Source organism: Paraburkholderia sp. EG287B, assembly GCF_040965595.1.
Classification (GTDB): domain Bacteria; phylum Pseudomonadota; class Gammaproteobacteria; order Burkholderiales; family Burkholderiaceae; genus Paraburkholderia.
The window spans coordinates 54,758-110,984 of the sequence record NZ_JBFRCG010000018.1 but is presented as its reverse complement, the minus strand read 5'-3'; the positions used below and the strand labels follow the sequence as shown (position 1 = coordinate 110,984).

Here is a 56,227-nt window from a genome sequence, read left to right as displayed (position 1 = left end):
GCCATCGCCGTGCAGGGCCATTTCGACGCCATTTCGGCGCAGGGCGGCGACACGGGGGTGGTGCGCGCGATGATCGATGCGAAACATCCGTTCGTGCCGTTCGGCGGCGAGACGGAGAATGGCTTTCGCAAGTTCTGCGCGCAGTACGGCGCCCAGGGTCTGAAGTGCACATCGGCGGGCACCGGTCCCGCGCAGGTGGCCGTGGCGATCAAGACGGCGCTCGCGGCGCTCGATGGACAGACCATTCCCGTGGCGATCAAGCTGCCGCTGGACGTCACCGACGATTCGATGCTGAAGGCGGGCGTCAACTATTTCCCGAACGAGTCGGACAACTTCTTCGTGGGCAACTCGTTTCCCACTTGCGGCATCAACTTCTCCGCTCAGGCAATCATGAAGCAGAGCCAGGGCAACCAGTGACCGCGTGATTGCCGCGTGACGTGACGGGAGGCGAAGCATGCAGCAGGGTGCAGAGCAGCCGTTTTTTCAGATGTCTGGCGTGTCGAAGAGCTACGGCGGCGCCGTGGCGCTGGATCACGCGGAACTCGCGGTGCGAAAGGGCCGCATTCACGCGATCCTCGGCGAGAACGGCGCGGGCAAGTCGACGCTGCTCAAGGTGATGTCCGGCGTGGTGCAGCCGGACGAGGGCGTGATGCACCTCGATGGCCGTAAAGTCGCGTTCGCCTCGCCCGCAGAGGCGAACGCGGCGGGCATCGTCTGCGTGTATCAGGAGTTGTCGCTGATCCCCGACCTGAGCGTGGCCGACAACATCTTCGCGTCGAACCCGCCGCGCCGCTTCGGCATGATCGACCGCCGGGCCCAGCGTCGCCAGGCCGAGGAAGCGCTGGCCCGCGCGGGGGCGGCCGACATCAATCCGCTCGCGAAAGTGCGCGACCTGCCGCTGTCGCGCCAGCAGATGGTCGAGCTGGCCAAGGGGCTCGCGCACGAACCGCGCATCCTGATCCTCGACGAGGCCACCTCGGCGCTGACCGCCGCCGACGTGGCGCGCGTGATCGACGTGCTCAAGCGGCTGCGCGAAGAGGGGCTCGCGCTGCTCTTCATTTCGCACCGCATGCACGAGGTGAAGGCGCTCGCGGACGAATGCACGGTGTATCGCAATGGCCGCCATGTGATGAGCTTCGAGGCGGGCACGCGCTCGGATAATGAGGTCATCGAAATGATGATCGGGCGGACGTACCAGCATGTGTTCCCCGACAAACCCGCGGCAAAGGCCGAGCGCCCACCGGTGCTCGCCTGTCACGATCTCGCGTGGAGCGAGACGCTGCAGGGCATTAGTTTTTCACTGCAGCCCGGCGAAATTCTCGGGCTGGGCGGTCTCGACGGGCAAGGGCAGCGCGAACTGCTGCTCGCGCTGTTCGGCGTGCTGCGCGGCTGCGCGGGCAAGATCGAGATCGACGGCAAGACGGTGTCGATCGGCAGCCCGGTTGCCGCGCGCGCCAAGGGAATCGGCATGGCGCTGATCCCGGAGGACCGCAAGACCGAAGGCCTGATGCTGCCGATGTCGGTGCGCGAGAACCTCTCGTTCGCTGCGCTCGATCGCATGTCGACGGCAGGCGTGATCGATCGCACTCGCCAGCAGTCCTATGTTGACCGGATGATGGAGCTTCTCGCGATCAAGTCGCACGGCGTCGATGCGCCCGTGGGCTCGCTGTCGGGCGGCAACCAGCAGAAGGTGGTGATCGCGAAGTGGCTGATGCGCAAGCCGAGAATCCTGCTGCTCAGCGACCCGACGCGCGGCATCGACGTGGGCACCAAGCAGGAGCTTTATCAGCTGCTCAGGCGCCTCGCCGACGAAGGCGCCGCGATCCTGTTCTATTCGACCGACTACGACGAACTGATCGGCTGCTGCGACCGCGTGCTCGTGCTGTACGAAGGCAGGATCAAGAAGGAGCTCGTCGGGCCGGCGATCACCGAACAGAACCTGATCGCGAGCGCACTGGACCTGCCGGTCGGACAAGTCGGACAGGTTGCGCAGGGTTCGTCTTCCACGGGAGTCGCGCCATGAGCGGGCTGCGTTACTGGTATGCGGAAAATCGCGGGACCGTGTTCGCGTTCGGCCTGTTCGTGCTGATGTTCGCGATTTACCTCGTCAACTATCCGTCGAGTCTGTCGGCGAACGTGTTTCAGACCGCGGCGAACAAGGCCGTGCTGCTCGCGCTCGTCTCGATGGGGCAGGCGCTCGTCGTGCTCACGGCCGGCATCGACCTCTCGATCGGCATGATGCTCGTGCTGACGAATTGCATCGGCTCGTGGATCGTCACGGGCGACGCGCTGCATAGCGCGCTCGGCATCGTCGGCGTGCTCGCGGCGGGCGCGTTGTGCGGCGCGCTCAACGGCGTGATCATCATTTTCGGCCGTCTGCAGCCGATCGTGACGACGATCGCGACGGGCGCCGTGTTTTACGGGCTGGCGCTGCTGCTGCGCCCCGTGCCCGGCGGCACGATCAACGAAGATCTCGCCGACGCCCTGACCGGCAAGGTCGCGGGCGTCGTGCCGGCGAGTCTGCTGATCCTGATCGCAGCCGTGATGATCGTCTGGATTCCTTTCAAACGCTCGGCGGTGGGCCGGGCGGCGTATGCGACCGGCTCGTCCGAACCCGCAGCCTTCCTCTCGGGCATGCCGATCCGCCGCGCCAAGTTCGCGAGCTATACGCTGGCGGGCCTGCTCGCCGCCATTGGCGGCCTGTTTCTGACCTTCTTCACCGACACCGGCGAAGCGAGCCTCGGCAGCGCCAACTCGTACACGCTCTTTTCGATTGCCGCCGTGGTGATCGGCGGCGTGTCGCTGCTCGGCGGCAAGGGCAGCGCGATCGGCGCGATCTTCGGCGCGTTCGCGTTCCGCTCCATCGGCGACCTGCTGTTCGTGTTCAACGTCGACGCGCTCTGGCAGCCGCTATTCCAGGGCGTGATTCTCCTGCTGGCCGTCGCGATTGGCGCATGCGGGCTGTTCAGGGTGCGCAACCGTCTGGAGTGGTTCCAATGAGCGGCGTTTCGGCAAGCACGCGGACCACCTTCGTGTCGCGGCTCACGCGCAGGATCGACAAGCCGATCCTGATTTCGTTCGGGTGCATCGTTGCGCTGCTGCTCGTCGGCGGGATGTTTTCGCGCAACTTCACGTCGCCGGAATACATCCTGCTGCAGCTGAAAGTCGGCGCGTTTCTCGGCATCATCGCCACCGGCTTGATGATGGTGATTCTGCTCGGCCACATCGACCTCTCGTTGCCGTGGACGATCACGGTGGGCGCGATGATGGCCTGTGCCGTCGCCGGGCATGGCGAACTCGGGCAGATTCTCGCGATTCCGGTCGGCATTGGCTGCGGCGTGCTGATCGGCATCGTCAACGGCATTCTCGTCGCACTCCTGCGTATTCCCTCGATGATCGCGACGCTCGCGACCAATGCGGTCGCGCAGGGCATCATGATCGTCTATACGGGCGGCTCGTCGCCGCAGGATTCGGCGCCGCACGTCATGCGCTGGCTTGCCGCGGGCTGGCTCTTGCCGGGCGTGCCGAATGCCGTCGCGCTGTGGGTGGTGATCGGGGCCGCGACGATATTCCTGCTCTCGCGCACGACCTTCGGGCGCACACTGTACGCGATCGGCAACACCGAGCGCGCCGCGTATCTTTCCGGCATCGATACGCGGCTCGTGACCGTGGCCGCGTTCGCCGTGTGCAGCGCCTTCGCCGCGTTCGGCGGCGTGCTGCTCGCGGGCTATGCGTCGAAGGCGGCACAGTCGATGGGCGACGCCTACCTGCTGCCCGCGATCGCGGCGGTGGTGCTGGGCGGCACCTCCATTCTTGGCGGCCGCGGCTCGTACCTCGGCACCGTCGCCGGCGCGATCCTCATCACGCTGCTGCAGTCCATTCTCTCGGTCGCGCAGATGCCGGAGGCGGGGCGCCAGATCATCTACGGCGTGGTGATTGCCGCGATGCTGCTGCTGTACGGGCGCAGCAAGCGGGAAGTGTAGGCTGCGGGGGGCGAGCCCCCCGCTTCACGCTCAATCGACCCGATCGAACCCGACGGTCACTGCGCAATGCGATAGCGCGGCGCCGGCGTGCTGCTCGACAGTTGCGTCGACATCGCCCGGCGAGCCGTCTCGAACGCGTTCCATTGCTCCACGTCGTGCAGCGAAGGAATCGTCACGGTTTCGCCGCGCTCGAAGCCGGTGAGGGCGGCACTCACCATGTCCTGCGCGGACATCACGATCGCGCTGTCGAGGTGTTCGAGCGGCAGGCCGCCCGTTTCCCAGAACTCCGTGGCCGTGGCGCCGGGCAGCACCGCCTGCACACGAATGCCCTTGGCCGCCAGTTCGTGATGCAGCGACTGGCTGAACGCGAGCACGAAGGCCTTGGTGCCGCCATACACGCCGTTGAGGATCTCGGGCGCGATGCCGACGATGGAGGCGATGTTGATGATCGCGCCCTGGCCGCGCGCGACGAAGCCCGGCACGGCCGCATACGTGAGCCGCGTGAGCGCGGTGACGTTCAGCTCGATCATGCGCGTCATGTAATCGACGTCGCTCTCCACGAGCGGCGTGTGCGTGCCGATGCCCGCGTTGTTCACGAGCAGCGTGAGGCTGGCGTCGTCGCGCAGGCGCGCTTCCACGGCGGCGAGATCGTCACGGTCGTTGAGATCGGCGGCGAGCACTTCCACGTCGCGCCGGGTTTCGCTCGTGATGCGTCCGGCGAGCGCGGCTAGCCGCTCGCGATTGCGCGCGACGAGTACGAGGTCGTAGCCCTGGCGCGCGAGTTCGGCGGCGTAGACGGCGCCGATGCCGGACGACGCGCCGGTGACGAGCGCGGTGCCGCGATGGGTTGGCTGGTTCATGATCAGGCTCCTTGGCGTAGCGGCGCAGGTGGTTAGGTAACATGCAAGTGGCGCTGCTGTGAATGCATTCTGGCCGCGATTGACCGTGACGCAAATGACGTATAGGGTCGTGATTCAGGACATGCAGCGACAGGAGCAGGACATGCACCGCATCGGCTACCTTTTGAGCGACGAATTCCAGGTGATGGCGCTCGCGACCCAAAGCGTTTTCGAATACGCGAACATGGCGTCCGGCTCGCCCTTCTACGCGATCGAGAACTATTCGGTGGAGGGCGGCGCGGTGCGCTCGTCGCTCGGCATGAGCGTGGACACGCTGCGCGCACCCGCGCCCGCGCGCAGCCGCGTGGACACCTGGATGGTGGCGGGCGTGAACGACCCGCGTACCGCGGACGCGGCGCCCGCGGTGCTCGCGTTCCTGCGCCGCGCGAGCGGCCGCGCGCGGCGGGTGGCGGGCATCTGCACGGGCGGTTTCGTGCTGGCCGAGGCGGGCCTGCTCGACGGGCGCCGCGCCACCATGCACTGGTACTACGCGCGCGATCTGCAGCAGCGCTTTCCCGAGGTTCGCGTGGAAGACGACCGCATCTATATCGTCGACGGGCCGGTCTGGACGTCGGCGGGCATGACGGCGGGGCTCGATCTCGCGCTCGCCATGGTCGAACGCGACCTCGGCGCGGAGGTGGCGCGCTCGGTGGCGCACAAGCTCGTCATGCATCAGCGGCGCTCGGGCGGCCAGTCGCAGCATTCCGAAATGCTCGCGCTCGCGCCGAAATCGGACCGCATCCAGAACGCGCTCGACTACGCGCGCCGCCACCTGAGCAGCGCGCTCACGGTGGAGCAGCTTGCCGAGGCCGTGCACCTGAGCCCCCGCCAGTTCAGCCGCGTGTTCACGGCGGAAACGGGACAGTCGCCGGCGCGCGCCGTGGAGGGCCTGCGCCTGGAGGCGGCGCGGCTCATGATCGAGCAGAGCATGCATCCGCTCGACGTCATCGCTCGCGAAACCGGCTTTCGCGACCGGCGGCACATGCGCGAGGCGTTCGTGCGTGGCTTCGGCGTGCCGCCGCAGGCGGTGCGGCGCGAGGTGCGTGCGGGGGCGTAGGCGCGTAGTTTCGACCGCGCGGCTACGACCCGGCTTTTGCGGTGCGTTTGGCCCTGGCGGTCACGGCGCCGAAGTGCGCGCGATATTGCTGCGGCGTGGTGCCCAGCTTGCGCTTGAAGGCCACGCGCAAATGGTCGGCGTCGCGCATGCCGCAGCGAAAGGCCACCGTTTTCAACGGCGCCGTGCTGTTTTCCAGCATCACGCGCGCCGCGTCGATGCGTGCGCTCTCGACGAATTCGGCGGGCGTCATGCTGGTGTCGCGCACGAAGATTCTCGCGAAGTTGCGCTTGCTCATTTTCGCAACGCCGGCGAGCACTTCCACGCCCAGATCTTCGTTCAGATGCCCGAGCACATACTGCTGCACCTGGGCAATGGGCGACGTCGCCTCCGCGTAGGGCGTGAGATACGGGCTGAACTGCGACTGGCCGCCCGCGCGCTGCACGAATACCACGAGCCGTCGCGCCACCTTCAGCGCGATTTCCGGGCCGTGATCCTGAGCCAACAGATACAGCGAGAGATCGATGCCCGCCGTCACGCCCGCCGAGGTATAGAGATTGCCGTCCTGAATGAAGATGCGGTCGAATTCGACGTTCGCGGTCGGGCACATCGCGGCGAGCGCGGCCGCGTCGTTCCAGTGTGTCGTCACCGTGCGCCCGTCGAGCAAGCCCGCGCGCCCCAGCGTCAGCGCGCCGTTGCAGATGGACCCGAAGCGCCGGGCGCGTGCGCTGGCTTCGCGCAGCCACGCGTGCGCCGCATCGGCGAGCGGCTGTTCTACGAGCGAGGGTCCGCCCGCCACGAGCAGCAAATCGTAATGGCCGCGTGCTTCGTCGAAGTGGCGGTCCGCACCAATGCGCACGCCGCTCGAGCAGCGCACGGTGTCGCGTTCCGTTGCGATCAGCTCAAGCTGGTATTGCGCCTCGGGCGGCAGCAGGCGATTGGCCTCCGAGAAGACGTCGGTGGGGCCGAACACGTCGAGTGCCTGGACGCCAGGGAAGACGAGAAGCGCAACGGTCAGCATCGTTTTGGAAGAGGAACGGAGTCAGGGGTCCGAGGCTCGCTAGCGTCGCGCGAGAATATGCGCGCCCGCGCTGCGCGGCAGCAGCACGCTGTCGACCACGCCCAGCGCCGCGAGCACCGTGATGAACCAGAACGCGAGATGGAAGTCGGCGGCGCCCGCAGTGCCCGCATGGGTGCCGCGCAGCGCCTCGGCAACCGAAAGCGCCAGCGCGCCCACGGCGATCCCCATGCCGGCGTTCATCTGCTGCAGTACGGAGAAGAGCGTCGTCGCGTCGCGCATCTGTGCCTGGGGCACGTCGGCGAAACCGATGGTGTTCAGCGCGGTGAACTGCATCGAGCGCACGAGGCCGCTGAAAAACAGCAATGCGGCCACGACGACACGCGGCGTATCGGCCCCGAGCAGCGTGAAGCCCGCGAAGCCGAGCGCGACCAGCGTGCCGTTGCCGATCAGCACGGTGCGAAAGCCGAAGCGGTTCATGACCCACGTGGTGCCCGGCTTCATGCACAGGTTGCCGGCGAACAGCCACAGCAGCAGCGCGCCCGAAGCCACGGCGCTCCACCCGAACGCCACCTGGAACATGAGCGGCAGCAGAAACGGCGCGGTGCCGATGGCCGTGCGAAACAGCGAGCCGCCGAACACGGTCACGCGAAAGGTGTTGATCTTCACGGGCGCGAGATCGAACAGCGGATGCGGCACGCGCCGCAAATGCACGACGGCCGCCGCCAACAGCGCGATGCCCGCCACGCACGTGCCGATCGACACGGGCGCGGTGACGTCGGAGCGGCTCGCCATCTCGATGCCGCTCATGACGAACGCGAAGCCGAGGCCGCTCAGCACGAAGCCGAAGGTATCGAAGCGGCGCGGTTGCGTGTGCTCGTCGCGCAGGAGCAGCAGGGCTGCCACGAGCGCGGCCACGCCGAGCGGCAGGTTGAGCAGGAAGATCCAGTGCCAGCTCCAGTGCGTGCTGATCCAGCCGCCGAGCGGCGGCCCGAGAATCGGCGCGACCAGCGCGGGCCAGGTCAGGATCGCGATGGCGCGCACGATCTCGTGCTTCGGGGTGTCGCGCAGCACGACGAGCCGGCCCACCGGCACCATCATCGCGCCGCCCAGCCCCTGCAGCACGCGCGCGGCGGTGAAGGCGAACAGGCCCGAGCTCAGCGCGCACAGCAGCGACGCCACGCTGAATACGGTGATGGCCGTGGCGAACACGCGCCGCGCGCCGAAGCGCTCGGCGAACCAGCCGCTCACGGGGATGAACATGGTCAGCGCGACGAGATACGCGGAGACGCCGATCGAGAGATACGCGGGCGCCGTGTGAAAGTCGCGCGCGATGATGGGCAGCGAGGTGGTGATGACGGTGGCGTCGAGGTTCTCCATGAAGAACGTTGCGGCCACAAGGAATGCGACGGCGGTGCGGCGATCGAGGGCGTGCGGCATCAGGCGTGTTCCAGGATTTTCCGGGCGTGCTTCTTCGTCGGCCGCCGGATTCGGCGCTCAGTGTCCCTCATTCTACTGAAGTTGGCCCCCGCTTCCGCTGGCACGGTCCCTGCATGATCTGGCGGGACCATGCGATATCCATCGCGAAGGGAGGTCGATACGATGAGCAACCAGTCCGACGAGTCCGAACATACCGATAAGCCCGACGATGCGCCGGAACCGCGCGGCACGGATCTGCCCAAGCCAATTGGGGACGCTGTGCCCGCACCGACCGAGCCCGGTCTCGACCAGCCGTTGCCACCCAGGACTTTGCCAACCGAGGAGGCGGGCGAGGACCCGGGCGAGAAAGATCGAGCGCCGAGCAACGATATTTCCAGGCCGCTGGGCGACGCGGTGCCCACACCGGTCGAGCCGGGCCTCGACCAGCCTCTGCCGCCTAAAAAGCACTAGCGCAACACGTGGCGGTTTCGCTACGCCTTGAGCGCATTGCGCGACTTCGGCGCGAGCAGCGGCAAGTCGCGGATTCTCACACCGGTCGCGTCGGCAATCGCGTTGGCGAGCGCCGCCGCGGCCGGTCCTTGCGCCGCTTCGCCCACGCCGAGGAACGGCAGGCCGGGGCGGTCGATCAGCAACACCTCCACGCGCTTCGGCACCGACGCAAAACGCATGATCGGGTAAGTGCTCCAGTCGAAGCTCGTAATCCGCTCACGGTCGAACTGCGTTTCCTCGAAGAGCGTCCAGCTCGTGGACTGCAGGATGCCGCCTTCGACCTGATTGCGCACGCCATCCGGATTGACGATCTGGCCGCAGTCGATGGCTGCGACCACGCGGTCGATGTGCACCTCGCCGGTATCGCGCACGACGGTCACGTCCATCGCAATGGCCAGGTAGGCCATCAGGTTCTTGTATTGGGCGACTGCAAAGCCGGTGCCGGACGCGTGCACGTCCGGGTGCTTCGCGCGTGCGGCATGCGCTTGCCAGCCGGATCGATCGGCCACGGCATGGATGACGGCTTGTGCGCGCGGATCGTCGAGATGCTTGAGGCGGAACGCGACGGGGTCCGCTTGCGCGGCACCCGCAAGCTCGTCGATAAAGCTCTCGATGGCGAACACGTTCATATGCGCGCCGAGCGAGCGCATGGCCGAAACGCGTATCGGCATGTCGGGCAGGAAGTGATGCTGCACGTGCAGGCTCGGCACGCGGTAGAGCGGAATGCTGTTGCGGTCGCCGCCGCCTTCGGGCATGGGAATCGGCTTGGGCGGCGCGGGCGTGAACGGTTTGGCGAGCAGTTGCGCGGGCAACAGTCGGCCCGCGTTCTCGATGCGGTTGTTATGGGTATTGCTCCATAGTTCGTATTGCCAGGCGATAATCGATCCTCCGGCATCGAGCGATGCGCTCGCCTCCACCGTCATCGCGGGACCGAACGGCTCCCACAGGTGTTCCTGCTCGCGCATGAACTGCACGCGCACCGGGCGGCCGGGCAGCTCGCGGGCGATGAGCGCGGCGTCACCGGCGGCGTCGTCCGCACCGTTGTGTCCGTAGCAGCCCGAACCTTCCACGTGCACGCAGCGCACCTTCTCGCGCGGCATGCCGAGCATCCCGGCAATGCCGGCGCGCAGCGGGTAGACGCCTTGCGTGTGTGTCCATACCGTCATGACGCCGTTGTCGAGGTGCGCGAGCGCGCACGACGGCCCGATCGATCCGTGCGTCAAATAGGGCTTCGTATAGCGGGCTTTCAACGTCGCCGCCGGCTGGCTTGCGCTCGCGCCCTGATCCGCCACGACGATTTCCTGTGCCGGCAGTTTCATGAGAAACGCGTGAATGCTGGCCGGATCGGGCAGTGGCGGGCCGGGCTGCCATTGCGCTGCGAGCGCGAGTTCGCGCATCGCGACGATGGCGCGCCATTCGTCGTCGGCGACCACGGCGAGGTAATCGCCGTTGCGCACGACCTTGACGACGCCAGGTAGCGCCGCCACGCGCGCGCTATCGACGGAAACGAGCCGCGCGCCATAGGAAGGCGGCCGCACGACGCGCGCATGCAGCATGCCGGCGGGCCGCAGGTCCTGAACATAGCTCGCGCCGCCCGTGACCTTGCCCGGAATATCCACGCGCGGCAGCGTGTGCCCGATCACGCCGTAGTGTGCGGGCGGCTTTGTCGCGGCGTTGGACTGCGCGTCTTGATGCAGGTTCGCGTGCTGCACCGCTTCGCCATAGCTCACGCGCCTTCCGTCGGCGGCGACGATTGCGCCGTCGCGCGTGCTGAGCGCGGCGGCATCGATGCCCAACTGCGCCGCTGCGCTATCGACGAGCAGCGTGCGCACCTGGGCCGCCGCGTTGAGGATCGCCGTGCCGCTGTCCGCCATCGTGTGGCTGCCCGCCGTGTAGCCCTCGTTTGGCGTGGTGGCCGTATCGGCGGTGACCAGTTCGATCGCCTGAGGCGCGAGGTCGAGTTCTTCGGCGGCGAGTTGCAGGAGCGCCGTGCGAACGCCGGTGCCCAGTTCCACCTTGCCCGTGAACACGCTCACGTGGCCGTCGGGTCCGACCTTGATCCACGCGTCGAGCGATGGCGTGGTCTTGAGGCTGCCGGGCAGCTTCGGGGCGCTCGCGTGGAAAGTGCCCGCTTCGGTGGTGGTTTGCGCGAGCGCGGCCATGCCCGGCACGATGGCGAAGCTCACCATCAGCGAGCCGCCCACGAGGAAACGGCGGCGCGCGACGTCGTCGGGGCCGCCAGGGTCGAACGCAGGGGATGGGCGGGCGCGGCTCATGATTGCGTGCCCGCAGCCACTTGCCGGATCGCCGCGAGAATGCGCATATGCGTGCCGCAGCGGCACAGATTCGGCTGCATATAACGGCGAATCTCGTCGTCGGTGGCGTGCGGCGTGCGCTCCAGGAGGGTTTGCGCACGCATGATCATGCCCGCGATGCAGTAGCCGCATTGCGCGGCCTGCTGGTCGATAAAGGCCTGTTGCAGCGGCCCCGGATGATCCGCGCTGCCGAGTCCTTCGACGGTGCGCACGGGCCGCTCGCCCACGGCCACGACCGGCAGCAGGCACGAGAACACCGGCTCGCCGCCCACGCTCACCGTGCACGCGCCGCATTGGCCGAGCCCGCAGCCGAACTTCGCGCCATTGAGCCGCAACTGGTTGCGCAGCACATAGAGCAGCGGCGTGGACGGATCGGCATCGACGGTATGGCTGACGCCGTTGACGTTGAGCGTAATCATCGTGATGGGCTTTCCTTGCGTAGACGCGCCACGGCCTGAGCATCGAGCGCGGACCAGGGGGCAAGCGCGCTGAAGCGCGCGCGCGTGTAGTTGGCAAGCTCCGCGATCTGCGTGTCCGTGAAGGTGCCGGCGAACGGTGGCATGAAAGACCCGGCTTCGCTCTCGTGCCAGGCGATGCCGTCGAGCAGGATGCGCACCATGTTGCGCGGGCTGTCGGCGTTGACGGCGGTGGAGAGCGACAGCGACGGACGATAGCCGTCGGTCGACATCGCCGCGCCTTCAGCATGGCACGACGCGCAGGCCGCGGCAAACAGGGTAGCGCCGTTGGCGGGCGCGGTCGAGACATGGACGCTGGCGGCGGCAGGCGGCGCAGCGGCATTCGGGTTGGACTGCAGTGTCATCAGATAGGCGGCGATGGCGTCGATGTCTTCGGGAGCGTCGTCGGCGAGCGAGCGCGTCACCGTACGCATCGGGCCGGCCGCCGCGCCGTGCTCGCTGGCGTAGCCCGTACGCAGATAGTTCGTCAGTTGTGCTTGCGTCCAGGGCCTTGGGCGTGCCGTGAGGTCGGTCAGCGCAGGCGCGTCCCAACCCTCGAGGGTGCCGCCTTGCAACGCATGGTCGCGGCGCTCGGCGCCGAGATGGTTGAGCGGCGTGTGGCACGCGCCGCAATGACCGAGGCTCTCGACGAGATAGCGGCCGCGCGCGACCTGCTGCGCTTGTGCGTCCGTCGACGTGGCGGAAGCGGTAGACGCCGCAGACGCAGGCGGCAGATAGAGCTGATTCCAGACAGCCATGAGCGGCCGCAACCCCAGCGGAAACATCAGCGCATTGTGCGGCGCTGGCGCGTTGACGCTCGCGCGGCTCATCAGCCATGCATAGAGCGCGGCGATATCGGCGTCGCTCATCTGCGCGAAGTGCGGATACGGAAACGCGGGATAGAGCAGATGCCCGTCACGCGACACGCCGCGCCGCATCGCGCGCGTGAACGCGTCGAGCGACCAGTCGCCGATGCCGGTGTCCTTGTCCGGGGTGATGTTGGTCGAGTAGATCACGCCGAAGGGCGTTTGCAACGGCAGGCCGCCCGCGAGCGGTTGACCTTGAGTCGCGGTATGACACGTGATGCAGTTGCCGATGGCCGCGAGCTTCGCGCCGCGCGTGATGGCCGCGGCGTCGCCCGCCGGCGGCGAGGGCGCGGCCACGGGTGCGAGCCCGCGCTCCCAGGCACGCGCAACGTGGCCGCCATAGGCGGCAGCGAGCGCAACAAGGACCACGGCCACGCTCGCGATCCGTACCCGCCTGCCTTTCATCGAGCCTCCAGAGCCGAGAGGGCCATCGCTCCACATGGCGATCGGCATGCGCCGTTCGATCGGGAGCAAATGACGTGCCCGGTCTGCGGGTTGTTCGCTGTATTACGATGCTGGGCAAATCGATACGGAGATGACGAGATGAACGAGCTTCGGGGCCTGCAGTGTTTCGTGACACTCGCCGAGGAACTGAACTTCAGCCGCGCCGCGGAGCGTCTGCACATTGCGCAGCCGGCCTTGAGCCAGCAGATCCGCGCCCTCGAGGACCGGGTGGGCACGCAACTGATCGATCGCACGCGCCGCCCGCTGCGCCTGACGGAAGCGGGCCAGTACCTCGCCACCGAAGCGCGGCAGATTCTCGGCTCGCTCGCCGAAGTGACGCACGGCGCGCTGGAGATCGGCGTGGGCCGGCGCGGCTGGCTCAGTGTCGGCTTCACGCGCTCGTCGATGTACAGCGTCCTGCCGCCTGCGCTCAAGGCGTTTCATCAGGCGTATCCGCAGGTCGAACTCAAGCTGTTCGAAATGCTGACCGACGAACAGACCGACGCGCTGCGCGACATGCGCATCCATGTCGGCATCGGGCGGCAGCCGCTCGCCGTGCCCGGTTACACGACCTTGCCGCTGCTGCGCGAGCGGCTCGTGGTATTGATGGCGTCGGATCACCCGCTCGCCAAGCGAAAGAAGGTGCGCATCGACGAACTCGCCGATACGCCGCTGATCCTCTACCCGAAGCATCAGAACGCGCAGTTCAAGCGCACGGTTCAGGCGCTCTACCGCGACGCTGGCGTGACGCCCCTCGTCGCGCATCAGGCCTATGAGATCCAGACCGCCATCGCGCTCGTGGCGGCAGGGCTCGGCGTGACCGTGGTGGGCGAGTCGGTGGCGCGCCATGGCCGCGCCGACGTCGTGGCGCGCCACCTCGATGGCCCCGGCGCTTCACAGCGCACCGTGCTGGCCGCGACGTTCCGCAGCGACGACGCCTCGCCGCATCTGCGCGCGTTTCTCGAATGCCTGCCGCCGCCGCTCGCCAGCACACTATAAGCGCACGCTTATAGAAGCATAAGTATCGCGTCTTGGACTCGACGCCCCCCGCTTCTTATTATCGAAACTCAGGTGCCCTGTCTCGCGGGGTGCCGCCGGCAACGCTCATCGCTGCCGGCCGATAACTATGCAGCGACGGCACCGCCCGTCGCCATGAAGCGGAGACAGCATGAGTCACTTCGATGAAGCAGCAACCATGCGAAAGGTTTACAAGCGGCTCGTGCCGCTCCTTTTTTGCATGATGTTTTTCAATTATCTGGACCGTATCAATATCGGGTTCGCCGCACTCGACATGAACTCGGACATGGGCTTCGACCCGGCCGTGTTCGGCTTTGCGGGCAGTATTTTCTTTGTCGGCTACATGCTGCTGGAAGTGCCCAGCAACCTGTTGTTGCACCGCGTCGGCGCGCGCCGCTGGATCGCGCGCATTCTGCTCACGTGGGGAGCCGTTGCGGCGGCAACGGCCTTCGTGTTCAATGCGTCGAGCTTTTACGTGCTGCGCTTTCTGCTCGGTGTGATGGAAGCCGGTTTTCTGCCGGGTATCGCCGTGTATCTGACCTACTGGTTTCCGGAGCGCTACCGCGCCCGCGCCGTGGGCGGGTACATCATCGCGGGGTCGTTCTCGGCCGTGCTGGGCGGCCCGCTCTCGACCGCGGTCATGACTTACGCGAACGGCGCGCTCGGCATGCACGGCTGGCAGTGGATGTTCATTATCGAAGGCGTGCCCGCCATGCTGCTCGGCCTCGTCACGCTGCGCATCATGACCGAGCGCCCCGCTGACGCCGACTGGCTTTCCACGGAAGAGAAGCAATGGCTCGAAGCCACGCTCGCCAGGGAGCGCGAGGCGCTGGGCGGCCATCGGCATTTTCCGCTGCTGAAGGTGGCGAGCGATATTCGCGTCTGGAGCCTCGCGTGTCTGTTCGGCTGCGCGCTGGTCGGCATTTATGGGCTGTTCCTGTGGCTGCCGCAGATCGTGAAAAGCCTGGGGCACCTCAACAACATCGAAGTGGGCTTCCTCTCGGCTGCGCCGCCGCTCCTGGGCGTGCTGGGTACGTATCTCGTGAGCCGCAGCTCGGACCGCACAGGCGACCGTAAATACCACCTCGCATTCGTCTACGGCATGAGCGCACTGGCGATTGCGGGGAGCGCGTATGCGCCGAATCCGCTGCTTGCGTATGCGCTGCTTTGCGTGACGGGCCTCTTCATCTATGCGGGCAACCCGCTGTTCTGGAGCCTGGCCGCTTCGTTCAGAACCGGTGCGGCGGGCGCGGCGACGATCGCGCTCGTCAACACGATCGCCCAGTTCGGCGGCGTGGTGGGGCCGTGGACCATCGGTCTCGTGCGCCACGCCACCGGCAACTTCAAGCTCGCGCTGCTCACCATTGCCGCTTTCCTCGTGGTCGCCACGCTCATCGCCATCGTGATGCGCGTGAAGCCCGCCGAGCGCGGTGCCTCGAACCCGTCGCTCGTTGGCCACGACGAAGCGACGGAGAGCTGATCTTAATCTTCCGTACACCTGATGGAATTGCTACATGATCATTGACTGCCACGGTCACTACACCACCTCGCCGCCCCTGCACGAAGCCTGGCGCGCGAAACAGATCGCCGCGCTCAAGGACGGCACGCCGGTGCCGCCGCGCCCGTCGATCAGCGACGACGAGATTCGCGCAAGCATCGAAAACGGCCAGCGGCGCATTCAGCGCGAGCGCGGCACGGACCTGACGATTTTCTCCCCGCGTGCCGCGGGCATGGGTCATCACGAGGCGGGCGCAGCGGCGAATGCGCTGTGGTCCAGCGAATGCAACGATCTCGTGCATCGCGTGTGCGCGCTTTTCCCGCAGCATTTCGTGGGTGTTTGCCAGTTGCCTCAGGCACCGGGCGTGACGCCGGAAAACTGCATTCCGGAGCTGCGCCGCTGCGTGGAGGAACTGGGATTCGTGGGCTGCAACCTCAACCCGGACCCCTCGGGCGGTCACTGGTCGGGACCGCCGGTCACGGATCGCTCGTGGTATCCGCTTTACGAGGCCATGGTGGAACTCGACGTGCCCGCGATGATCCACGTGTCGTCGTCGTGCAATCCTAACTTTCATGCGACGGGCGCGCATTACCTCAACGGCGACACCTCGGTATTCATGCAGCTGCTGCAGGGCGACCTGTTCGCCGACTTCCCGAGCTTGCGCTTCATTATTCCGCACGGCGGCGGCGCGGTTCCGTATCACTGGGGGCGCTATCGCGGTCTGGCGCAGGACATGAAACGGCCGCTCCTGAAGGACTACCTGCTCAAGAACGTGTTCTTCGATACCTGCGTCTACCATCAGCCGGGCTCCAACCTGCTCGCCAAGGTGATTCCGGTGGAGAACATCCTGTTCGCCTCGGAGACGATCGGCGCGGTGCAGGGCATCGACCCGGAAACCGGCCACTACTACGACGACACGCGCCGCTATATCGATGCGATCGAATGGCTCAGCGACGCCGACCGGCAACGCATTTACGAAGGCAACGCGCGTGCGGTGTACAGCCGTCTTTCCGCGCAGATCGAACGACAAACCGCACTGGAAGGGATCACGAAATGAATCAGATTGGCTGGCGTGAACACGAGTCCGCCCCGCAGGCCAGCGCAGCGACGCTCGCTGCGTTGCGCGAACTGCAAGTGTCGCTCCTGAGCGACAACATGGCGCGTTCGAGCGGCATGCTCGGCCTGCGGCCGTTCCACAGGCCCAGGCCGATGGCGGGCACGGCGGTGACGGTGCGTACGCGTCCCGGCGACAATCTCGCCATCCATCGCGCGTTCGACTTCTGCCGGCCGGGCGACGTGCTCGTGATCGACGGCGCGGGCGAAGTGACCCAGGCCCTGATGGGCGACATCATGTCGAGCTACGCGGAAAGTCTCGGCGTGCAGGGGCTCGTGATCGACGGCGCGATCCGCGACGTCGGCGCGATTCGCCAGCGCGACTTTCCGGTGTATGCGCGCGGCGTGACGCACCGCGGGCCCTACAAGAACGGTCCGGGCGAAATCAACGTGCCGGTGACCATCGGCCGGATGGTCGTCAATCCCGGCGACATCATCGTGGGCGACGAGGACGGCTTGCTCGCCATCGCGCCCGCTGATGTGGAGACCGTCATTGCGGGCGCGCGCCGGCAGGGCGAAAAGGAGGCCGCCGCCTTGCAGGCGATCGCCGAAGGGTGCTTCGACCGCGCATGGGTGATGCCGCACATCGAGCGCATGAGAAGCGGCGCCTGATGAACCCAGGCGGCGTCAGGCGTTAAGATGCGCGCTGGAGCCTGTGCTCCCTCGCTCAACCGCAGATCCACTCTTGTTCCATGCCCCGATACCTAGACGCTGCCGCGCTGCGCGAACTCGCCGAACACGCGGAGCAAACCGACCCGCCGCCTTGCACCTGCACGAAAACGCCGCTGGATGGCTGGCAATCGCAGCCGCTCTCGCTCGACGAGCGGCAGCTGGAACAGATCGGCACGCTCGTTAGCGCGGACGAAGCCGAACCGACCTTCGCCGAACATCTGCCGGGAGAGGTGGGCTACTGGTCGGAAAATGCGCCGATCGCGCCCCGGTACTTTCCGTATAACCGTTGCGGCGTGTGGCAATGCACGGTGTGCAGACGCCTTTATCTTCGTTATACGGAAGGCGGCGGCTATTTCGTCGATCAGCGTATTCGCGCGTTGAAAGCGCGTTTGATCGAGGACGTGCCGCTTTGAACTTCTGATTCCGGCGCGCTTATATTCCTGGTGAATCAAACGGAGGTCAGGCTTTTCCCTGGCCTCTCTTTTATTTCTGGCGGCTTGATCTTCGAATGACCGCCAATGTCGCTTTCGACTTCACAACCGAACCTTACATGCGTGTCCCGTTCGCACGCGGCTCAACCGACGCCGCGTCAAACTCCGCATCTCGATGTGCCTTCGCATCAAAACCTCAACGACAAGCTGAAGCGCGCGCTTCAAGGCCATCGCGGCACGGCAGTGCAGGAAATGGCGCGGCGCAGCACGCCGAAATTCTTTTCCCGACCTGATCAATTCTGAGTTTCATTCCAGCAATAAAGGCGTGAACCGAAACTTACTGGGCGCGATGGTTCTATTCATCGACAAGTTTCTAGAGCCATACATGCATACGCGCTTTTAAATGGAAACGATCAATTTCTTTGCTGTGCATTATTACCGCTCCTTGCGCATTCTTACGTCCAGATCGAAGCCCGCCGTTCGGCCGCTTCAAGAAAATGGATGATGTGAGCCGCAGCGCGATGGCGATTCGTCGAGGCGCTCCCGCAGATTCCGAGAGGCATTCGCGTGTTGATCCACCTGTTCTGCTGCTCAAAGGAGCCGACTGATGAATAAACCCTTATTGGCCTTTCTACTCGCGGCGACGGTGGCCGTTGCCGGTTGCGGAGGATCGGACTCCTCCAGTTCCAACCCGGCGTCGGCCGCGGCCACGCCGTCCGCGCCCAAACTGCTCTCGAACATTACCGTGCCCAATACGACGAGCCCGGCGTTCAGTTTCGATATCGGCTATGTGGAAGCGGGCCGGTACTATCTGGCCGATCGCAACAACAAGTCCGTCGATGTCGTCGATACCAAAACGAAAGCGCTGCTCGCGCAGATTCCGGGCAACTTCACCGGTGCGGGCGCGAGCACCGATGCGTCCGGACCTGACGGCATCGTGGGCGTGACGGGAATGAATACGCTGTACGTAGGGGACGTCGATAGCGTGAAGATCGTCGACACGTCCGCGATGCAAACGGTCAAGACGATCCCCATCAGCACGTCGGGCTCGCGCGTCGATGAAGGCTGCTACGATCCCGACGACCATCTCGTCATGTTTGCGAGCCCCGGCGACACGCCGCCCTACGTGACCTTCATTTCGACCACGACGCAAACTGTCGTGAACAAACTGGTATTCAACGGCTCTTCAGGCCTGGAAGCCTGCGTGTACGATCCGGCCTCGAAGAACTTTCTCATCAACAACGACGGCACCACCGCCAACCCCGACGGCGAACTCGACGTGATCACCGCCAGTTCGGTCACGTCGGGCGCGCCTGCGGTGAGCAAGGCGTTTGCGCTCGGCAAATGCGGCCCCGCCGGCATTGCGCTCGGTCCCAACAGCGACGTGCTGATTGGTTGCGATCCTTCTGCGGGCGATCCGCTCATTACGCTGATCCTCGATCGCAATACGGGTACGCAACTCGCATCCGTGCCGTTCGGCGGCGTGGACCAGGTGGCTTATGATCCCGCGTCGAATCGCTACTTCCTGCCTGCGCGCCACTACGTCACGAGCGGCACCGCGGCGTCTTCGGGCTTTACCCCGACCATGGGTGTGATCGACGGCGCGACGCGCAAGCTCATTTACACCGTGGCGGTGGGGACAGGCGCGCACTCGGTTGGCATCGACAGCAGCCTCGGCGAGGTCTTCGTGCCGTACCAGCCCGGGTCGGCGGCATTCCCGAATGGCGGGATATCAGTGTTCTCGACACAATAGAGGCAAAGTTTCAGGCCCTGCCTGGCGCTCAGCCAGCGGACGTGAGGAACGTCCGCTGGCATTTCTGCTTCTTCGCCTTATTCGGCCTATCGCTGACTTACGGTTATGATGTTTCGCACCGTGCGGGCTCCGCGAGCCCGCACACATTCCAACATCATTCAACCAGCGCATGGGTATTCGGGAACTCCGAAACGTTTTCCGGATGATTCACCGGGCGAGCGGCTCGAATACTACGTGATCGACGGCCCCACGTCCAAAGCCGTGCTGGAGCGCTTCACGCAAGGCGCGCGGGCTGAAGATCTGCGTGTGGATCAATCCGTATATCGCGCAACCCTCGCCACTGTTCGCCGAAGGCATGGCGAAAGGCTACCTCCTGCGCAAGCCCAACGGCGACGTGTGGCAGTGGGACCGCTGGCAGCCCGGCCAGGGCATCGTCGACTTCACGAATCCCGCCGCGGCACAGTGGTATGCGGGACATCTGAGGCGTTTGCTGGAAATGGGCGTGGACTGCTTCAAGACGGATTTCGGCGAGCGCATTCCCACCGACGTGGTCTACCACGACGGCTCCGATCCGCAGAAGATGCACAACTACTACAGCTACCTCTACAACAAGGTGGTGTTCGACGTGCTGCGCGACGTGCGCGGCGAGGGCGAAGCGGTGGTGTTCGCGCGCTCCGGCACCGTGGGCAGCCAGCAGTTGCCCGTGCATTGGGGCGGCGACTGCAGCGCGACCTACGAATCGATGGCCGAGACGTTGCGCGGCGGCTTCTCGCTAGGCCTGAGCGGCTTCGGTTTCTGGAGCCACGACATCGGCGGATTCGAGCACACCGCGCCCGCCGACGTCTACAAGCGCTGGTGCGCGTTCGGGCTGCTGTCGAGCCACAGCCGCCTGCACGGCAGCAAGTCGTATCGCGTTCCATGGCTGTTCGACGACGAAGCCGTGGAGGTGGTGCGCCATTTCACCGAATGGAAGTCGCGCCTCATGCCGTACCTGTTCGACGCCGCGCAGCAGGCGGTCGATCACGGCACGCCGATGCTGCGCGCCATGCTGCTGGAGTTTCCCGCCGACCCAGCCTGCGAGCATCTGGACCGCCAGTATCTGCTCGGTGAATCGCTGCTGGTGGCGCCGGTCTTCAACGCCGCGGGCGACGTGGACTTCTGGTTGCCGGCGGGCCGCTGGACGCATCTGTTCACGGGCCGGCAGGTCGAGGGCGGCAGGTGGGTGCGCGAGCGGCACGGGTTTCTAAGCCTGCCGATTTACGTGCGGCCGAATACGCTGCTCGCGATCGGCGCCGAGGACCAGCGTCCCGACTACGACTACGCATCGCGCAGCGAACTGCATCTGTTCGAACTGGCCGATGGTGCGAGCGCGGCCGTGACGCTGCGCGACCAGCGCGGCGCGCGCGTGACACAGGTGAGCGTGACCCGGCGCGGCGATACGCTGAATGTGCGCTACGACGGCGTGAAGGGACCGCTACCGCTGACGCTGCGGCAATGGCCCGAACTGCGCGATGCCGGTGGGCTGAAGTCGCAAGCCGGGGAGTTGGGCGTGCAGGTGCAGTTACCGGCGGGTGACGGAGAGGTCGTGTTGCGCATTCAGGCTTAACAAGGCGCTACGCGAGGCGTTGCGGACGCCAGAAGGCAACGACTACAAAGCGCGGCTATTCAGCCGGGCAGCTTACTGCGCTGCCTGACCGGCTTGCGACGAACCGTTGTTCACGCCGCCCACTGCGCTGTTTTGCGCAGCGACGCGAGCTTCGGCAGCCTGAACGTTCGCCGGATATTCATTGGGGTTCGAACGTGCCGGATTGAAGCCGGCCTTTTCGACCTGGACCATGTCTGCACGGACTTGTGCGCGGGTCACGGGCTGGTTCGACTGGGCGAACACGGCAACGGGAGCGGCGAGGGCGGCAGCGATAACAACGGCTTGGACGAGCGATTTCATGACTAACCTCCAGATTTACTTTCTTCTTGAACTGCCTACAGGGTTGTAAGCAGCGGTGAAGTCAGTGTAGGAGGGTCAGGGACTAGGGTAAATACCTAATAGCCGAATTCACTGTTTCCGCCAGGAGAACAATCCGGGCACGACCGTGGCGCCAGCCCACCATTTCCCGAACGAGACGGGAGCGAGCGGGGTCAGACCATGCCGGGCACGACGCCGACCGTATCGACGAACTCGGTCTTGCCCATGCCGCGCGACTTGGCCCGGTACATGGCGCTGTCCACGGCGCGCATCAGGGTTCGCGCATCGAGCGAGCGGCTGCCGCTGCCTTCCGTGAGCAGGCACACGCCGATGCTGCACGACACGGTCACCGGATAGCCGCCCACGGTGCGCATGTTGGCGAGAATCGCGTGGATGCTGTTGGCGACGGTCAGTGCGTCGTTCTTGTCGTAGACGTGCCGCGCCAGCACCACGAACTCGTCGCCGCCCAGTCTCGCGAGCGTATCGCCGCGCCGCATGCGCCGCACCAGTGCCGCGGCGAAGCTGCGCAGCAGTTCGTCGCCCACCGCGTGCCCGAAGGAGTCGTTCACTTCCTTGAAGCCGTCGAGATCGACGAGCAGCATCGCCGTGCGATCGACCTCGGCGGTGCGCGTAAAGAGCGTGCGCCCGATGGCCTGCTCGAGACGCACACGGTTGTAGAGCCCGGTGAGCGGATCGGTCGAAGCCTGGCGTTCCAGCCGGTGGACGAGCACCGCCAGATAGATGGACGTCGCCACGATGCTGAGCGCAATGCCAAGCGCGGCCGTGATATTGGCGCCCCACCACGGTTGCCAATGCATCAGGCCCATGATGCCGACGAGCGCCACGACACAGGAAAGGCCCAGCATGCGCTGGCCATAGCGGCAGCCCGCGCCGACCAGAAACCAGAAGGCCACCCACAGGAGCGGCAGCGCGGCCGTTCCGCCCACGGCCAGCGCGCCGGTGACGATGGCCTGATCGGCGATCGTGGCGAGCGTGAGGCGCACGAGAGAGCGCGCTGGCGCGACGGTGACTGCCACATACGATATGACGCCGAACGCCACATAAGCGGTGACCGCCAGAAGCGTTGCGTAGACGTGGGTCGAGCGATAGATCGAGCAGGCAACGAGGTAGGCGAGAAGAACGACGGAACCGAGCGTGATGCGCAGTACGGCCTGCTCCTTCTCTGGGTCCTTCGGAAATGCACGAAACAACGCTTTCCCGGGCCAGGAATGTGTTTCCGTCTCGCCCATGGCAGCCCCCCGCTGTAATTCTGTATTTTGTCGCCCGGTAGTGTACCCCACACATACTGCGTGTCGAGGCGCTAAAAAAACGAAATTTCAACGCGCATGGCGCCGATACGCAATGCAATGCGACTTCGCGCCGAATGACCGATACTGTGACGCGCATCGCGTGCAATCCATCGGTTCCGAATTCGCTCGGTCAATCCATCAAAGGAGGCGTCATGGGTAGGGAAGGTCTGGAAAAGCAGGGTATGTCGTGTGAGCGGCTCGCGCGGATCGAACGTTTTCTCGACGAGAACTACGTTGCGACCGGCACGCTCGCGGGCACCGTCACGCAGGTGTGGCGGCGCGGCGAACTCGCGCTGAACTCGGTGCTGGGTCTCGCGGACCGCGAACGGCGTACGCCGATGGCCGAGGACGCGATCTTCCGCATCTACTCGATGACCAAACCCATTACGTCGGTGGCGATCATGATGCTGGTCGAGGAGTGCAAGATCGCGCTCGACGACCCCGTCAGCAAGTACATCCCGTCGTGGGAAAAACTTGGCGTGTACGCGGGCGGTTTCATGGACAGCTTCCAGACGCGCGCGAGCGCGCGCCCGATGCGCGTGGTCGACCTGTTGCGGCATACCTCGGGGCTGACCTACGGGTTTCAGCAGAACACCAATGTCGATGCGGCTTATCGCAAGCTGAAGGTGGGCGAGCTTGCGACCGCGGGCACGCTCGACGAAATGATCGAGAAGCTGGCCACGCTGCCGCTGGAATTTTCGCCGGGCGAGGCCTGGAACTATTCGGTTTCCACGGACGTGCTCGGCTATCTCGTCGGCAAGGTCAGCGGCATGGCCTTCGAGGACTTTCTGAAAACGCGGATCTTCGAGCCGCTCGGCATGGTCGACACGGCGTTTTACGTGCCGCAGGAGAAGGTGTCGCGCTTTTGCGCCTGCTACGCCATCGGCGCGCTCGGCTCGAAGGTCGTTGCCGAAAAAGGTCCGGAGCTGCAGGACGATCCTCACACGAGCCCGTATCGCGAGCCGCCCTCGTTCGTTTCGGGCGGCGGCGGCCTCGTTTCCACGGCGGCCGACTACATGCGCTTCGCGCGCATGCTGCTGCGGGGCGGCGAGCTGGACGGCGTGCGGCTGCTGGGGCCGAAGACCATCGCGCTGATGACCGCCAACCATCTGCCGGGCGGCGTCGACCTGCCGCGCCTCTCGCGCTCGATGTTCACCGAAGCGGCTTACGAAGGCGTGGGCTTCGGGCTCGGCTTCGCCACGACGATTGCGCCCGCATCCACGCTGATTCCGGGCAGCGCGGGCGACTTCTTCTGGGGCGGCGCGGCCAGTACCTTCTTCTGGGCCGATCCTCGCGAGGACATGATCGTGCTGTTTCTCACCCAGCTTCTGCCTTCGACTGCGTATCCGATTCGCCGGCAGTTGCGCACGCTCGTTTACAGCGCGATTACGGAGTGCGAACGCTGAGCAGCGCGTTTAGCGTGCGCGAGTGGCAATGAAAATATAAGAGGCCTGTTACCTGGATTTTGGCGGTTGTTGTGGGGGTTGGGGCGGCCCCCGAGCCGGGCAGCCGCCATTATCCTGCTCTCGAGGGCCGAGACTCAGTGACGCTTGCCCAGCTTCTCCAGCAGCGCCTTGGCGGCCGGCCCCGACGACGCGGGATTCTGCCCGGTGAGCAGCAGCCCGTCTTCGAGCACATACGGCTGCCAGTCGGGGCCCTTCGAATAGTTGCCGCCCTTCGCCTTGAGTTCGTCTTCGACGAGGAACGGCACCACCTTGGTCAGGCCAACCGCTTCTTCTTCGCTATTCGTAAAGCCCGTGACTGACTTGCCGTTGACGAGCGGCTTGCCGTTGGGACCCTTCACGTGCCGCAGTACCCCGGGCGCGTGGCAGACGAGATCGACGGGCTTGCCGGCTGCGATCGTTCGCTCGATCAGGCCGATAGAGTCCGGGTCTTCTGCGAGATCCCACATCGGGCCGTGGCCGCCGGGGTAGAAGACGGCGTCGAATGCGTCGTGGGCGACATCCTTGAGCTTTGCCGTGTTGCCCAGATCCGCCAACGCAGCCGGGTCGGCTTCGAAGCGACGCGTCAGGTCGGTCTGAAAGTCCGGCTCGTTGCTCTTGGGGTCGAGCGGAGGTTTGCCACCCTTGGGCGACGCGAGCACGATCTGCACGCCGGCGTCCTTGAACACGTAGTACGGCGCGGCGAGTTCCTCGAGCCAGAACCCGGTCTTGCGTCCCGTATTGCCCAGTTCGTCGTGCGAAGTCAAAACCATAAGAATCTTCATGACGTTCTCCTTGAATACGTACGTTTTCACAACGAATTGCGCTCGGCCCGCTCTCGAGCGGGCCGAGCGCGCTTACTTGATGAGTCCCTTCTGTCGTCGATAGACGTCGGTAGGCAGGCCACCCCATCCCCAGTTTTCCGTTGGCACTTCTTCGATGACGACGAAAGTCGCCTCCAGCGGTTTGTTCAGCACGTCGAGCAAGAGCTGGCTCACGCCCTTGATGAGCTGGGCCTTTTCTTCCGCCGTGACGGAATCCGTGCCGGGCCGCGTGCCCTCGCGGGTAACCTGAATTGTGACGATCGGCATTTCGCTTTCCTCGATGGTGATCGTTGCAAGGAGCGCTGGCGAGCGGCGCTCCCTCGTCGGCCCGGTGGGGCCCCGTGGAGCGCAGTGCGCCTTTAGTGGCCGGCGACCTGGCCGCCGTCGACGTGGAGGATTTCGCCCGTCACGAAGGGCGCCGAGTCGAGATAGAGGATCGCGTTGACGATGTCGCTCATCTCGCCCATATGCCCCATCGGATGCAGCGCGCCGAGTGCGGCGTGGGTTTCGGGCGCGTGCATCGGCGACTTGATGATGCCGGGCGATACCGCGTTGGCGCGAATGCCGCGCTTCGCGTACTCGATCGCCAGCGAGCGCGTGGCGGCGGCGAGACCGCCCTTGCTCAGCGAGGCCAGCACCGACGGCACGCCGTCGATCGCGTGATCGACGAGCGTCGTCGTGATCGTGACGACGTGGCCGCTCTCGTGCTTTTCCATCTCCGCGATTGCGAGCTGCGTGATATGGAAGAAGCCGTCGAGGTTGGTGCCCTTGATCGCTGCGTAGTCTTCCGCGGTGTATTGCGTGAACGGCTTCGCGATGAAAATGCCCGCGTTGTTGATCAACGTATCGACGCGGCCAAAGCGCGAGACAGCCGTTTCGATGACGCGGCGCGCCGTGGCCGGATCGGCGATATCGCCCGCCACTGCGACGAGATCGCTATCGTCAGTCTGTTTGATGTTGCGCGAGGTCGCGACCACCTTGTGGCCGAATGCGCGGAATGCCCTGGCCGCTTCGGCGCCGATGCCTTGCGATGCGCCGGTGATCACGATGACTTTAGGGGCTTGACTCATATGAACCTCGAAGTAAGTTGGACTCTGTTTTTGATCGGGCTTGCTGCTCCGATGACGACCAATTTACGCATCCATGCCCCCGGTTTGAATACAGGACGCGGACAAACAGTTGTGAGTCGCAGGAACAAATGACTGCAGGTTGGGCGTGACGGCGCGCAGCGAATGAACTTCATGCGAATGACGCCTGTTTCGCTTTGGATAACTGACTAAAGTGGTCCGGCCTGACCGCGTGAGCGCTCACACGCGGATCACTGCGAGCCTCAGGAGGCCTGCGTGCGCGGATCGTGGTCGAACTCGAGCCTGATTCCGCCCGGTTCGTACACCATGGTGTGGCGCTTCGGCCCTGGGCCGAGGTTCTCCGGCGCAAACTCGATTTTCACACCGGGCCAGGCGGTCACGCGCGAGAAGATGTCGTTGAGCGCTACCTCGCTGCCTACGCGCAAGGCAAGATGATGCAGGCCCACATGGGTCTTGCGGTCGAACTCGACGAGGCGGTTCGGATCGGTCACCTGCCAGAGCGTCAACATGACGTGACCGTCCGAGACGAACGCAGCCGGATAACTGGGCCTTTCGCCAACCTGTTTCCAGCCCAGGCAATTCACGAAGAAGTCACGCGTGAGATTCAGGTCGCGCACAGTCAGTCCGACATGATCGATGCCCAGCGTAAGCGGTTTGTCAGTCATGCTTCGATTCTCCTGAATAAAGAGTGCATCGATCCGGCGTTGCGCACTTCACGGATCCAATCCCTGCCGAAACAATATAGCTGCGAAGATCGGCGTCGATTTTCGCTTGCCGGTCACATCACTTTTTACACGGTGTATCGCGTCGCGCGCAGAAGGCGGTTGGGCGCTGCATCGAGGCGCCGGCCCGTCCTGTGCGCCCGCGGAAACTTCCTTGCACACATCTGCAATGTCAGATATAGTCCGCATCAGATATCGAGGAGGGCAATCGATGAGCGATCCCGTCAATGAAGATTTCGAGCGCACGCAGAAGCTGGTGTTCGTGCTCGGTCAGGCGCACCACCTGATGGCCACCGAACTCAGGGCAGGGCTCAAGGACGCCGGGCTGAACCTCCAGGAGCGCGGCATTCTGCTGACGCTGGCCGGCGGGAGCGCGAAAACGCCGGCGGCGCTGGCGAAGCTGCTTGGCGTCCACCCGGCCCGGATGACCCGCGTGCTGGACAAGCTCGAAACCAGCGGGCTCGTGGAGCGTGAGCGCAACGGCACGGACCGGCGCCTCGTGGACGTCTCGCTGACGCGGGAGGGCTGCGCGGTCGCGGCCCGCAACGCGGACGTTGCCCCCGGGGCCTGGAGCGAGCGGCTCTCGCACTTCTCGAAGTCCGACTTCGACGCCTTGAGCACGCTGCTTTCCAGACTGCTCCATGGCTAGGGCGGCGTTTTTTTTGCCCAATTATCAGACATGTCAGATAACTGCCCGTGCTTGACGGGACATTCGCATCCAGACGAGAGAACCTAACATGAATCCATCGACCAACCCAGGCGGGCCGGCCCAGCTGACTGGCGCGAAGTTCGCGCTCGGCACCTTCGCCGTGGCGCTTGCCACCTTTATGAACGTGCTGGATTCGTCGATTGCAAACGTCGCGATTCCCACGCTCTCCGGCAACCTCGGCGTGTCGATCGACGAAGGCACGTGGGTCATTACGCTGTTTGCCGCGGCCAACGCGGTGTCCATCCCGTTGACCGGGTGGCTGACGCAGCGCGTGGGCCAGGTCAAGCTGTTCGTCTGGGCGATCCTGCTGTTCGTGCTCTCGTCGGCAGCGTGCGGTATGGCCCCGAACCTGTTGACACTGCTCGTCGCCCGTATCGTTCAGGGCGCGGTGGCGGGGCCGCTGGTGCCGTTGTCGCAAGCCTTACTGCTCGCTTCGTTTCCAAAGGAAAAGAGTTCGAACGCGCTGGCGCTGTGGGCGATGACCGCAACCGTTGGACCGATCGCGGGCCCGGCGCTCGGCGGCTGGATCACCGACAGCTACAGCTGGTCGTGGATCTTCTATATCAACGTACCGGTCGGCCTCTTTGCCGCCGGCGTGGTCTGGGCAATCTATCGCGACCGCGAGACGCCGGCACGCAAACTGCCCATCGACAAGGTCGGGCTGATCTCGCTTATCGCGTGGGTCGCGCCGCTGCAGATCATGCTCGACAAGGGCAAGGATCTCGACTGGTTCAGCTCGCCGGTCATCTGGGTGCTCACGATCGTCGCCGCGGTCAGCTTCGTGTTCTTCCTGATCTGGGAATTGACTGAGGAAAAACCGATCGTCAACCTGCGGCTATTCGCCAAACGCAACTTCCTCGGCGGCACGATTGCGATTTCGGTCGCGTATGCGATCTTCTTTGCAAACCTCGTGATCCTGCCGCAGTGGATTCAGGGCTTTCTCGGCTACCGCGCGGTGGATGCGGGGCTCGTTACCGCGCCGCTGGGGATTTTCGCGGTGATCCTGGCCCCCGTGATGGGCAAGGTCATGCCGCGCTCCGATTTGCGGGTGCTAGCCACCCTGGCGTTCGTGGGCTTCGCCGCCGTGTTCTTCATGCGCGCGAACTACACGACCGGTGTGGATGCGTGGACGCTGATTCTGCCGACGCTGCTGCAAGGCATTCCCACGGCGCTGTTCTTCACGCCGCTCACCGGCATCATCCTCTCGGGTCTGCGGCCCGACGAGATTCCGGCGGCCGCGGGCCTGTCCAACTTCGCGCGCATTTTCGCCGGCGCCGTGGGCACGTCGCTCATGAGCAACGCCTGGAACGACCGCACGATCCTCCATCACGCCCGGCTCGCCGAGCAGACGAGCGTGGAGAATCCGGCTTTCACCGGCGCCATTGCGCACCTGCAGGCGACGCTGGGTGGCGGCATTCCCAAGGCCACGGCCTTTTACGCAACCTCGCTCAACGCGCAGGCCACCATGCTGGGGTTGAACGACATCTTCTGGATCTCGGCGGTGATCTTCGTCGTCATCATCCCGCTGATCTGGGTGACGAGGCCGGTCAAGGGCGGTGGCGCGGGCGCGGCAGCCGCTGGCGGACACTGAATGCTGCAGTTGAACCCGGTTCAGACGGCAATGCACTAGCGTGTTTATCTTGACAGTATCTGATAATGCAGATATTGTGCTGTTCAACACGGAGGATGTCGCGATGGACCACTATACGACGAAAAATTTCATGCTTACGGAAAGTGTCGGTTTCAGGATCGTCAAGGCGCGCAATGTGATCGTCGCGGAAATGGACGCGGCGCTCAAGGACCTCGAGATCACGGGCCAGCAAATGGGCATTCTGGTTTCCCTGATGCAGGATGTGGCGACCACGCCGTTCGAACTGTCGAAGTTGCTCGGCATCGATACGGGCCTCATGACGCGGATGCTGGACAAGCTGGAAACGAAGGGTCTGCTGGAGCGTTCCCGCGACGCAGACGACCGTCGTGTGGTCAATCTGCACCTCACGGCAAAGGGACTCAAAACGGCGGAGCAGATTCCGGAAGTCGCGCCGCAAGTGTTGAACGCACGCCTGCGCAAATTCACCAAGGCGGAGTTCGCCGAACTGAACCGCCTGCTTCGCAAGTTCGCAGACGACTAAACGGTGCGGCCGTGGTGCCGCGCTTTTTTTCGACCATTAATCTGATATGTCAGAAAATGAAATCTCAGACTTCTAGAGCAAGCATCGGTACCCGTACGCTGAAGCTGGGCGTATCGGCGATCGCAATGGCCACGCTGGCGGCTTGCGCCAACTACGCGGGCATCCATAGCGACAAGCAGATGGCCCAGCCGCAACAGTTCGAGACGGCGCAGAGCCTGCCGCAGGAACAGGGGCACTGGCCGTCCGCCGATTGGGTCGACCAGTTCGGCGACGCGCAGCTGAAGGCGCTGATTGCCGAAGCGCTGCAGGGCAGCCCGAGCGTCGAGCAGGCCAAGGCGCGCGTGGCCCAGGCGCAGGCCTATAGCGAAACCGCGAAGGCGGGCACGCTGCCGCGCGTGGACGCCAGCTACACGCTCACGCGCCAGCAGTTCAGCAGCACGGCGCTGATTCCGCCGCCGTATGCCGGTTCGTGGCAGACCGAAAACAAGGGGCTGCTCACCGCATCCTACGATCTCGATCTGTGGGGCAAGAACCGCGAGGCGCTGCGCGCAGCCGTCTCGGAGACGGCCGCGAGCGAGGCCGACGAGGAAGTGGTCAAGCTCACGCTGGATACCTCGATCTCACGCACCTACAACCAGCTAGCGCGGCTCTATGCGCTGCGCGACATCGCGCAGGAAGAAGTCACGCGCCGCGAGCAGATCGACCGCATCACGGCGGGCCGCATTGCCACGGGCCTCGACACGCAGGTGGAACGCAAGACCGCGCAGGCGAACCTGGCGACGAGCCGCTCGCGGGTGAGCGCGCTCGACGGCAGCATTCTCACGACGCGCTACCAGTTGGCCGCGCTGCTGGGCAAGGGCCCCGACCGCGGACTCGCGATCACGCGGCCGACGCTCGGCGTGGGCGACGAGGTGCGTTTGCCGGACAACCTGCCCGCCGACCTCGTGAGCCGGCGCCCGGATATCGTCGCGGCGCGCTGGCGCGTGGACGCGATCACGCACGAGGTCAAGGAGGCCAAGGCCGAGTTCTATCCGGACATCAACCTGAGCGCCGCGCTCGGTCTCGACGCGTTCGGCTTCGGCCGCTTCCTGACCGCCGCGAGCCGCACGGCGTCGGTCGGCCCCGCGGTCCACCTGCCGATCCTCGACGGCGGCGAACTGCGTGCGCAGTTGAAGGGCCGCTACGCCGAGTTCGACTACGCCGTGGCCGCCTACGACCAGACGCTGATTGGCGCGCTCAGCGGCGTGGCCACGCAGCTCGCGCAGATCCATTCGAGCGATGCGCAGCTCGTCGATGCCCAAACCGCGCAGCAGGCGGCACGCGACGCCGACCAGCTCGCGATCACGCAATTCAAGGGCGGCCTGACTAATCAGCTCACGGTGCTCAACGCCGACGTCACGGCACTGAACGCCGACGAAGCCATCGCCAACCTGAAGATGGACCGCCGCGACGAGCAGATCGCGCTGGCCTCGGATCTGGGTGGCGGCTATGTCGACACTTCGGCCGATACCGGTCACGGCGCCGACGTTGCCGCGCAACCCGCCCCTCAAGCCAATTCCGTCATTGCCGCCGCACGTTGAACGGCATGTTTGCATACCCGTCAGGAGAACTGAAATGAGCGAAACGATCACGACCGACCGCAAGCCGGTGGATCAACTCGACGAGAAGAAAGGCGGCGCGCAAGCGGCCCCGGCCAACAACGACCAGCAGGCCACGCCCCCGGGCCGCCGCAAGCGCCTGATCGCGCTGCTCGGCGCCGTGACGTTGATCGCGGGCGCGGCGTATGGCGCGTACTACTTCACGGAAGGCCGTTTTCAAGAATCGACCGACGACGCCTATGTGAGCGGCAATCTCGTGCAGCTCACGCCGCAGGTCACGGGCACGGTGGTAGCCGTCAACACCGACGACACGCAGATCGTGAAGCAGGGCGACCCGGTCGTGACGCTCGATCCGGCCGACGCAAGAATCGCGCTGGCCGATGCCGAAGCGTCGCTCGGCCAGACCGTGCGTCGCGTGAGCGGCCTCTATGTCAACAACGACTTCTATGCGGCGAACGTGGCGCAACGCGAATCGGACCTGGCCCGTGCCAACGACGATCTGCGCCGTCGCACGGCGGTGGCGGACTCGGGCGCCGTTTCTGCCGAAGACATCGCCCACGCGCGCGACGCGGTACAGGCCGCCCAGGCCGCGCTCGACGCCGCACGCCAGCAAGGGGCGGCGAATCACGCACTGACCGATCGCACGTCGGTCGAACAGCACCCGGACGTACAGGCGGCCGCCTCGAAAGTGCGTGCGGCCTGGCTCGCCTATGCACGTGATACCTTGCCCGCACCCGTGACGGGTTATGTGGCGCAGCGCCAGGTGCAGGTGGGCGAGCGCGTGTCGCCCGGCACGCCGCTGTTGGCGATCGTGCCGCTCGACGGCGTATGGGTGGATGCGAACTTCAAGGAAGTGCAGCTCAAGCACATGCGCATTGGCCAGCCGGTGACGCTCACTGCCGATGTCTATGGCTCGAGCGTGAAGTATCACGGGCGCGTCGAAGGCTTCTCGGCGGGCACGGGGAGCGCCTTCGCGACGCTGCCGGCGCAGAACGCCACGGGCAACTGGATCAAGATCGTGCAGCGCCTGCCGGTGCGTATCGCGCTCGATCCACGCGAACTCGCGGCGCGTCCGTTGCGCATCGGCCTTTCGATGACGGTGGATGCCGATACGCACGACGAATCGGGCTCGCAGCTCGGCGCGGCGCAAAACACGCGCTATCGCACCGACGTCTTCGCACAGTACGACGCGCAAGCCGATGGCGAGATCGAAAAGATCATCAAGCAAAACGAAATCGCTGCGGCTGCAACTGCGTCACAACCCTCGCCGCAACGTGTGGCTTCGCACGAACACAAGGCAGTCGCGGGCTAAGATTGTTTGGCGGCCCGGCTCAACGCTTGCGCATCCGCGGCAAGCGCTTTGGGCACCGCCTCGCGCAGGGAGTCCATGAACGTCTTGATCCTGGCGTCGAGGAACTTGCGCGAGGCGTGCACCGCATAGGCGGTCAGCCTCTGCAGACGCAATTGCGACTCGAGCTGCGAGACCGCCCGCGACGCATTGTTGGTTTGAATGTCCAGGCGCGCGGCCGCGCCCGTAAAGCTGCCTTCTTCCGCTATGCGGACGAAAATCCGCATCATGTCCAGCTTGTCCATTACGCATTTTCCACGGATAGATCTGCCTTGCACGCAACTACGACGCCAACTCGCGCCACGCCAGATTCTCCTATAAATGCAGGCGAATCTGTTCGGCAAAGGTCCGTATCACTTCTTCGTTACGTGAAAGAAACATCCATTGTCCGACTCGCGTCGAAACGAGCAGTCCCGCTTCGACCAGTACGGCAAGGTGCGCCGATACGGTGGACTGCGAGAGCCCGCTGCGCGCCTGGATGGCGTGTGCGGGTACGCCGTGGCCCAGATCGACGTGGCCCTCTGGAAAGGTGTCGGCGGGGACCTTCAGCCACGCGAGGATGTCGCGCCGCAGTGGATTGGCGAGGGCCTTGTGAATCCGGTTCGCGTCTATCATGGCGTTCCCTGTGCTCTCGCGTGCTTCAATGCGGCTGCATCAACAACGTTCTGGCGATGGTTCCCGCCGCGCTTTCCCCAAGGTCCTCCCGCACGACCGACAGCGCCAGATGAATGCCGGCGCTTGCGCCGCCCGATGAATAGAGGTTGCCATCCTTCAGGCAGCCGGGATTGGACATGACATGCACGCGTGGATGTTCGGCCGCGAGGCGCTGAGCATCGCGCCAATGCGTGGTCAGCCAGCGGCGGTCGGCAACACCGGCGCGCGCCACCAGGAACGCGCCGTTGGAAATGCAGGCCAGCCTTTGCGTGCCGGGCCCGGCGTCGCCGAGCCACGTCACGAGTTCGCGATGCTCACTCGACGAACTGACCACGGGAGACCCGGGCACCACGACGACGTCGAACGACGGGCGCGTTTCGAACAGGCATTCTGTGGTGCCCACCGCCGTGCCGTTGGAAGACGGCACGGGCCCAGGCGAGGTCCCGACGAGGTGCGGTTCATAAAACGCGCCGCCATACAGGCGATTCGCTTCGTGAAACACATCCATCGGGCCGCTCACCTCGAGCAGTTGAAAACCCGCATAGAGCATCATCGCGACACGCATGCGCCCGTTACCCCGTGAACGCCTGTTCGACCAGCGCGGCTTGCCGCGCGACGTGCGCCGAATGGTAGCCCGGCGCGGTCGATGCACCGGCGTCGGGACCGGCGTAGGCGAGCTTCGCGCCCGTTGCCAGGAGCTCGCGCAGCTGCGGCTCGACGAAACTCCATGCGCCCTGGTTGCGTGACTCTTCCTGACACCAGACGACCGTCTTCAGGTTGGGATAGCGCGCGAGTTCGGCGGCCAGCTGTTTTGCGGGAAACGGATAAAGCTGTTCGACGCGGATGATCGGCGTGTCGGTCGCGTCCGCGCGGCGATGCTCGAGCAACTCGAAGTACACCTTGCCCGTGGCCACGACGACGCGCTCGACGCTGGATGCCCGCGACGCCTCGACCTGCATATCCGGCAGAACCTCGCGGAATGCGCCCTCGCTCAATTCGTCGAACGTGCTGATTGCTTCCCGGTGACGCAACAGCGACTTGGGCGTCATGACGACAAGCGGGCGGCGATCGGCGGCGAGCGCCTGCCTGCGCAGCACATGGAACAGCTGCGCGGGCGTGGTCGGCTGGACGACGCGCATGTTGTCCTGCGCGCTCAGCTGCAGATAGCGTTCGAGCCTCGCCGATGCATGCTCGGGTCCCGCGCCTTCCTGCCCATGAGGAAGGAAGAGCGTCAGGCCGCTGCGTTGCCCCCATTTGGCGGCCGCCGCCGCGATGAACTGGTCGATCACCACTTGCGCGCCGTTCGCGAAGTCACCGAATTGCGCTTCCCAGATCACCAGCGCATCGCGGTTCACCGTCGTATAGCCGTACTCGAATGCGAGCACCGCCGCCTCGGAGAGGATGGAGTTCGTCACGCTGAAGCGGCCTGGCGCGTGGTCACTCGCATCACCGAGATGATCGAGCGGAACGTAGACGCCATCCGGCCGGTTCATGCGTGTTTGATCGTGCAGCGCGGCGTGACGATGATTGAACGTCCCGCGCGCGCTATCTTGCCCGCTCAGTCGAACGCTGATCCCATCGGCGAGCAGCGAAGCGAAGGCCAGATGCTCGCCCATGCCCCAGTCGAGCGGCCGTTTTCCCGAGGCCATTTCCTGGCGCCCGGTCATCATCTTCTTGACGAGCGGATGCAGCGCCAGGCCTTCGGGAACGGTCGAAATCTGCTGCGCCAGACTGCGCAGCGCTTCCGTCGACGGGGTGGGGTGAGAAGCCGCGTTCGCCGCTTCCTCGCGTGAAGAGGCCGCGTCGGAGCCGTCGGTTTCGTTCGCTTGCTTGAGCCGTTGACGCCGCTCGCTGACATAGCCCTCGGCTTCTTCGGCGGTCAGCACGCCTTGCTGAATCAGCTTCTGCGCATAGCGTGTTCTCACGCCGGGATGACTGGCGATCGCGCGATACATCAGCGGCTGCGTGATGCCCGGCGTGTCCTGTTCCTGGTGGCCGTATTTGCGGAAGCACACGAGATCGATGACCACGCTGCGCTTGAACGCGGTGCGATAGTCGAGGGCAAGGCGCACCGCCATCGCCACGGCTTCGGGGTCGTCGCCATTCACATGCAGGACGGGCGCCTCGATCATCTTCGCGACGTCCGTCGTGTAGAACGTCGAACGCGTGTCGCGCGGATCGGAGGTCGTGAAGCCGATCTGGTTGTTGACGACGATATGCAGGGTGCCGCCCGTGCCGTGGCCGCGCGTATAGGAGAGGCTCAAGGTTTCCATCACGACACCCTGGCCGGACATCGCCGCGTCGCCGTGAATCTCGACCGGCAGAACCTCGACGCCGTCCGCGCTGCCGAGGAGCTCGCCCTTGGCGCGAGCCATGCCTTGCACGACCGGGTTGACGATTTCCAGATGCGAGGGGTTGAACGCGAGCCTCACTTCGACCGGCCCGTCAGGCGTATCGACCGAACTCGTAAAGCCCTTGTGATACTTCACGTCGCCCGCGGGCAGTCTTTCGGGATCCTTGCCATCGAACTCGTCGAACAGCGCGCGCAACGGCTTGCCGACGATATTCACCAGAACATTCAGGCGTCCGCGGTGCGCCATGCCCATCACCACCGCGCGCAGATTTTTCGAAGCCCCGTAGCGGACGACTTCGTCGAGCAGCGGAATCAGCGCTTCCGCGCCTTCGAGCGAGAAGCGCTTTTGCCCGACATAGCGTGCGTGAAGGTACTTCTCGAGGCCTTCTGCCGCGCTCAGGCGTTCCAGCAGCCGGCGTTTCTCGGCGGCCTGCAGCGACGGCCTCGCCCGCGTGGATTCGAGCTGCATCTGCCACCAGCGCCGCTGTTCGGCGTCGGTGAGATGCATGAACTCGGCGCCGAGCGTACCCGTGTAGGTTTGCTTCAGCGCCGCGACGAGTTCCTTCAGCGTGGCGTCGTCGTCGAACAGGAACGTGTCGGCGGTGCTGAAGGTCGTCGCCATGTCCGCGGCCGTCAGGCCGTAGTAAGCCGGGGTCAACTCGGCGTAGGCGCGCGGCGGCGTCCACATCAGCGGATCGAGATCGGCCGTGCGCGTGCCGATCATGCGGAACGCGGCGATCAGCGACTGTACCGCGACCTGCTTGCGCGCGAGGCCGAGGCCGGCGTCATTCGCGAGGGTGGTGTCGGCATGAACGATCGCGTGCGGCGGCCGCTTCGCAAGCTCGACGAAGCTGGAAATGACGGGGGCGTGCGGTTCGTCGTCGCGATCGCTGCCGTCGATAGCGGGCGTTTCGCGCAGTTCATCGAACCACGCCCGCCATTCACCGGTGACCGCATCCGGGTCAGCCAGGTAAGTTTCATATTGCTCTTCGACGTAAGGGGCGTTGCCCCCGAAGAGGAAAGAGCTCTGACGTTCTTTCAACATGATGAATCCGCCTTTGGTCGGTGTGCGGTTCAATGTGGGGCGCAACACGTGGAGTGACGGCGATAACGCCTTCCGGTCCGCCCGGGTTGTTTGCCCAGCCGCAGTCGTGAACACAGTCTAGTTAGGCGGGGCAGCCGGCGAAATGCGCGCGTGGTGCCGCCGCCTGCCAACTAGTGGACGTTTTGGGCCACGCTGCCGATTTGTTACACCGACGCAAAATACTTTTTCCGGGGACAGACTGCATGCGCTAACGACGATGCGTTAAGCTGCGCCACGGTCCTGGTTGGGACACCACCTCTGAAGGTCACGGCATGAAAGTCGCCATTGTTGTATTCGATGGTGTGCAGGCGCTAGATGTTGCAGGCCCACTCGATGTGTTCGCCGAAGCGAATACGTTCCTCTCCGAGCATCAGCGCTACGAGGTGACGCTCGTCGGTCGCGAGGCGGGCGCCGTGACCTGCTCGAACGGCATGCAACTGGCGGTCTCGCGTGGCTATGCCGACAGCGACGTGCAATGGGACCTGCTGCTCGTAGCCGGAGGCCCGCAGTTGCCCGACGTCCATCCGTCGAACGAGTTTCTGGCCTGGCTGCAAAACCAGGCGCGCAGCGCGAGCCGCTTTGGTTCGGTGTGCAACGGCGCATTCGTGCTCGCACATGCGGGGCTGCTCGACGGCAAGGAAGTGACGACCCACTGGTCGGATGCCGGCCGTCTGTCTAATGAATTCCCGCACGCCAATGTGCAGCCGGACCGCATTTTCGTGCGCGACGGGCGGCTGTTTACGTCGGCGGGCGTGACCGCGGGCATCGATCTGTGCCTCGCGCTGGTGGCGGAAGACTGGGGACACGAACTGGCGGTGCGGGTGGCGAAGCGGCTGGTGGTGTATATCCAGCGCGAAGGCGGTCAGTCGCAATACAGCCCGTATATCGGCGCCGGCAAGGACGAGGACCCCATACTCAGCAAGGTGTATCGCTACGTGAGCGAACATATCACCGATACGCTTTCGATCGAGGCGCTGGCGAGTGCGGCTGCCGTGAGCCGGCGCACCTTGTCGCGCATCTTTGCGAAAAACGCCAGGGTGACGCCCTCCGTATTCGTCGAGCAGGTTCGCGTCGACACGGCGAGGAAACTCCTCGAGGATACGGATGCGCCGCTCAAGACGGTCGCATTCAAATGCGGTTTTCATAGCGCCACGCATATGCGCACGACGTTCTCGCGGCGCCTCAACGTCACGCCAAAACAATATCGTCTGCGATTCCGCGGGGAGGCGAGTGCATAGCGACGATTCCCTGGCGGAACCGGCAAACGCCAATTCCGCGCCATTTCTTCCCGATATCATCGCGCCCGGCTTGTCGGTCTTGTTTTGTGGGATCAATCCGGGCATGCGTGCGGCGGCCACGGGGCGCCACTTCGATGGCAGAGGGAACCGCTTCTGGCGTGTGCTCCATCGTGCAGGTTTTACGCCGCAGGAGTTTCGCCCCGAGAACGACCGTGAGTTGCTGCAGCATGGCTTTGGTCTGACTACGGCGGTCTCGCGCGCGACGGCACGCGCGGACGAGTTGTCGAGAGCGGAGATTCAGGCCGCCGCGGCGCAATTCGAGCTGAAGGTTCAACACTACGCGCCGCGGTTTATCGCCTTTCTCGGCAAGATGGCGCTTGCCGAAATGTCCGGCAAGCGGGATATCCAGTGGGGTTTGCAATCCAGCAGGTTCGGCGGCGCGCAGGCGTGGGTGCTGCCGAACCCGAGCGGCTTGAATCGCGCCTTCAGCCTCGACGCGCTGGCGAGCGCGTACCGCGAACTTCGTATTGCGGCTCAATTGTCATCAGTTGCCGAGTGAATGAACAAGCGGTTGTAGATATGGGGCATGCGCTTCGGAATGCCTCGTGGCGAGTTCGCGATTGCCTTGACATGGAACGCATTCGCCTTCGCTCGTCAATCCGCTCGCACATTGAAGATAGGTGTTGTTGCGCAGCGTTTCGGTGACGAACTCCACGAAGGAGCGGATCTTTCCACTCGTCCCGCGCCGTTCGACATGAAGCAGGCTGACCGGCGTCGATTCGGGCTCGTAGGCCCGCAAAATCGGCACCAGATTTCCGGAAGCGACTTCGCTTGCGGCCTGATAAGACAGCAACTGCGTGATACCCACGCCGTCTTCCGCGGCCGAAATGGCGGCGGGCGCCAGATTCACGATCAGGCGCGGCTGCAGCCGCACAGGAATCTTTGCGTTATTTTCGTAAAACGTCCACTCGAGCGGTTGGGAAACGCCGGTAAAGGAAACGCAATGGTGGCCGGCCAGGTCTCGCGGATGCATGGGCTCTCCATGCGCGGCGAGATAAGCGGGCGACGCGAAGGTCTGCCGCCGCACGGACCCCAGGCGCACCGCGAATGTCGACGAGTCTTCGAGATGACCAATCCGTATGGCGATATCCACGCCTTCTTCGAGCAGGCGCGTGGGACGATCGAGGTAAACAGCGTTCACGCTGACGTCGGGATAGCGCATCGTGTAGGCGTTGACGAGCGGCGCGATGAAGCGCTGGCCGAGTTGCACCGGGGCTGTAATCGTGAGCGTGCCCACCGGGTTGGCGAGATCCGTGGCGATATGCGACTCAGCATCGCTGATGCCATCCAGCAGCTTGCGGCAGGCTTCAACGTAAGCGACACCCGCGTCCGTGGGCCGGACCGAGCGTGTCGTACGCGCGAGCAGCTGCGCGCCCAGGCGCGTTTCGAGCGAGTTGACCGCCCGCGAGACCGCCGCGCGCGACAAGCCGAATTTATCGGATGCGGCGCTGAAGCTGCCGCGTTCGACGATGGCTACAAACACCTCCATCTCACGTAATCTGTCCATCTTGACTTCCCAATCTGAATCTCTTGCAAACGGAAAACAACAGTAAAAACCGTTTGGCGTCTACCGTTGCCGGTTCGTTTTCAAACCTTCGTTAATCGCGTCTATCGCGATCAATGTGCGGCCTGAATGCCTACGTCGCGATTCTAAGCATCGTGTGCCGTCTGGTATCGCCGTACGACCTCAATTGGCCCAAAAGCGTGCAGAAATGACCCGCGCGTAATCAGACAGGTTTGCGTCGACGCAGCGCATACGCGCCGGGCAGATCACGACCGGACGGCCTGGCAAAATTCTCGTACTAGATGGCCCAAAATCAAACCAGGCGAGACTTTAAGAAATTGGGTTCATCTCTGACAATAAAGCCGTCAGTGAACAGCAACAATGCGCGGCGAAACCGGAGGTGTGGTCATCGCATGGCGTGAGGATGCAGGACGCTGAATTGCCTCACAGTGAACTAGCCACATCAAACAGTACAGCTAACGAAACCCGGGAAGTTGCTGATCGCCATGACCACTGCGAACCCTTTGACGACTGGAACGGAAGCGGCAACGGCCCCACAGGCGCTGGAACCACGCGCTGTGCGCGAAGCCGCGGCGCCGGCGCAGCCCGCCCCCGCGCAGGTGGCGTTCACGGGGCGCATCGTGGTGGGCCTGCTCGGCATGTTGTTCGCTTCGTTGCTGGCCATCCTCAACGAACAGGTGACCGCGGCAGCAATGGCCGATATCCAGGGCGCGTTCCTGATCGGGCATGACGACGGGACGTGGCTCACCTCGCTCTTCGAAGCCGCCAACGTCGCGACGATGGTGTTCGCCCCCTGGTTCGGCATCACCTTTACGCTCAAGCGCTTCACGATCGGCGCCGTGCTCGCCACGATGTTGTTCGGGTTGCTGTGCCCGTTCGCGCCGAATCTGGCGACGCTCTATGTCCTGCGTATCTTCCAGGGCATCGCGGGCGGCTGTCTGCCCCCCATGCTGATCATCGTGGCGCTGCGTTATCTGCCGCCCAGGTTCAAGCTGTATGGGCTCGCCGGCTATGCGCTCACTGCGACCTTCGGGCCGGCGCTCGGCACACCGCTCGCCGCGTTGTGGACGGAGTTCGTGAGCTGGCGCATGGCGTTCTGGCAAATCATTCCGCTCGGCGTGCTGTGCTGTATCGCGATTCAGCAGGGGCTGCCCGCCGATCCGGTCAAGCTCGAGCGCTTTCGCACGTTCAACTGGATCGGGTTGATCACGGGCTTCCCCGCGTTCTCCATGCTCGTGACCGGGCTTTTGCAAGGCGACCGGCTCGACTGGTTCGAATCGGAGTTTATCCGCGTGATGTTGGGCGGCGGCGCACTGCTGCTCGTGGTCTTCCTCGTCAACGAGTGGTTTCAGCCCGTGCCTTTTTTCAAGCTCCAGTTACTCGAGCGCAGGAATTTCACGCACGGCCTCTCGACCTTGGTCGGCACCGTGATCCTGCTGGTGGGCGTCGCCGCTATACCCGGGCAGTTTCTCGCCAAAGTTCATGCGTACCGGCCGCTGCAGACGGCGCCGCTCTCGCTGTTGCTCGCCATTCCGCTGCTGATTACGCTCCCCTTGACGGCGGCTCTGTTGAATACGCGGCGCGCCGATCACCGCTGGGTGATCGCAATCGGTCTGTCGCTGATGTTCACGACCTGCGCACTCGGCAGCTTCATGACGTCCGAGTGGATTCGCGACAACTTCTACGTGCTGCAGGCGCTGCAGATCATCGCGCAGCCCATGGTGATCATGTCGATCCTCATGGGCGTCACGACGGGGTTGCCGCCAACGGAGGGCCCGTTCGCTTCGGCCATGTTCAATACGGTCAAGACGTTCGCCGCCGCCATCGCGACGGGGCTGATCGAGGGCGTAGGCACCGCGCGCGAACATTTCCATTCGAGCATGCTCGTCGACCAGCTGGGCAACCGCGCGCTGGTGACGGGCCCCGGCCTCGACACGTCTTACGCGCTGGGGCAACTCGCGCACCGTATTCACGAGCAGGCCGTCGTGCTGACGTCCGCCGATCTCTACCGGGTGATGGCGTGCGTTGCGCTCGTTCTGCTTCTTCTTGTTCCGGTGCTGCCGGTGCGGATCTATCCGCCGTGGAGCACTACGCCGCCCGCTTCGAAATGAGGTACGTTTTCCATGTCATCGACCAAACCCAACTCCACGCCGTCCAGACTGAAATGGCTTCGTATTGCAGCAGTCGTCGCCGTTGTCGGCGTCGCTGCCTGGGCAGGCACGAAGCTCCTGTCTCACTCCAGTTCGGAATCCACGAACGACGCCTACGTCACCGCGGATTTCACGCTGGTCGCGCCGCGCGTCGCGGGGCAGATCACGGACGTACTGGTGAACGATAATGAGGACGTGAAGGCGGGCCAGTTGCTGGTGCGCATCGACGACCGCGACTATCACGCCGCGTTGATGAGCGCCGAGGCGGAGGTGGTCGGCGCGAAGGCGTCGGTGGCGAACTTCGAAGCGGAGATCGCGCGTCAGCCCTCGCTCGTCGATCAGGCGCGCGCCACGTTGCGCTCCGACGACGCGGCGATCGGCTTCGCGCGGGCCAACGCGGCGCGCTACCAGAATCTTTCCACGGCGGGGGCGGGGACCGCGCAGGAGCAGCAACAGGCTTCGAGCACGCTCGCCGAGCAGCTTGCGCAGCAGTCGCACGATCAGGCGGTGCTGTCGGCCACCCAGCAGAATCTGGACGTCCTGCGCACGGAGCGCGACAAGGCCGCTGGCGCGCTTCAACACGCCGAAGCGGTGCTCGCACAGGCGAAGCTCAACCTCTCCTATACGGAAATTCGCGCCCCCGTCGACGGCAAGGTGGGGCGCCGCTCGGCGCGGGTCGGCGCCTTCGTGACGCCCGGCGCCCCCGTGCTCGCAATCGTGCCGCTTTCGGATGCGTATGTCGTCGCCAACTTTCAGGAGAGCCAGATCACCAACATGCGGCCCGGCGAAAGCGTTCGCGTGACGGTCGACAGCCTGCCCGGCGTCGTGATTCATGGCCGCATCGACAGCCTGGCACCGGCGACTGGCGTGAGCTTCGCGCCGATCGCACCCGACAACGCCACGGGCAACTTTACGAAGGTGGTGCAGCGCGTGCCCGTCAAGATCACGATCGATCGCGGGCAGCCTGCTGCAGCGGCATTGAGCGTCGGGCTCTCGGTGGAAGCCGAAGTGGCCGTTGGCCGGGGCGCAGAAGCGACGGCTGAGGGAGCGGAAAGAAAATGAATACGAGCAAATATGCTAGCCGCGCGATCGTTCTCGCGGTGCTCGCGTGCCTGGCGTTCCTGACCATAGCCGGTTGCACGGTGGGTCCCAATTTCGAACCGCCGAAGTCGCCCACGCCGGAGGTCTTCAACCGCACGCAGACGGCTCAGGCGCCGAGCAAAGCCGTGGAAGGCCAGTTCGGACCGGAATGGTGGACGCTGTTCAACGATCCCGTATTGAACGGCCTCGAAAAGCAGCTCGCCGACGCAAACCTGGACGTGGCAGCCGCCTCCGCGCGCCTGCTGCAAAGCCGGGCCGAGCGCCGCGTAGCGGGCGCAGCCGAATATCCGACGCTCGACGGCGCCGCATCGTACAACCGCGAACGCGGCAGTGAAAACGGCATTCTCTCGCTGCTCGGCGTGACGCCCACGCAGAGTCAGCCGCAGTCGGCCTCCGGCAGCGCGCCGCTCGGCGTGGCGGCGATGCCGGGCTCCAAGGGCTCGCCGGCATATAACCTGTACCAGGTCGGCTTCGACGCGTCATGGGAGGTCGATATCTGGGGCCGCGTGCGACGCAGCGTGGAAGCGGCGACAGCGCTTTCGGCCGCCTCGTATGAGGACCGGAACGCGGTCTTGCTGAGCGCGCGCGCGGAGCTTGCGCGAGACTATATCGAGCTGCGCGACACGCAGGAACTCCTGCAGATCGCGCATCAAAACCTGGACATCGCCAACGACGCGCTGAAGCTCACGCAGGTCCGTGCACATGAAGGCGTGACCACGGATCTCGATGTTTCGAACGCTTCGGCGCAGGTGGAAAATATCGAAAGCCTGATTCCCACGCTCGAATCGCACTCCGAAACGACTATCAATGCCATCGGCCTGCTGCTCGGCGAGGAACCGGGTGCGCTGCGTCAGACGCTTGCTGCAACGCAGGAGGTGCCGGTACTGCCGGCGCAGGTGCCGATCGGCTTTCCTTCCGAACTCGTGCAGCGCCGGCCCGATATCCGCAAGGCGGAAGCCGAACTGCACGCGGCGACGGCGTCGATCGGCGTGGCGAAGGCCGATTTTTATCCGCGCATCATGCTCAATGGCAGCGCGGGCTTTCAGAGTCTTCAGCTTTCGAGTCTGGCCAGTTGGGCGTCCGGGCAGTTCGTCGTCGGCCCTTCCATTACGTTTCCCATCTTCGAAGGCGGTCGCCTGAAAGGCACGCTCCAGCTGCGCGAGGCGCAACAGCAGGAAGCCGCGATTGCCTACAAGGAGACGGTGCTGCGCGCGTGGCAGGAGGTGGACGACGCGCTCGTCACCTACGACGCCGAACAGCGCCGGCGCGACCGGCTGGCCCAGGCCGTGACCATGAACCAGCGCGCGCTTTCGGTCGCGCGGGAGCGGTACAAGGCCGGGGCGCTCGATTATCTCGACGTATTGAACGTGCAGAAGCAGTTGCTCGAAGCGCAGAGCAATCTCGAGCAAAGCCGGGCCACGGCGGCCACGAATCTCATTACGCTTTGTAAAGCGCTGGGAGGGGGTTGGGAGTCGACCTATGGCGGGTAATCGATAGCCCGAATGCGCGCCGCGCCGCAAAGCCATTCGACCCTTCGGGGAGCCACGATTTGCGCTTTGTCGCGATGGCCGGATACGCGCCGGGAATGTCCCCAAACCGTCGCAGCTAGCCCATCGGCTGGGAGCCGTAAAACATAGACTGTTCTCGTCGGCGGTCGATGACTGCCGATCCTGGCGGGGAGTCATGGTGATGCCCGGCCACTTGACTTGATGTGCGCTGTGATGCGGATTTTCTTCGATCCGCGCGCCGCGCCCAAACCCACGAAAGGAAGGACGTATGAGCGAAGCAAACCAGGGCGCGGTGCGCCAACTGAAACATTTCATCGACGGTCAATACACCGCTGGCGTGAGCGGGCGATTCAACGACGTCTACGATCCCGCGCAGGGCCGCATTACCGCGCGCGTGCCCGTTGCGAATACCAATGAGGTTGCCGCCGCCGTCGCGGCCGCCAAAAGCGCGTTTGCGGCCTGGAGCGAAACCCCGCCGCTCAAGCGTGCGCGCCTGATGTTCAAGTTCAAGGAATTGCTCGAGGCGCATCTCGACGAAATCGCCGAACTCATTACGCGCGACCACGGCAAGCTGTTCTCGGACGCCAGGGGCGAAGTGATGCGCGGCATCGAAATCGTCGAATTCGCGTGCGGTATTCCGAACCTGCTCAAGACCGGTTTCACCGATCAAAGCAGCAGCGGCGTCGACAGCTGGAATTTGCGCCAGCCCGTGGGCGTGATTGCTGGCGTCACCCCGTTCAATTTCCCGGTGGTGGTGCCGTGCTGGATGTTCGTCATGGCCGCCGCGACCGGCAACACGTTCATCCTCAAGCCCTCGGAGCGCACGCCGTCGTCGTCGATCCGGCTGGCGGAACTGTTCATCGAGGCGGGCTTCCCCAAAGGCGTGTTCAACGTGGTGAACGGCGACAAGGGCACCGTCGATGCGCTGATTCAGCATCCCGACGTGGCCGCGATGTCCGTCGTCGCCTCCACGCCGGTGGCCGAATATATCTACGCAGAGGGCGCCAAACGCGGCAAGCGCGTGCAGGCGCTCGGCAGTGCGAAGAATCATCTCGTCGTCATGCCCGACGCGAATCTCGATCAGGCCGTCGATGCGCTGATCAATTCGGCGTATGGCTCGGCGGGCGAGCGCTGCATGGCGACCTCGGTCGCGGTGGCGGTCGGCAGCATTGGCGACGAACTGATCGAGCGCCTCGCGCCGCGCGTGCGCGCGTTGCGCATCGGGGCGGGCATGGAGCCCGATCTGGACATGGGGCCGCTGATCAGCGCTGCGCATCGCACCAAGGTGCTGGGTTATATCGATGCGGGCGTCGCCGCCGGCGCGAAGCTCGTGGTGGACGGGCGCGGCCATACCGTGCCGGGGCACGAAGAGGGCTTCTTCCTCGGCGGCTCGCTCTTCGACGACGTGCAGCCGGATATGAAGATCTATCGCGAAGAGATTTTCGGGCCGGTGCTTTCGGTGGTGCGCGTGCCGGATCTCGCCAGTGCCATCGAACTCGTCAATGCGCACGAACTGGGCAATTGCGTCACCCTGTTCACGGCTGATGGCGCCGCAGCGCGCACGTTTACCCGGCAAATTCAGATCGGCATGGTGGGCATCAACGTACCGAGTCCGGTGCCGTCGGCGTGGCATTCGTTCGGGGGCTGGAAGCGCTCGCTGTTCGGCGATCACCACGCCTACGGCGAGGAGGCCGTGCGCTTCTATACGCGCTACAAGAGCGTGACGCAGCGTTGGCCCGACAGCATCGACAAGGGCGCGGAGTTCGCCATGCCCGCTTCGAAATAAGGTAAGCGCGGCGTGAATACGCCGCGCGCTTGAAGATGGCCTGCGCGGTCACGGCCGGCTATCTCGCTTTGCAATTCGCGTAATCGATCTTTCGAAGCGAACGTTAGCTGGCCGTGATCTTCTGAACCCATTGGCTGCGCCAGGCGGGCGCTTCAAAGGATTCCGAAAAATATTGGGTCTCGTGAACGACCTTGCCGTCATGGAATTCCATGATGCTCACGGTGAAAGCGCTTCGCCCCTGATAGGCGATGGTGTATTCGGTCACCCACAGATCGCCTTCGCCCTGCATGCGTCTGACTTCGAAACCGGAAGGCTTGCCGGGATGATGGCCGCGCAGCGCCTGCAGGTTCCTGCGCCCGAGAATGCGCTCGCCCGATTGAGGGTAGTCGCAGATGGCGTCGTCGGCGTAGATGTCGTGTTCGGCTTCGAGATCGCCGGCCGCCGACGCCTGCCAGTGCGCATTGAGCGCTTCACGTAGATTCGCGTGTTGCATGAAACACCTCCGGGATAAAGTACGGCAGCACTTCGCTGTGCAACTCGTCGAGTACGTCGGCATACGGGCGCGGCGTGACTTTCGGATTCAGCGCGACGTGGCTCACGCCCGCTTCGTGCGCCTGCTCCAGAAAATGCCTGAGCGAACGGCTGCCGATGGCGAAGCCGCCCTTGATGGCGCGGAACGGGTAATCGGGCCGCGGATGCAGGTAGAGGTAGCCGCCAAAGGCAACCGGCTTGAAGGCTTCGCGGCCCATCGACCGGGCGACCTGGTCTTTCCAGTTGCGCACGAATGCGTCGAGCGCGGCGGGGCCGGGCACGAAGCCGAGGTAGCCGTCCATATGTGCCGCGATCCATTCGAGGCTTTGCTGTGCCCGGCCGACGGCAATGGCGGGAGTGCGCCCATAAGGCGGCTTCGGCAGCATGTCGAGCGTGCCGCCCGATTTGCCGAAACGGGGCGAGGAAAACACCGGAAAGGGCTGCTCACTCACTGTCCGATAGGTCTCGAACGCGTCGCGAAACCGCTCGCCACGCGTATCGAAGTCGATGCCGAAGACGGGATACTCGGAAGGTCTGTCTCCCGAGGACATCCCTAACAGAAGCCTTCCATTCGTCAGCTGGTCGAGCGAATTCACCTGCTTGGCCAGCAACAGCGGTTCGCGCATCGGCAGGACGATGCCGGTCGTGCCGAGCGCGATTTCGCTCGTCACGGCCGCGAGGCTGGCGATATACACCAGCGGTTCGAAGATCTGGCCCGCATCGCCATACGCAGGATCGTAGAACGGGATGTCGCGCATCCACAGCGCGGCCACGCCCATCGACTCGGCGCGTTGCGCCATGGCGACGTGATCGCGCATGGTCGGGACGGGCGAGTCCGGATGCGTTTCGAGCGGCAGGATCAGTCCGACCGTGAGCGCGTCCTCGCGAAATACGCGGCGCCACGCGGGCTGCTGCGAAAGCGCAGGTTCGACGGGCGCGGAAGCCTTCATTGCGGTGATTGCTGACATATCCATTGCGTTTCGCCTTGCGTTTTCCCATTTGCGAGCCAAGGTTACGCACGAACGACGCTGACAAAAACCACCTGCGATGAACAACAGTTGATACTCGCGCTCAATAACGCGGGAAATTCAGACGGCAGACAGGCGCGCCTTGAGGCGCGGCGACATGAAGTCGAGGAACGCGCGCAGCTTGAGCGGCAGCGGCGTCTGGCCGGCGTGGACGAGATGGATCGGCATGGGCGCCAGCCCGAAGGTTTCCAGCACCAGCTGCAAGCGGCCATCCTGCACGGCGTTCGCGACCTGATAAGACAAAACCCGCGTCAAACCGGTCCCGAGCGTCGCGGCGTCGATGGCCGATTCCGCCGTGTTTGTCACGAGCCGCGCGTGGATCGGCACGTTCTGTTCCGACTTTTCGCCGGCAAACGTCCACGTGCGCGACGAATTGATTCCCTCGAAACCGATGCACGCATGATCGGCGAGATCATCCGGGTTTTGCGGCGTGCCTCGCTCAGCGAGATACGCGGGGCTCGCGCACACCACGGGGCGCGTCTCGCCAAGGCGTATCGCCACGAGGCTGCTGTCCGGCAACTGGCCGATGCGCACCGCAACGTCCACGTGGTCTTCGAGAAAATTGACGTTGCGATCGGTCAGCACGAGGCGGGCGTCGATCTCCGGATAGTGCGCGAGAAATGCCGACATCACGGGGACCACATGCAGCCGGCCGAAGACGACGGGCGCCGTGGCCACCAACGAGCCTTTCGGCGCCGCGTATTCGCCCGTCACGGCGCGTTCGATTTCGCCGATGTCCTCGAGAATGCGCCGGCACGACGCGACATAGGCCTCGCCGGCCTCGGTGAGCGAGAGGTGCCGGGTGGTGCGATGAAGCAGACGGGTTTTCAGGTGCGCTTCGAGATCGCCGACCTTGCGGCTGACTGTCGCCAGCGGCTGGCCGAGCCGCCGGGCTGCAGCTGATAAGCTGCCTGCATCGACGACTGCGACCAGGATGGACATCCCTTCGAGACGGTCCATGGTCTTCTCGAGAACGGGAAGGGAGAATCCCGATGTTAGCGGATTTCTTCCGGCGCGAGCGCGCAGCGCCTTTGCGTGGGCGGCTCAGGCCTTCACGCGGTGACGGCGTTGACCAGTTCGCCCGCGGTGCGCTCGCGCAGGCGCGGCGACGCGAAGTCGAGGAACGCGCGCAGCTTCAGCGGCAGGGGCGCTTGCCCCGCGTGCACGAGATTGACGGGCAGCGGCGCCGCTTCAAACGCGTCGAGCACGACGCGCAGTTCGTTGGCGCGAACGGCGCGAGCAACCTGGTAGGACAGCACGCGTATCAGCCCCACGCCGAGGATCGCGGCTTCGATAGCGGCGTCCGCCGTATTCACGGCAAGCCGCGAATGAACCGGCACGGACTGCTCCGACTTGCCGGAGCCGAAAGACCACGCGCGCAGCGACGCGAGCGCCTCGAAGGTAATGCATTGATGGCCGGCCAGGTCCGCGGGTTCGGCGGGCACGCCATGCTTCGCGAGATAGGCGGGGCTGGCGCAGATGACCCGGCGCACCGTGCCCACGCGCGTCGCGATCAACGTGCTGTCGGGCAGCGCGCCGATGCGCACCGCGACGTCCGCATGTTCATCCATCAGATGAACGACGCGATCGGTCAGCAGGAGATTGATGTCGATCTCCGGGTACTGCGCGAGAAATTCCGCCACCACCGGCACCACGTGCAAGCGGCCGAACGCAACGGGCGCGGTGACCACGAGTTCGCCTTTAGGCGCGGCGTATTCCCCCGTTGCAGCGCGCTCGGCTTCGCCGATGTCTTCGAGAATGCGCCGGCACGCGGCCACGTATGCGGCGCCGGCTTCCGTCAATGAAAGCTTGCGCGTCGTGCGGTGAAAGAGGCGCGTCTTCAGGTGCGCTTCCAGTTCTCCAACCTTGCGGCTGACCGTGGCGAGCGGCATGTCGAGACGCCGCGCAGCAGCCGAGAGACTGCCCGCGTCGGCGACCGAAACGAGGATGGCCATGGCTTCGAGGCGATTCATGGACCCTATCAAATAGTGGAAGGATGAATCTTGATCGTGAGGGATTCTCTTCGTAAATGCAAGCGCGTAACGTTCGACCTCAATCTGGATCGCGGCAATTCGCTGCAACGACCGGAGAAATTCAACGAACAAGGAGGTTGTCGTGAGCGGCTTACCCAGCACCCGAGAAAGTGCAGCTACGCCCGCCGTCGCATCGCGCGGCAAGATCGTCATGATGGCGATCATCGCAGGAGCAGTGATCACAAACATCTATTGCACGCAGCCGATTCTGCCGCTGATCGCAGCGGGCCTGCGGGTCAATATCACGGCGGTCGATTTCGTCGCCAGCGCCGCGTTGCTCGGCTTCTCGACCGGCCTCGCGCTGCTGCTGCCGCTTGGCGACCGCTTCGACCGGCGCAAGCTCGTGCTCACGCAAATCGCGCTCGCACTCGTTTTCGCGGCGACAGCGGCGGCCGCGCCCGGCATCGGGTCGCTGATCGCGGCTTCGTTTGCGGTCGGCATCGTGAGTTGCGTGCCGCAGCAGCTCGTGCCGTTCGCCGCCGTCATGTCGCTGCCGAGCGAGCGCGGGCGTAACGTCGGCACCGTCGTGAGCGGCATCATGGTCGGCATCCTGGTCGGCCGCACGATCGCGGGTGTGATCGGCGCGGCGTGGGGTTGGCGTGCGGTGTACGGCGCGGAAGCCGCGTTCATGGTGCCGGTTTTCATCGCCGCCGCTGCGCTGCTGCCCAAGGGCGTGCCGTCGACGAATCTTTCGTATGGGCGTCTGCTCGCTTCGCTGTGGCCGCTCGTTCGCGACAATCGTCCGATTCGCGAATCGATGATCATCCAGGCGTTGCTGTGGGCCTGTTTCAACGCCTTCTGGGTCAATCTCGCCGCGCTGCTCAAGAGCGGGCCGTGGCACCTCGGCAGCGCGTGGGCGGGCGGCTTCGGCATCATCGGCGCGGCCGGCGCGTTCGCCGCCTCGCTGGGCGGCAATGCCACCGACCGCGTGGGTTTCCGCAAGGTCATCGGCGCCAGTATCGGCATCGCGACGCTTGCCTACGTGCTTCTCTCCGGCGCGGCCACGTCGCTCACGCTGCTGATCGTGGGCGTGATCGTGCTCGATATCGGCGTGCAGTCAGGTCTCGTTTCCAACCAGACGCGCGCTTTCTCGGTCGATCCGAAAGCACAAGGCCGCATCAACAGCCTCTATATGACGGCCACCTTTTTCGGCGGCGCGGTCGGTGCGACGGTCAGCGGCTGGCTCATGAGCCGCTTTGGCTGGTCGGGCATCGTCGCCTTCGGTGTCGCACTCGGCATCGTGGCTGCCGCTATCCACTGGATCGGTGCGCCTCGCGAGTCCGCAGGCCGGATCCCATCAAACGCAGATTGATTCAAGGCATCGAGCATCTGCTTGCTGGAATCCGCCGCGGTTAGGGGCGATGCCAGCTTCAATACTGGAATTATCATGATTGGCATCGTGCGCATTGCGCTGAAACGGCCTTATACCTTCGTTGTGCTGGCCGTGTTTATCCTGATCGTCGGCGTTCTGTCGGCGTTTCGTACCCCTACGGATATTTTCCCTTCGATCAATATCCCGGTGATTAGTGTGGTATGGCAGTACACGGGGCTTTCGCCCGACCAGATGGAAGGTCGCGTGATGGCCCCGTACGAGCGGGTGTTGACGACCACCGTGAACGGCGTTCAACACATCGAGGGCACCTCGCTGACCGGCTACGGCATCGTCAAGATCTTCTTTCAGCCTGGCACCAATATCGGTACCGCGAATGCGCAGGTGACCGCCATTTCGCAGGAGATTCTGAAGCAGTTGCCGCCCTCGGCGACGCCGCCGTTCATCATCAACTACAACGCTTCGACGGTTCCGATCATCCAGCTCGCGCTGTCGGGCAAGGGGCTCTCGGAACAGAATCTGGCGGACCTCGGCAAGAACCAGTTGCGGCCGATCCTCGCGACGGTGAATGGCGCTGCGATCCCGTTTCCGTTCGGCGGCAAGGACCGGCAGGTTCAGATCAACATCAAGCCGTCCGAACTCGAGGCGCGCTCCCTGTCGGCCGAAGATGTGCTCAATGCGCTGATGGCGCAGAACCTCGTGACGCCGGTCGGCACCGAAAAGATCGGCAACTACGAGTACACGCTGCAACTGAACGATGCGCCCGAGACGATCGCGGCCATTGCGAACCTGCCGATCAAGTCGGCCAACGGCACCGTTGTGCACATGCATGATGTCGCCGACGTGACCGACGGCAGCCCGCCGCAGCCCAATATCGTTCACGTGGAAGGCAAGCGTTCGGTGCTGCTCACCGTGTTCAAGAACGGTTCGGCATCTACCTTGTCGATTATCGGCGGCATTCGTCAGAAGGTTGCCGATGCGAAGGCCTCGTTGCCCGACGCGCTGCAGATCGATGCGATTGGCGACCAGTCGATCTTCGTGCGCTCTGCAATCAAGGGCGTGGCGCGCGAGGGCTTGATTGCCGCATTGCTCACGAGCGTGATGATCCTGCTGTTCCTGGGGAGCTGGCGCTCGACGGTCATCATTGCGACTTCCATTCCGCTTGCGATTCTCGGCTCGATCTCCGTGCTCTCCGTGCTCGGCGAGACGCTCAATATCATGACGCTGGGCGGGCTCGCGTTGGCGGTGGGCATTCTCGTGGACGACGCCACCGTGACCATCGAGAACATCAACTGGCACCTGGAGCAAGGAAAGGACGTCGAAAGCGCGATTCTCGATGGCGCGGCACAAATCGTGACGCCCGCATTCGTCTCGCTGCTGTGCATCTGCATCGTGTTCGTGCCGATGTTCTTCCTGAATGGCGTGGCGAGGTTCCTGTTCGTGCCGATGGCCGAGTCGGTGATCTTCGCAATGATTTCCTCGTTCATTCTCTCGCGCACCCTCGTGCCGACGATGGCGAAGTACCTGCTGAAGTCCCATGCGCATGAGCAGGGACACCACGAGTCTGCCAGCGTGTGGGCGCGTTTTCACCGCGGATTCGAGCAGCGCTTCGAGCGCGTGCGTGCGAACTATGCGGCGATGCTCGAACGGGTGCTGGAGCGCCGCCGTACGTTCGTGATCGGCTTCTTTGCGTTCGTCGTGGTGTCGTTCGCGTTGATGCCGCTGCTCGGGCGCAACTTCTTCCCGGACGTCGACGCGGGCCAGATTCTGCTGCACGTGCGTGCGCCCGTGGGGACGCGTGTGGAGCGAACTGCCGAGATCTTCGCCGAGGTGCAAGCGCAGGTGCGCGCGACGATTCCGCCGTCCGAACTGGGCACCGTGGTGGACAACATTGGTCTTTCCACCAGCTCCATCAATACGGCCTACAACAACACGGGCACGATCGGCCCGCAGGACGGCGACATTCAGATCTCGCTGAAGGAGGGCCATGGGCCCACGGCCGCCTACGTGCGCAAGCTGCGTGAATCGTTGCCGCGCGCGTTCCCCGGCGTGACGTTCTCGTTCCCGCCTGCGGACATCGTGAGCCAGATTCTGAACTTCGGCTCGCCCGCACCGATCGACCTGCAGATTCGCGGCAACAATCTGCCGGCCGACTTCGCCTACGCGAACTCGCTGCTGCGTCAGATCCATCACGTGCCCGGCGTCGTCGATGCGCGCATCGAGCAGTCGCAGGCCAATCCGCAATTCAATATCGACGTCGATCGCGACCGCGCTTCGCTTCAAGGCCTCACCGAACGCGACGTGACCAATAGCCTCGTGGTGCACATGGCGGGGTCGAGCCAGATCGACCCGACCTACTGGCTCAATGCGGCCAATGGCGTGGAGTATTCGATCGTGCTCCAGACGCCGCAATACAGCGTGGATTCGCTCTCGTCTCTGGTGAATCTGCCCGTGAGCGGCGGGGCCGAGGCCAACGACGGGCAAATTCTCGGCGGCGTGGCGAGCATTCACCGCACGGCGAGCAACGAAGTGGTGAGCAACTACAACGTGCAGCCGATGGTCGAGGTGTTCGCCACGACCCAGGGCCGCGATCTCGGCGCCGTCGCCGCCGACATTCGCCACATGGTTTCGGCCAATGCCAAGGCAGCGCCCAAGGGGGCGAAGGTCGTTCTGCTGGGCCAGGCGCAGACGATGAACAACGCCTTCGGCGGCTTGTCGTTCGGGATTCTGGGCGCCGTGGTGCTGATTTACCTGCTCATCGTCGTCAATTTCCAGTCGTGGTCCGATCCGCTCGTGATCGTGGCGGCCTTGCCCGGCGCGTTGGCCGGCATCGTCTGGATGCTGTTTGCGACGGACACCACGCTCTCGGTGCCCGCACTGACTGGCGCAATCATGTGCATGGGCGTGGCCACGGCCAATTCCATTCTGGTGGTGAGTTTCAGCCGCGAACGTCTGGCCGGACACGGCGATGCGTTCAAGGCGGCATTGGAAGCCGGTACGACCCGGTTCCGGCCGGTCCTCATGACGGCACTCTCGATGATCATCGGCATGGCGCCGATGGCGTTGAGTCTTGGCGAGGGCGGAGAGCAAAACGCGCCGTTGGGCCGAGCGGTGATTGGCGGGCTGGTGTTCGCCACTGCTGCAACGCTTTTTCTCGTGCCCGCTATTTTTTGCATGATCCACTCGCGTCGGGGTCGCACATCGACGGCCGCGCAGCTTACCGGAGATTCGATCCATGTCCTCTGAACCCACAACGCGCGCCGCGCTCGCGCAGCGTCAGCTCTCCTTTACAGGCATTGTCGGCGGTGCGCTCGCCGTCCTCATCGTGGTTGGTGGCGTCTCGCTTCGCATGAAGCATGAGCATCAACTCAAAGACTGGACCGAGGCGCAGGCCGTGCCGTCCGTGAATGTCGTCGTGCCCGCCCCGGAGGCGCCGGGCGGCTCGCTGGACCTGCCCGGCAGACTCGAGGCCTTCGAAAGCGCGCCCATCTACGCACGCGTGAGCGGATACCTGAAATCGTGGAGCGTCGACATCGGCACGCCGGTGAAGGCCGGCCAGACGCTCGCCGAGATCGAGACGCCTGAACTCGATCAACAGTTGATTCAGGCGAAGGCCGACCTCACGAGCGCGCAAGCCGACGCTGCGCTCGCGAAAACGACGGCTGCACGCTGGCAAAGTCTTCTGGACTCCGATTCAGTGTCGCGCCAGGAGGTCGATGACCGCACGCAGGACTATGTGGCGAAGCAGGCGCGCGTCGCGGCGGCGCAGGCCAACCTCGACCGGCTGGTCGCGACCAAGAGCTTCGCGCGAATCGTTGCGCCGTTCGACGGCGTGATCACCGCGCGCAACACGGACGTGGGCGCATTGATCAATGCGGGCGGCGGTACGGGGCCGCAACTGTTTTCCGTATCGAGCGTGGACAAGCTGCGCGTATACGTGCGCGTGCCGCAGGAATACGTGCCGGCGGTCAAGCCGGGTGGCACCGGTAGCTTCACCGTACCGGAGTATCCCGGCAAGACGTTCACCGCCACGGTGGTGGGTCTGGCGGACTCGGTCAACGCCGCATCGGGCACGTCGCTCATCCAGTTGATGGTCGATAACCCCGGTCATCTGCTGTTGCCGGGCGACTTCGTGAATCTGCACTTTGCGCTGCCGGCGCGCGCCAACGCACTGCGGGTGCCGGCCAGTGCGCTGATATTCGACAACCGGGGGCTGCGGCTCGCCACCGTCGATCGCAGCGACACCGTTCACTTCAAACCCGTTTCGATCGTGCAGGACCTCGGCAACGCGGTCGATATCGGCTCGGGGCTGGCGCCAAGCGACCGCGTGGTCGATGCGCCGCCCGATGGGCTCGTCGAAGGCGACCACGTTCAGGTGATCGCGCCAACGGCAAAAGGTGGCAAGCATGACTAAGTATCTGAAACTGGCGATGCTGGTGAGTGCCGTGGCGCTCGCCGCGTGCTCGCTCGCGCCGCACTACGAGGTGCCCGAAACGCCCGTGGCGGCGCAGTACCAGACCCAGGGGCCGTGGACCGTCGCGAGCCCCGCGGACCAGCTCGACCGCGCGAGATGGTGGAAGCTGTACAAGGAGCCCGAACTCGACGACCTCGAGCAGCGGCTGATCGCGAATAACCCCGACCTGAGCGCGGCGCTGTTTCACTATGAGCAGTCGCAGGCGTACATCAGGCAGGTCAAGTCGCAGATGTATCCGCAGGTTTCCGCTGTGGGCAATGTCCAGCGCGATCGCGAGTCGGACACACGGCCGTTGCGCAGCCCGACTGGGCCGACCGATTACAACTCCGCCACGCTCGGTGTCGCAGTCGACTACGAAGTGGACCTTTGGGGGCGCGTGCGCGATTCCGTTGCCGCAAGCAAGGACGAAGGGCAGGCGTCGAAGGCGGATCTCGCGTCGACGCAGCTGAGCCTCGAAATCGAGCTAGCTCGAAGCTATATCGATCTGCGCGGTCTCGATCAGCAGATTCAGCTGATCGAGGGGACCCAGGCCGCGTACCAGAAGGCGCTCGACTTGACCCGCAACCGCCACGGCGCGGGCATCGTCTCGGGTCTCGACGTGGCGCGCGCGAGCAACCAGTTGTCATCGGTCCAGTCCGAACTTACTCAGCTCAGAGCGAGGCGCGCATTGCTCGAGCACGCGGTGGCGGTGCTGGTCGGCGCGTCGCCTTCGGAGTTCCAGCTCGCGCCGAGTACCGATTCGATCGCGTTGCCCGTGATTCCGGTCGGGGTGCCGTCGACCTTGTTGCA

Annotated in this window: 51 protein-coding genes (2 of these 51 cut by a window edge); 30 read left to right on the top strand and 21 right to left on the bottom strand. The window is 64.6% G+C overall.

The window, feature by feature from the left end; genetic code table 11:
* The 4 genes in view from AB4Y40_RS30870 to AB4Y40_RS30855 are tightly spaced (at most 37 nt apart) and all read left to right on the top strand, a layout consistent with a single transcriptional unit that may run on beyond the window.
* Nucleotides 1-417, top strand: the 3' portion of a protein-coding gene (locus AB4Y40_RS30870) for a sugar ABC transporter substrate-binding protein (protein ID WP_368691087.1). It extends 711 nt beyond the left edge of the window; the window shows 417 of its 1,128 coding nt (coding positions 712-1,128); the start codon falls outside the window, past its left edge; it ends in the stop codon at nt 415-417.
* 37 nt (nt 418-454) lie between these two features.
* Nucleotides 455-2,023: a sugar ABC transporter ATP-binding protein gene (locus tag AB4Y40_RS30865; RefSeq protein WP_368691086.1), complete on the top strand. Its 1,569-nt coding sequence runs from the start codon at nt 455-457 to the stop codon at nt 2,021-2,023.
* On the top strand, nt 2,020-3,000 hold the full coding sequence (locus tag AB4Y40_RS30860) for an ABC transporter permease (protein WP_368691085.1): 981 nt from the start codon (nt 2,020-2,022) through the stop codon (nt 2,998-3,000). The genes AB4Y40_RS30865 and AB4Y40_RS30860 overlap by 4 nt, the downstream gene beginning before the upstream one ends.
* Nucleotides 2,997-3,983, top strand: a complete 987-nt coding sequence (locus AB4Y40_RS30855) for an ABC transporter permease (protein ID WP_368691084.1) — start codon at nt 2,997-2,999, stop codon at nt 3,981-3,983. The genes AB4Y40_RS30860 and AB4Y40_RS30855 overlap by 4 nt, the downstream gene beginning before the upstream one ends.
* A gap of 56 nt (nt 3,984-4,039) precedes the next feature.
* Here AB4Y40_RS30855 and AB4Y40_RS30850 read toward each other — a convergent pair whose 3' ends face one another.
* Nucleotides 4,040-4,843 (bottom strand): SDR family NAD(P)-dependent oxidoreductase, encoded by an 804-nt coding sequence (locus AB4Y40_RS30850; protein WP_368691083.1) that lies wholly within the window; start codon nt 4,841-4,843, stop codon nt 4,040-4,042.
* A gap of 142 nt (nt 4,844-4,985) precedes the next feature.
* On the opposite strand from AB4Y40_RS30850, the gene AB4Y40_RS30845 reads away from it, so the two are divergent.
* Nucleotides 4,986-5,939, top strand: coding sequence for a GlxA family transcriptional regulator (locus tag AB4Y40_RS30845; RefSeq protein WP_368691171.1), 954 nt, complete (start codon nt 4,986-4,988; stop codon nt 5,937-5,939).
* A gap of 22 nt (nt 5,940-5,961) precedes the next feature.
* On the opposite strand, the gene AB4Y40_RS30840 is transcribed toward AB4Y40_RS30845, so the two are convergent.
* Together AB4Y40_RS30840 and AB4Y40_RS30835 are read right to left on the bottom strand one after the other, a co-directional pair.
* Entirely contained in the window at nt 5,962-6,957 is a 996-nt protein-coding gene (locus AB4Y40_RS30840; protein WP_368691082.1) for a GlxA family transcriptional regulator, read from the bottom strand.
* A gap of 39 nt (nt 6,958-6,996) precedes the next feature.
* A complete protein-coding gene (locus AB4Y40_RS30835; protein ID WP_368691081.1) occupies nt 6,997-8,394 on the bottom strand; it encodes an MFS transporter in 1,398 nt (465 codons plus the stop codon).
* Nucleotides 8,395-8,556: 162 nt separating this feature from the next.
* Here AB4Y40_RS30835 and AB4Y40_RS30830 point away from each other — a divergent pair, with 162 nt between their 5' ends.
* Nucleotides 8,557-8,844: a hypothetical protein gene (locus AB4Y40_RS30830; RefSeq protein ID WP_368691080.1), complete on the top strand. Its 288-nt coding sequence runs from the start codon at nt 8,557-8,559 to the stop codon at nt 8,842-8,844.
* A gap of 20 nt (nt 8,845-8,864) precedes the next feature.
* Here the strand turns inward: AB4Y40_RS30830 and AB4Y40_RS30825 are convergent, their stop codons facing one another.
* The 3 genes from AB4Y40_RS30825 to AB4Y40_RS30815 are packed head-to-tail and all read right to left on the bottom strand — an operon-like array spanning nt 8,865 to nt 12,924.
* Entirely contained in the window at nt 8,865-11,159 is a 2,295-nt protein-coding gene (locus AB4Y40_RS30825) for a molybdopterin cofactor-binding domain-containing protein (protein WP_368691079.1), read from the bottom strand.
* Entirely contained in the window at nt 11,156-11,617 is a 462-nt protein-coding gene (locus AB4Y40_RS30820; protein WP_368602452.1) for a (2Fe-2S)-binding protein, read from the bottom strand. Before AB4Y40_RS30820 ends, AB4Y40_RS30825 begins: the two co-directional genes overlap by 4 nt.
* The gene (locus AB4Y40_RS30815; protein ID WP_368691078.1) at nt 11,614-12,924 is read right to left on the bottom strand and encodes a cytochrome c; all 1,311 of its coding nucleotides are present in this window, start codon (nt 12,922-12,924) and stop codon (nt 11,614-11,616) included. Before AB4Y40_RS30815 ends, AB4Y40_RS30820 begins: the two co-directional genes overlap by 4 nt.
* Before the next feature lie 138 nt (nt 12,925-13,062).
* Here AB4Y40_RS30815 and AB4Y40_RS30810 point away from each other — a divergent pair, with 138 nt between their 5' ends.
* The 8 genes from AB4Y40_RS30810 to yicI all read left to right on the top strand — a co-directional run bounded on the left by AB4Y40_RS30810 (nt 13,063) and on the right by yicI (nt 21,053).
* Nucleotides 13,063-13,962, top strand: coding sequence for a LysR family transcriptional regulator (locus AB4Y40_RS30810; RefSeq protein ID WP_368691077.1), 900 nt, complete (start codon nt 13,063-13,065; stop codon nt 13,960-13,962).
* Nucleotides 13,963-14,131: 169 nt separating this feature from the next.
* Nucleotides 14,132-15,460 (top strand): MFS transporter, encoded by a 1,329-nt coding sequence (locus tag AB4Y40_RS30805; protein WP_368691076.1) that lies wholly within the window; start codon nt 14,132-14,134, stop codon nt 15,458-15,460.
* A gap of 34 nt (nt 15,461-15,494) precedes the next feature.
* On the top strand, nt 15,495-16,535 hold the full coding sequence (locus AB4Y40_RS30800; protein WP_368691075.1) for an amidohydrolase family protein: 1,041 nt from the start codon (nt 15,495-15,497) through the stop codon (nt 16,533-16,535).
* Nucleotides 16,532-17,203 carry an RraA family protein gene (locus AB4Y40_RS30795; protein WP_368691074.1) on the top strand — a complete coding sequence of 224 codons (672 nt, stop codon included), beginning with the start codon at nt 16,532-16,534 and terminating at the stop codon, nt 17,201-17,203. The genes AB4Y40_RS30800 and AB4Y40_RS30795 overlap by 4 nt, the downstream gene beginning before the upstream one ends.
* Nucleotides 17,204-17,283: 80 nt before the next feature.
* Complete coding sequence (locus AB4Y40_RS30790; RefSeq protein WP_368691073.1) at nt 17,284-17,676, top strand: hypothetical protein; 393 nt, start codon at nt 17,284-17,286, stop codon at nt 17,674-17,676.
* A 105-nt stretch (nt 17,677-17,781) separates the two neighbouring features.
* Entirely contained in the window at nt 17,782-17,997 is a 216-nt protein-coding gene (locus AB4Y40_RS30785; RefSeq protein ID WP_368691072.1) for a hypothetical protein, read from the top strand.
* Nucleotides 17,998-18,301: 304 nt separating this feature from the next.
* Nucleotides 18,302-19,447: a hypothetical protein gene (locus AB4Y40_RS30780; protein WP_368691071.1), complete on the top strand. Its 1,146-nt coding sequence runs from the start codon at nt 18,302-18,304 to the stop codon at nt 19,445-19,447.
* A gap of 292 nt (nt 19,448-19,739) precedes the next feature.
* Nucleotides 19,740-21,053, top strand: coding sequence for an alpha-xylosidase (yicI, locus tag AB4Y40_RS30775; protein ID WP_368691170.1), 1,314 nt, complete (start codon nt 19,740-19,742; stop codon nt 21,051-21,053).
* A gap of 72 nt (nt 21,054-21,125) precedes the next feature.
* Here yicI and AB4Y40_RS30770 read toward each other — a convergent pair whose 3' ends face one another.
* Nucleotides 21,126-21,392 (bottom strand): DUF4148 domain-containing protein, encoded by a 267-nt coding sequence (locus AB4Y40_RS30770; protein WP_069265932.1) that lies wholly within the window; start codon nt 21,390-21,392, stop codon nt 21,126-21,128.
* A gap of 191 nt (nt 21,393-21,583) precedes the next feature.
* Nucleotides 21,584-22,621, bottom strand: a complete 1,038-nt coding sequence (locus AB4Y40_RS30765) for a diguanylate cyclase (RefSeq protein WP_368691070.1) — start codon at nt 22,619-22,621, stop codon at nt 21,584-21,586.
* A 251-nt stretch (nt 22,622-22,872) separates the two neighbouring features.
* On the opposite strand from AB4Y40_RS30765, the gene AB4Y40_RS30760 reads away from it, so the two are divergent.
* A complete protein-coding gene (locus tag AB4Y40_RS30760) occupies nt 22,873-24,126 on the top strand; it encodes a serine hydrolase domain-containing protein (protein WP_368691069.1) in 1,254 nt (417 codons plus the stop codon).
* Nucleotides 24,127-24,260: 134 nt separating this feature from the next.
* Here the strand turns inward: AB4Y40_RS30760 and AB4Y40_RS30755 are convergent, their stop codons facing one another.
* The 4 genes from AB4Y40_RS30755 to AB4Y40_RS30740 all read right to left on the bottom strand — a co-directional run bounded on the left by AB4Y40_RS30755 (nt 24,261) and on the right by AB4Y40_RS30740 (nt 26,739).
* Complete coding sequence (locus AB4Y40_RS30755; protein ID WP_368691068.1) at nt 24,261-24,947, bottom strand: type 1 glutamine amidotransferase domain-containing protein; 687 nt, start codon at nt 24,945-24,947, stop codon at nt 24,261-24,263.
* A 72-nt stretch (nt 24,948-25,019) separates the two neighbouring features.
* Nucleotides 25,020-25,253 (bottom strand): 4-oxalocrotonate tautomerase family protein, encoded by a 234-nt coding sequence (locus AB4Y40_RS30750; protein ID WP_018442101.1) that lies wholly within the window; start codon nt 25,251-25,253, stop codon nt 25,020-25,022.
* Between the two features lie 92 nt (nt 25,254-25,345).
* Nucleotides 25,346-26,056 (bottom strand): SDR family NAD(P)-dependent oxidoreductase, encoded by a 711-nt coding sequence (locus tag AB4Y40_RS30745; RefSeq protein ID WP_368691067.1) that lies wholly within the window; start codon nt 26,054-26,056, stop codon nt 25,346-25,348.
* 260 nt (nt 26,057-26,316) lie between these two features.
* Complete coding sequence (locus AB4Y40_RS30740) at nt 26,317-26,739, bottom strand: VOC family protein (protein ID WP_368691066.1); 423 nt, start codon at nt 26,737-26,739, stop codon at nt 26,317-26,319.
* A gap of 268 nt (nt 26,740-27,007) precedes the next feature.
* Here AB4Y40_RS30740 and AB4Y40_RS30735 point away from each other — a divergent pair, with 268 nt between their 5' ends.
* From AB4Y40_RS30735 to AB4Y40_RS30715, 5 genes are all read left to right on the top strand, one after another.
* A complete protein-coding gene (locus tag AB4Y40_RS30735) occupies nt 27,008-27,445 on the top strand; it encodes a MarR family winged helix-turn-helix transcriptional regulator (RefSeq protein ID WP_368691065.1) in 438 nt (145 codons plus the stop codon).
* An 88-nt stretch (nt 27,446-27,533) separates the two neighbouring features.
* Nucleotides 27,534-29,096, top strand: a complete 1,563-nt coding sequence (locus AB4Y40_RS30730; RefSeq protein WP_368691064.1) for a DHA2 family efflux MFS transporter permease subunit — start codon at nt 27,534-27,536, stop codon at nt 29,094-29,096.
* Nucleotides 29,097-29,199: 103 nt separating this feature from the next.
* Nucleotides 29,200-29,637: a MarR family winged helix-turn-helix transcriptional regulator gene (locus AB4Y40_RS30725; protein ID WP_368691063.1), complete on the top strand. Its 438-nt coding sequence runs from the start codon at nt 29,200-29,202 to the stop codon at nt 29,635-29,637.
* Nucleotides 29,638-29,693: 56 nt separating this feature from the next.
* Nucleotides 29,694-31,217 (top strand): efflux transporter outer membrane subunit, encoded by a 1,524-nt coding sequence (locus AB4Y40_RS30720; RefSeq protein ID WP_368691062.1) that lies wholly within the window; start codon nt 29,694-29,696, stop codon nt 31,215-31,217.
* 34 nt (nt 31,218-31,251) lie between these two features.
* Nucleotides 31,252-32,547 carry an HlyD family efflux transporter periplasmic adaptor subunit gene (locus AB4Y40_RS30715; protein WP_368691061.1) on the top strand — a complete coding sequence of 432 codons (1,296 nt, stop codon included), beginning with the start codon at nt 31,252-31,254 and terminating at the stop codon, nt 32,545-32,547.
* Here the strand turns inward: AB4Y40_RS30715 and AB4Y40_RS30710 are convergent.
* From AB4Y40_RS30710 to AB4Y40_RS30695, 4 genes are all read right to left on the bottom strand, one after another.
* Nucleotides 32,544-32,828, bottom strand: coding sequence for a LysR family transcriptional regulator (locus AB4Y40_RS30710; protein WP_368691060.1), 285 nt, complete (start codon nt 32,826-32,828; stop codon nt 32,544-32,546). The genes AB4Y40_RS30715 and AB4Y40_RS30710 overlap by 4 nt on opposite strands.
* Before the next feature lie 70 nt (nt 32,829-32,898).
* Nucleotides 32,899-33,198, bottom strand: coding sequence for an ArsR/SmtB family transcription factor (locus AB4Y40_RS30705; protein WP_368691059.1), 300 nt, complete (start codon nt 33,196-33,198; stop codon nt 32,899-32,901).
* Between the two features lie 25 nt (nt 33,199-33,223).
* Nucleotides 33,224-33,802: an AraC family transcriptional regulator gene (locus AB4Y40_RS30700; RefSeq protein ID WP_368691058.1), complete on the bottom strand. Its 579-nt coding sequence runs from the start codon at nt 33,800-33,802 to the stop codon at nt 33,224-33,226.
* 7 nt (nt 33,803-33,809) lie between these two features.
* Complete coding sequence (locus AB4Y40_RS30695) at nt 33,810-36,635, bottom strand: 2-oxoglutarate dehydrogenase E1 component (RefSeq protein WP_368691057.1); 2,826 nt, start codon at nt 36,633-36,635, stop codon at nt 33,810-33,812.
* Between the two features lie 311 nt (nt 36,636-36,946).
* Here AB4Y40_RS30695 and AB4Y40_RS30690 point away from each other — a divergent pair, with 311 nt between their 5' ends.
* Together AB4Y40_RS30690 and mug are read left to right on the top strand one after the other, a co-directional pair.
* Nucleotides 36,947-37,912 (top strand): GlxA family transcriptional regulator, encoded by a 966-nt coding sequence (locus AB4Y40_RS30690; RefSeq protein ID WP_368691056.1) that lies wholly within the window; start codon nt 36,947-36,949, stop codon nt 37,910-37,912.
* Nucleotides 37,905-38,471, top strand: coding sequence for a G/U mismatch-specific DNA glycosylase (gene mug, locus AB4Y40_RS30685; RefSeq protein WP_368691055.1), 567 nt, complete (start codon nt 37,905-37,907; stop codon nt 38,469-38,471). Before AB4Y40_RS30690 ends, mug begins: the two co-directional genes overlap by 8 nt.
* Here the strand turns inward: mug and AB4Y40_RS30680 are convergent.
* The gene (locus AB4Y40_RS30680) at nt 38,457-39,479 is read right to left on the bottom strand and encodes a LysR family transcriptional regulator (RefSeq protein WP_368691054.1); all 1,023 of its coding nucleotides are present in this window, start codon (nt 39,477-39,479) and stop codon (nt 38,457-38,459) included. The genes mug and AB4Y40_RS30680 overlap by 15 nt on opposite strands.
* Nucleotides 39,480-39,982: 503 nt before the next feature.
* Here AB4Y40_RS30680 and AB4Y40_RS30675 point away from each other — a divergent pair.
* From AB4Y40_RS30675 to AB4Y40_RS30660, 4 genes are all read left to right on the top strand, one after another.
* Complete coding sequence (locus AB4Y40_RS30675; protein WP_368691053.1) at nt 39,983-41,608, top strand: MFS transporter; 1,626 nt, start codon at nt 39,983-39,985, stop codon at nt 41,606-41,608.
* 12 nt (nt 41,609-41,620) lie between these two features.
* Nucleotides 41,621-42,709 carry an HlyD family secretion protein gene (locus AB4Y40_RS30670; RefSeq protein WP_368691052.1) on the top strand — a complete coding sequence of 363 codons (1,089 nt, stop codon included), beginning with the start codon at nt 41,621-41,623 and terminating at the stop codon, nt 42,707-42,709.
* Nucleotides 42,706-44,238: an efflux transporter outer membrane subunit gene (locus AB4Y40_RS30665; RefSeq protein WP_368691051.1), complete on the top strand. Its 1,533-nt coding sequence runs from the start codon at nt 42,706-42,708 to the stop codon at nt 44,236-44,238. Before AB4Y40_RS30670 ends, AB4Y40_RS30665 begins: the two co-directional genes overlap by 4 nt.
* A gap of 286 nt (nt 44,239-44,524) precedes the next feature.
* Nucleotides 44,525-46,042, top strand: a complete 1,518-nt coding sequence (locus AB4Y40_RS30660; protein WP_368691050.1) for a CoA-acylating methylmalonate-semialdehyde dehydrogenase — start codon at nt 44,525-44,527, stop codon at nt 46,040-46,042.
* A 103-nt stretch (nt 46,043-46,145) separates the two neighbouring features.
* On the opposite strand, the gene AB4Y40_RS30655 is transcribed toward AB4Y40_RS30660, so the two are convergent.
* The 4 genes from AB4Y40_RS30655 to AB4Y40_RS30640 form a co-directional block, all read right to left on the bottom strand.
* Nucleotides 46,146-46,535 carry a nuclear transport factor 2 family protein gene (locus tag AB4Y40_RS30655; protein WP_368691049.1) on the bottom strand — a complete coding sequence of 130 codons (390 nt, stop codon included), beginning with the start codon at nt 46,533-46,535 and terminating at the stop codon, nt 46,146-46,148.
* Nucleotides 46,513-47,523 carry an LLM class oxidoreductase gene (locus AB4Y40_RS30650; RefSeq protein WP_368691169.1) on the bottom strand — a complete coding sequence of 337 codons (1,011 nt, stop codon included), beginning with the start codon at nt 47,521-47,523 and terminating at the stop codon, nt 46,513-46,515. The genes AB4Y40_RS30655 and AB4Y40_RS30650 overlap by 23 nt, the downstream gene beginning before the upstream one ends.
* A gap of 138 nt (nt 47,524-47,661) precedes the next feature.
* A complete protein-coding gene (locus AB4Y40_RS30645; RefSeq protein WP_368691048.1) occupies nt 47,662-48,561 on the bottom strand; it encodes a LysR family transcriptional regulator in 900 nt (299 codons plus the stop codon).
* A gap of 92 nt (nt 48,562-48,653) precedes the next feature.
* A complete protein-coding gene (locus AB4Y40_RS30640) occupies nt 48,654-49,574 on the bottom strand; it encodes a LysR family transcriptional regulator (RefSeq protein WP_368691047.1) in 921 nt (306 codons plus the stop codon).
* Nucleotides 49,575-49,716: 142 nt separating this feature from the next.
* On the opposite strand from AB4Y40_RS30640, the gene AB4Y40_RS30635 reads away from it, so the two are divergent.
* From AB4Y40_RS30635 to AB4Y40_RS30620, 4 genes are all read left to right on the top strand, one after another.
* Nucleotides 49,717-50,946, top strand: a complete 1,230-nt coding sequence (locus AB4Y40_RS30635) for an MFS transporter (protein ID WP_368691046.1) — start codon at nt 49,717-49,719, stop codon at nt 50,944-50,946.
* 75 nt (nt 50,947-51,021) lie between these two features.
* Complete coding sequence (locus tag AB4Y40_RS30630; RefSeq protein ID WP_368691045.1) at nt 51,022-54,210, top strand: efflux RND transporter permease subunit; 3,189 nt, start codon at nt 51,022-51,024, stop codon at nt 54,208-54,210.
* A complete protein-coding gene (locus AB4Y40_RS30625) occupies nt 54,200-55,378 on the top strand; it encodes an efflux RND transporter periplasmic adaptor subunit (protein WP_368691044.1) in 1,179 nt (392 codons plus the stop codon). The genes AB4Y40_RS30630 and AB4Y40_RS30625 overlap by 11 nt, the downstream gene beginning before the upstream one ends.
* On the top strand, nt 55,371-56,227 hold the 5' portion of the coding sequence (locus AB4Y40_RS30620; RefSeq protein ID WP_368691043.1) for an efflux transporter outer membrane subunit. The gene runs 568 nt beyond the window's last position; only the first 857 of its 1,425 coding nucleotides appear in the window; the start codon lies at nt 55,371-55,373; its stop codon lies off the right edge, out of view. Before AB4Y40_RS30625 ends, AB4Y40_RS30620 begins: the two co-directional genes overlap by 8 nt.

What these genes read in the sequence shown, in the direction of transcription:
- AB4Y40_RS30715 (WP_368691061.1), top strand. Translation starts at nt 31,252, where the DNA reads ATGAGCGAAACGATCACGACCGACCGCAAGCCGGTGGATCAACTCGAC.
- AB4Y40_RS30650 (WP_368691169.1), bottom strand. Translation starts at nt 47,523, where the DNA reads ATGAAGGCTTCCGCGCCCGTCGAACCTGCGCTTTCGCAGCAGCCCGCG.
- AB4Y40_RS30780 (WP_368691071.1), top strand. Translation starts at nt 18,302, where the DNA reads ATGAATAAACCCTTATTGGCCTTTCTACTCGCGGCGACGGTGGCCGTT.
- AB4Y40_RS30855 (WP_368691084.1), top strand. Translation starts at nt 2,997, where the DNA reads ATGAGCGGCGTTTCGGCAAGCACGCGGACCACCTTCGTGTCGCGGCTC.
- AB4Y40_RS30660 (WP_368691050.1), top strand. Translation starts at nt 44,525, where the DNA reads ATGAGCGAAGCAAACCAGGGCGCGGTGCGCCAACTGAAACATTTCATC.
- AB4Y40_RS30845 (WP_368691171.1), top strand. Translation starts at nt 4,986, where the DNA reads ATGCACCGCATCGGCTACCTTTTGAGCGACGAATTCCAGGTGATGGCG.
- AB4Y40_RS30700 (WP_368691058.1), bottom strand. Translation starts at nt 33,802, where the DNA reads ATGCGTGTCGCGATGATGCTCTATGCGGGTTTTCAACTGCTCGAGGTG.
- AB4Y40_RS30675 (WP_368691053.1), top strand. Translation starts at nt 39,983, where the DNA reads ATGACCACTGCGAACCCTTTGACGACTGGAACGGAAGCGGCAACGGCC.
- AB4Y40_RS30790 (WP_368691073.1), top strand. Translation starts at nt 17,284, where the DNA reads ATGCCCCGATACCTAGACGCTGCCGCGCTGCGCGAACTCGCCGAACAC.
- AB4Y40_RS30760 (WP_368691069.1), top strand. Translation starts at nt 22,873, where the DNA reads ATGGGTAGGGAAGGTCTGGAAAAGCAGGGTATGTCGTGTGAGCGGCTC.
- AB4Y40_RS30795 (WP_368691074.1), top strand. Translation starts at nt 16,532, where the DNA reads ATGAATCAGATTGGCTGGCGTGAACACGAGTCCGCCCCGCAGGCCAGC.
- AB4Y40_RS30745 (WP_368691067.1), bottom strand. Translation starts at nt 26,056, where the DNA reads ATGAGTCAAGCCCCTAAAGTCATCGTGATCACCGGCGCATCGCAAGGC.
- AB4Y40_RS30625 (WP_368691044.1), top strand. Translation starts at nt 54,200, where the DNA reads ATGTCCTCTGAACCCACAACGCGCGCCGCGCTCGCGCAGCGTCAGCTC.
- AB4Y40_RS30840 (WP_368691082.1), bottom strand. Translation starts at nt 6,957, where the DNA reads ATGCTGACCGTTGCGCTTCTCGTCTTCCCTGGCGTCCAGGCACTCGAC.
- AB4Y40_RS30735 (WP_368691065.1), top strand. Translation starts at nt 27,008, where the DNA reads ATGAGCGATCCCGTCAATGAAGATTTCGAGCGCACGCAGAAGCTGGTG.
- AB4Y40_RS30655 (WP_368691049.1), bottom strand. Translation starts at nt 46,535, where the DNA reads ATGCAACACGCGAATCTACGTGAAGCGCTCAATGCGCACTGGCAGGCG.
- AB4Y40_RS30730 (WP_368691064.1), top strand. Translation starts at nt 27,534, where the DNA reads ATGAATCCATCGACCAACCCAGGCGGGCCGGCCCAGCTGACTGGCGCG.
- AB4Y40_RS30645 (WP_368691048.1), bottom strand. Translation starts at nt 48,561, where the DNA reads ATGGACCGTCTCGAAGGGATGTCCATCCTGGTCGCAGTCGTCGATGCA.
- AB4Y40_RS30800 (WP_368691075.1), top strand. Translation starts at nt 15,495, where the DNA reads ATGATCATTGACTGCCACGGTCACTACACCACCTCGCCGCCCCTGCAC.
- AB4Y40_RS30665 (WP_368691051.1), top strand. Translation starts at nt 42,706, where the DNA reads ATGAATACGAGCAAATATGCTAGCCGCGCGATCGTTCTCGCGGTGCTC.
- AB4Y40_RS30680 (WP_368691054.1), bottom strand. Translation starts at nt 39,479, where the DNA reads ATGGACAGATTACGTGAGATGGAGGTGTTTGTAGCCATCGTCGAACGC.
- AB4Y40_RS30690 (WP_368691056.1), top strand. Translation starts at nt 36,947, where the DNA reads ATGAAAGTCGCCATTGTTGTATTCGATGGTGTGCAGGCGCTAGATGTT.
- AB4Y40_RS30850 (WP_368691083.1), bottom strand. Translation starts at nt 4,843, where the DNA reads ATGAACCAGCCAACCCATCGCGGCACCGCGCTCGTCACCGGCGCGTCG.
- AB4Y40_RS30710 (WP_368691060.1), bottom strand. Translation starts at nt 32,828, where the DNA reads ATGGACAAGCTGGACATGATGCGGATTTTCGTCCGCATAGCGGAAGAA.
- AB4Y40_RS30805 (WP_368691076.1), top strand. Translation starts at nt 14,132, where the DNA reads ATGAGTCACTTCGATGAAGCAGCAACCATGCGAAAGGTTTACAAGCGG.
- AB4Y40_RS30830 (WP_368691080.1), top strand. Translation starts at nt 8,557, where the DNA reads ATGAGCAACCAGTCCGACGAGTCCGAACATACCGATAAGCCCGACGAT.
- AB4Y40_RS30835 (WP_368691081.1), bottom strand. Translation starts at nt 8,394, where the DNA reads ATGCCGCACGCCCTCGATCGCCGCACCGCCGTCGCATTCCTTGTGGCC.
- AB4Y40_RS30750 (WP_018442101.1), bottom strand. Translation starts at nt 25,253, where the DNA reads ATGCCGATCGTCACAATTCAGGTTACCCGCGAGGGCACGCGGCCCGGC.
- AB4Y40_RS30720 (WP_368691062.1), top strand. Translation starts at nt 29,694, where the DNA reads ATGAAATCTCAGACTTCTAGAGCAAGCATCGGTACCCGTACGCTGAAG.
- AB4Y40_RS30815 (WP_368691078.1), bottom strand. Translation starts at nt 12,924, where the DNA reads ATGAAAGGCAGGCGGGTACGGATCGCGAGCGTGGCCGTGGTCCTTGTT.
- AB4Y40_RS30865 (WP_368691086.1), top strand. Translation starts at nt 455, where the DNA reads ATGCAGCAGGGTGCAGAGCAGCCGTTTTTTCAGATGTCTGGCGTGTCG.
- AB4Y40_RS30695 (WP_368691057.1), bottom strand. Translation starts at nt 36,635, where the DNA reads ATGTTGAAAGAACGTCAGAGCTCTTTCCTCTTCGGGGGCAACGCCCCT.
- AB4Y40_RS30860 (WP_368691085.1), top strand. Translation starts at nt 2,020, where the DNA reads ATGAGCGGGCTGCGTTACTGGTATGCGGAAAATCGCGGGACCGTGTTC.
- AB4Y40_RS30785 (WP_368691072.1), top strand. Translation starts at nt 17,782, where the DNA reads ATGTCGCTTTCGACTTCACAACCGAACCTTACATGCGTGTCCCGTTCG.
- AB4Y40_RS30825 (WP_368691079.1), bottom strand. Translation starts at nt 11,159, where the DNA reads ATGAGCCGCGCCCGCCCATCCCCTGCGTTCGACCCTGGCGGCCCCGAC.
- AB4Y40_RS30770 (WP_069265932.1), bottom strand. Translation starts at nt 21,392, where the DNA reads ATGAAATCGCTCGTCCAAGCCGTTGTTATCGCTGCCGCCCTCGCCGCT.
- AB4Y40_RS30740 (WP_368691066.1), bottom strand. Translation starts at nt 26,739, where the DNA reads ATGACTGACAAACCGCTTACGCTGGGCATCGATCATGTCGGACTGACT.
- AB4Y40_RS30755 (WP_368691068.1), bottom strand. Translation starts at nt 24,947, where the DNA reads ATGAAGATTCTTATGGTTTTGACTTCGCACGACGAACTGGGCAATACG.
- AB4Y40_RS30670 (WP_368691052.1), top strand. Translation starts at nt 41,621, where the DNA reads ATGTCATCGACCAAACCCAACTCCACGCCGTCCAGACTGAAATGGCTT.
- AB4Y40_RS30725 (WP_368691063.1), top strand. Translation starts at nt 29,200, where the DNA reads ATGGACCACTATACGACGAAAAATTTCATGCTTACGGAAAGTGTCGGT.
- AB4Y40_RS30705 (WP_368691059.1), bottom strand. Translation starts at nt 33,198, where the DNA reads ATGATAGACGCGAACCGGATTCACAAGGCCCTCGCCAATCCACTGCGG.
- AB4Y40_RS30630 (WP_368691045.1), top strand. Translation starts at nt 51,022, where the DNA reads ATGATTGGCATCGTGCGCATTGCGCTGAAACGGCCTTATACCTTCGTT.
- AB4Y40_RS30820 (WP_368602452.1), bottom strand. Translation starts at nt 11,617, where the DNA reads ATGATTACGCTCAACGTCAACGGCGTCAGCCATACCGTCGATGCCGAT.
- AB4Y40_RS30810 (WP_368691077.1), top strand. Translation starts at nt 13,063, where the DNA reads ATGAACGAGCTTCGGGGCCTGCAGTGTTTCGTGACACTCGCCGAGGAA.
- AB4Y40_RS30640 (WP_368691047.1), bottom strand. Translation starts at nt 49,574, where the DNA reads ATGAATCGCCTCGAAGCCATGGCCATCCTCGTTTCGGTCGCCGACGCG.